This is a genomic window from Breznakibacter xylanolyticus (assembly GCF_003254275.1).
GTDB classification, from domain to species: Bacteria; Bacteroidota; Bacteroidia; order Bacteroidales; family Marinilabiliaceae; genus Breznakibacter; species Breznakibacter xylanolyticus.
This window is the reverse complement of record NZ_QKZK01000001.1, coordinates 1-57,671: the sequence shown is the minus strand read 5'-3', so window position 1 is coordinate 57,671 and position 57,671 is coordinate 1. Positions and strand designations below refer to the sequence as shown.

Sequence of the window (57,671 nt, the reverse complement as noted above, 5' to 3'; positions counted from 1 at the left end):
TAATTAGAAGCGATGGTATTATCATTCAACACAATGATGTAAGCAGACGGACGTTCACCCTCCTCTGGGCCATCCCAATCGGTCAAATACCCTGCCCACGACAAATGCGGAAATATCAGCGCGTTGGTTGCCGAATCACTCGACAAAAAATATTTTAACGGTTGTGCATTGCGTGCCGAAGGCGACAATCGTGCCAGGTCAACCAACTCGGTTAACGTTGATCGATCGATGATCGCATCCTGATAAAAACGTCGGTAACTCCGGTTTTTCAATATTAAATCTCTAATCATGGGCTTCAAAAAATTGGGGTCGAAAATTACGAATATTATCAGCAAGAAAAAAACCTGAGGACTAAGCCGTCAGGTTTTTCTATAACACTTAAAATGTCATCGGGTTCAAAAAAGTTGAATCCTCCGCTTCGGGTACGCCTGATCAGAAACGCAATTCAATGGCATCCCAATCAAGAATGTCCCAAAAAGAGGCAATGTAATCGGGACGACGGTTTTGATAGTCCAAATAGTAGGCGTGCTCCCAAACATCGCAGGTGAGAATGGGATAATAACCTTTGGTAAGGGGACAACCGGCATTGCTTTCCTTGATGATTTCCAGCGTGTCGTCATCTTTTTTAACCAACCAGGCCCATCCTGAACCAAAAACCGATGCCGCAGCCTGTGAAAACTCAGTCTTAAACTTGTCGAACGAGCCAAACGAAGCATCAATGGCACGCGCCAAAGCACCGCCCGGCTTGCCGCCGCCTTTGGGCTTAAACGACTGGAAGTAAAAAGTATGATTCCAAACCTGAGCGGCATTATTAAATATGGCTCCATCGGATTCCTTCACAATGGTCTCCAAATCTTCATTCTCAAAACGGGTTCCAACAATGAGATTATTCAGGTTGTTGACATAGGCCTGATGGTGTTTTCCATAGTGGAACTCAATGGTTTTTTGCGATATCACCGGCTCCAGCGCATTGGGCGCATAAGGCAATTGTGGCAGTTCAAATTTCATAATCAGTGCGTTTTTTAAAGTTTAGTAAAAGTAACAACTAATTTTTATCGTAAATGTTCGGCACTGATGAAAAAAAAGGATGACCCCGTTGGATCATCCTCTTCCATTGATAAAAAAACTCACTAAACTTTAAAACGAGATGCAACTTCTGCCCAATTCACAATGCTCCAAAAAGCATTGATATAATCGGGACGACGATTTTGATAATTCAAATAATAGGCGTGTTCCCACACATCCAACCCCAAAATGGGCGTTCCCTGCACTTCAGCCACATCCATCAGGGGATTGTCCTGATTGGGGGTTGATGAAACGACCAAACTGCCGTCGTCCTTCTGAACCAACCAGGCCCACCCCGATCCAAAACGGGTGGCAGCTGCCTTGTTGAACAGCTCTTTAAACTGATCGAACGACCCGAAAGCCTGCTCAATGGCCGAAAGCAAAGCACCTGAAGGAGCTCCACCGCCATTGGGACCAATCACCTTCCAAAACAAGTTGTGATTATAAAAACCGCCACCATTGTTGCGAACAGCAGCCGAATGTTTTGACACATTGGCCAATATCTCTTCTATGCTTTGACCAGCTAAGGGAGTGCCTTCAATGGCTCCATTCAAATTGGTGGTATATGCACCGTGGTGCTTGGTATGATGTATTTCCATGGTGCGCGCATCAATGTGCGGTTCCAATGCATTGTATGCATAATCGAGTGATGGTAATTGAAATGACATATCAATAGTTTTTAAGAGTTACACATTTAAGACTTACAGATGCAAATATATTCGCTATCTGGAATCATTCCAAATATTTTAAAGACTTTTTTGTCTTTTATTTGTGTTTCACCTGAATATCTGACTATTAAAATAAATCACACACCGACCACCTCATAAAGAATTGAACCATAAACTACGATTTATTATATTTGCATTCGTTAAAAAACAACCTCCAACACTTTTATAATGAAAACAATTCAGATAAACATTTTAGTCTTCACAACGTTATGGTTAACCGCTTGTGGCGACCGGGGAGTGAACTTTTTTTCGGTAGATGATGATAAATCCTTCGGAGAAGAACTGGTCAAAAGTCTGGAAGCAGACCCGGTAAACTATCCTGTATTACAACGGCAAGGCAACGAAAAGGCATATTTGTACATCGAAACCATGATGAATGACATCCTTAAATCTGATCAATTCAAGTTTAAAGATCGTTTCGATTGGGAAGTGCACATCATCAACCAGGATGTTTTAAATGCCTTTGCTGCTCCGGGCGGAAAACTCTATTTCTACACCGGACTCATTAAATATCTTGACAATGCGGCTTCGCTGGCCGGTGTCATGGGACACGAGATGGCTCACGCCGACCTGCGCCATTCAACCCAACAAATGACCAAAGTGTACGGATTTGACATCCTCATGAGCATTATCTTGGGTCAAAACGCAGGTGAAATGACAAACATCGCCAAAGACCTCGCGCTTGGCTTGGGAACTCTCAAATTCTCGCGCGATAACGAGTATGATGCCGACCGATATTCGATGTACTATCTGGCCGCAACCAAATACGACCCAAGGGGCATCGGATCTTTTTTTGAAAAAATGATTGACAACAGTGAGGGCAGCAGCACCCCGGCTTGGTTATCGACCCATCCCAGCGATGACAAACGCCTTCAAAACATTGCTGACACGTATACGAAAGATGATGAGTTCAAAAAACTCTTCAAGGGCGACGGTAGTTACGGACTCTACAAGGAAGAATACGATGCCTTCAAAAACCTGCTCCCCTAATATCAAAAAAATCAAAAGAACAAATCCCTCCCCTCACGGAGGGATTTTTTTTATCTTTGCCCTCAATTTATACAGGGTTTAAATAAACATAACAGGGTGACCATCTGTTATCCTGTCACATCTAAATAAAATCACATGAACTACTATCCCCAACTGGTCATGGACGCCCTCCAACACGTTGTCCACCCGGGAAAAGGAAAAGACATCGTTGCCCTCGAAATGGTCGAGGACGACATCCGCATCGATGGCCAACGCATCAGCTTCAGCCTGCTGTTCGACCGTGCCAACGACCCGATGATTCCGGCCATCAAACGTGCCTGCGTACAGGCCATCAAAACTCATGTGGGCGAAGAGGCTCAAATTGAGGGCAACATTTTTGTCAAAATCAAACCCCGCACCATCGTCAAGCGCGAGGTGTTGCCCGGCGTCAAAAACGTCATCGCCATCGCCTCGGGCAAAGGTGGCGTGGGAAAAAGCACCCTCACCAGCAACCTGGCCGTGGCTCTGGCCAAAGCCGGTCACAGCGTGGGGCTTCTCGATGCCGACATTTACGGACCTTCTATCCCCAAAATGTTTGAAACCGAGGATGCCCGACCTATGCTCGACAAAGTGGATGGGAAAGATCGCATTCTGCCCATCGAGAAATACGGCGTCAAGCTCCTGAGCATCGGTTACTTTGTAAATCCCGAAGATGCCCTGGTGTGGCGAGGTGCCATGGCCACCAATGCCCTCAAGCAACTCATCACAGACGGCCTGTGGGGCGACCTCGACTACCTGCTCATCGACCTGCCCCCCGGCACCAGCGACATCCATCTCACCCTGGTACAAACGGTTCCCGTCACCGGTGTGATCATCATCACCACACCCCAGGATGTTGCCCTTGCCGATGCAGTAAAAGGCATCAGCATGTTTCGAGGAAAATCAATCAATGTCCCCGTTTTGGGACTGGTGGAAAACATGGCCTGGTTCACACCGGCCGAACTCCCCGAAAACAAATACTACATCTTTGGACGTGACGGTGGCAAACAACTGGCCGAAAAACTCAACATCGACCTACTGGGACAAATCCCCATCGTGCAAAGCATCCGCGAAGGCGGCGACAAAGGTCTGCCCGTGGCACTCACCGAGAGCATCATGGCGCAAGCCTTCGACACCCTGGCACATAGCGTGGCACAGGCCGTGGACAAACGCAACCGCGACCTGCCCCCTTCGTTTATCGTTGAAACACAACGTCACTAAATAACGTGAGTGATGACAGATCCCAAAAGCTTGATCCCGGCCATTGAAGCGGCTCTCGACACCATCCGCCCCTACCTCATTTCCGATGGGGGCAACATCAACCTGGTGGATGTCACTGCCGACCTGAAAGTAAAAGTGAAACTCACCGGCGCCTGCCATGGCTGCCCCATGAGTCTGCAAACCTTACGCGGCGGCGTAGAAACGGTCATACGCAATGCCGTACCGCAAATCACGGAGGTGGTGGCGGTGTAAAACAAATCATCTCCTTCGCATTCATAACAAACAGAGACGCTGATGCTGATAACGCATTGAGTCTCTGTTTTTGTTTGTAAAAATCTTCTTGCACTCCTACCCCATCCTTCCATATCTTAACACGCAACTACCAGCCTCAATGATCTCATCATCCTGTGAAGGCCGGGCAATGCGGGAGTTATGAAACCATTCACGCGATACAGCATGATCGCTGCATTGATGATTGCCCCTATAACAAAGGGCATCCATGCACAAAACTGCAACATTGGCGATCGGGCCAACGACCTCATTTCAGGCCGCAAATGCGCGCCCGTGAACGTCGATTGGTATGCCACCTACCGGGGGGTCAACGATGGCGGCACAGGCAACGTGGTGTTTGTGTACGACTGGGGCGACGGTTCACCCATCGAACGCGTTAATGGCACACTCACCAACGCCGTTACCCGCGAATGGAAGGCATCCCTCACGCACATCTACCCCAAAAAAGTTGGGTTTTGCAACTACAATCCCAACGTTACCATCGAAGTAAACGGCGAACTTTGCACGAGCTCGCGACAATACCAAACCGTCACCGTGTGGGACACCGATGAGTTCAATGGTGGCGAAATGCTCATCAACCCCCAGGTGTTTCCCATTTGCGTTGGCAACGACGGCACCGTGACTTTTATGGATGCCAGTCAATGGAACTGCACCCCGCCCCTTGAGGAAGACGTGCCCAACGATCCCCGCCGATGGACCCAATGGATTTATGGCACCGGAGGAAACATCACTACTGCAGAGATCGGAGGAGTAGTGGTGAACCCATGGCCACTGCAGGGAGACATCATTGCCACTACCGAACCTATTTACAGCCCGGTGGCACCGGGCAACCGATCGCTGCCCATCTACATCCCCAATGGTTACAATGTGGGCGACTTTTTTGAGGTAACCCTCCGCAACTGGAATTATTGCAATCCCTATGATGACCCGGCCATCCCGGGAGCGCCTGCCGACCTGATCAACGGCGACAACCCGCCCGTCATCACCACGGCCATTGCACTCATTGTGCCATACCCCGATGCCACCATCACACCGGTGGCACCTCTGTGCGTCAACGCACCCCCCATCACCCTCACGGCGGCCACGCCGGGTGGACGATGGAGCGGCCCTGGCATTGAAAACACACGCACCGGTCGTTTCAACCCCACACTGGCAGGAGCAGGCACACACACCATCACTTATCGCGTTGGCAACACTTATGGATGCCTGGGGGAAGGCACCACCACCATCACCGTGCATGAAATTCCATCGGCACTTCCATCAGCAGGTCTCTCGACCTATCTCTGCCCCGGCGTATCCACCACCATCAATGGCAATCCATCGGGAGGATTGCCTCCTTACACCCTCCACCAATGGTCAGGCGCCACATCACCACTGGACAACACCGCCATTCAGGAACCCACCTTCATGACGATAGACGTGGGAACCTACAACCTGGTGTACGAAGTCACCGACAGTCGCAACTGCAAGAACAGCGCCACCCTCACCATGAACGTCTCGCCCGTCGACATCAGCCTGGCCAACCCCATCCTGGACGTGTGTACCAACACCGCCATCCCCCTCGAACCCAAACCCCAAGGGGGATCACAGGTTTTTGTCATCCACCAATGGACAGGCACAGACACCCATTTGCTTTCGGCCACCGACATTGAAAACCCAACGTTCATCTCCCCGGTGGCCGGAAATTTCATTTACGATTACTACGTGCAAAGTGACCAGGGTTGCGACGCCACCGTGCCCATCGAAGTACGCGTGTACGATTACCCCACGGCCAACGCCGGGGGGGATGAGCAAACGTGTTCCAACACATACACGCTGTCGGCCACACCGAGCATCGGCATCGGAACCTGGCAGATGGTCAGCGGCCCCGGACTGGCATCATTTGCCAACCCAAACAGTGCCTCATCGTCGGTCTCGGTCACTGAATTTGGCACTTACCTTTTTCGATGGACTGAGGACAACAACAGCTGCATTGATGCCGATGATGTGACCATCACATTCCTGGAAACCCCAACCCCCGGAGTGATGCCCGACGAAACCATTTGCGGACTGACCCACACACTCACCGCATACCCGCATAATGGCGTTGGTTCATGGAGTCAAACAGCAGGCCCCGGCACTTCCACCTTATTATCGCCATCACTGGCCATCACACACGTGACAGTGTCAGAACCGGGCGTTTACCAATTTACCTGGCAAGAGGCCAACGGCATCTGCACGGGAAGTGCCACGGTGCAAATCACCTTCAATCCCCAGGCAGTGGCCATCATCACGCCCCCGCCTCCGCCCAACTGCACCCCGGCATTGATCACCTTCGACAACCAATCGGTGGATGCGACACTTTATATATGGGACTTTGGCGATGGCAATACATCAACAGAAACAAACCCGACCTATCTGTTCGAGAACTTCACCCAAAGCGTGAAGACGGTCAACATTACCCTCACGGCCGAAAACAGCTATCAATGCAACGATGCCACAACCCTGACGTTGAACATCTCACCATCGCCCAAAGCAAGGTTTGTGTACACCCCCGACAGAGGCTGTACGCCTTTGGCCGTGACGTTCACCAACCTGTCGGTGGGCGCCACCGTCAATCAGTGGGATTTTGGCGATGGGTCAAGCCCGGTCAATACACACAATGCCACCCACACTTATGACAATGCCCAACCCTGGGTCGAAAACCATGAAGTTGCCCTCACCGTCACCAATGACTTTGGCTGCTCTGACACCCGATACGAATACGTGGCCGTGTTTCCGGCACCCGATGCCACTTTTACCGTCACCCCGCCCAATGGCTGCGAACCGCTCATGACCGATTTGCTGGCCATGCCGGGTGCCGCGCAATACACATGGGACTTGGGCGATGGAATCCCCGTGGTGGGGCAGCACGTGATGTCACAACTATTCATGACCAACAACAACGCAAACACAACCTACCAGCTATCGCTCACAGCAACTTCGTCGCAAGGTTGCACGGCCACCTCGCAACAACAGGTGACAGTATATCCTGCCCCATCGGCGCAACTCACGCCCGACAAAACCGAGGGCTGCGCCCCTGTGGAAATCATCTGCCAAAACACATCGACCGGCGCAACCAATCATTGGTGGGTCAATGCTGACGGAACGCGCGAATGGCTGGCGACGCCATCACCCATCGTGAAAACCTACAACAACCCCACACTCGAACCCATTTGGCAGCGAGGACGACTGGTGGTCGAAAGTGCCAATGGCTGCCGCGACTCGGCCGAAATGATGATTAGAGTGTTTCCACTCATCACGCCGGATATTGCGCCGGGAAACGAGGGGTGTCACCCACTGATGGTCGAATTTCAGAATTTCACCCTCGCAGCCCAAAGCTTCTTATGGGATTTTGGTGACGGCGAGACGTCAACCGACAGAAACACATCACACCTGTTTGAGAACCAAACGCTCAATCCCATCACGTTTCCCATTTCATTGAACGCAACATCCATCTATGGCTGCTCCAATACCGCAACCACCCAGGTAACCGTTTATCCAACCCCAATTGCCGACTTCTCATCCTCACCCACCGAACAACAGATGCCACAGGCCACCTTCCTGTTCACCAACCTCACACAGGGAAACGATTGGTTGTATCAATGGGATTTGGGTGATACGCACACATCGACCCTCAGGGATGTGCAACACACCTATGCAACGGCAGGCCGATACGACGTCACCCTGAATGTCAGCTCGACGTTTGGTTGCTCGGCATCAAAAACACATACGGTCCGCCTTATCCCTCGAATTCCGTTCATCGATTATGGGCCTCCTGAACAAGGCTGTCTGCCCCTGACCGTCGAGTTTTACAACCTCACGACCGACGCAACGGAATTCCTGTGGGAATTTGGCGACAATGGCAGCTCATCAGCCAAAGAGCCCATTCACATTTACGACAAACCGGGAACCTACCAGGTGAAACTGACGGCCACAGGCGAAGGAGGAACCATGGTGGCCGACCATTTGGTCATCATCGTACATCCCACTCCCAAAGCACTCTTCGACCTGAGTCCAAACGTGGTGGACATACCGGGCCAGGCGGTGCGATTCCGCGACCTCAGCATTGGCACCATCGCCACATGGTTGTGGGACTTTGGCGACAACACCCAATCGACACAGCAAAATCCCTCGCACGAGTATCGCGAAGCAGGATCGTACAACGTGTCGCTGGTGGTGACTTCGCCCGAAAACTGCGCCGATGAATATGCCATGAATGCAGCCGTGACGGCACGGGTGGGCGGCAAAATAGACTTCCCAAACGCCTTCACGCCAAGCACATCGGGAGCCAGCGGCGGCGTGTACGATGCTAAAGATCCGGCCAACACCGTGTTTTACCCCTTTGTGAAAACGGGGGTGGTAGAATACAAACTGCAGATTTTTAACCGATGGGGCGAGCTGCTCTTCGAAAGCACCGACATCAGCATCGGCTGGGACGGCTATTACAAAGGAAAATTATCGCGCCAGGATGTGTACATCTGGAAAGCGGTGGTCAAGTTCAGCAACGGTAACGTTGAAACATTTAGCGGCGATGTCACTCTATTGCGATAACCAGCAATGTTTGCGAAATGGAAATGGATAGGATGGGTTTCGGGGATGTTGGGAATGGCACTCAGCCACATCGCAGCACAGGATGCCCATTTTTCGCAATTCTACGCCAACCCGCTTTACCTGAGTCCGTCGCTGGCAGGAGCCACCGACGGGGCACGCATCATTCTCAACTACCGCAACCAGTGGCCGGCCATCACCAAAGCGTATTCAACATATTCGGCATCGTTCGACAACTTTTTTCCGATGTTCAACAGCGGCATTGGTGCTTACGTGATGCAGGACCGTGCGGGCAGCGCCGGGCTGACTTCCACCAACGCGGCCGCTCAGTATTCGTACAACCTGCAAATCAACAAGCAATGGCAAGTGATTCCGGGCATCCAGTTCGAATATGGCAACAAGGCCATCGACCTGGCCAAGGTGCGACTGGGCTACGACCTGTCGTTTAGCGGCGGCTCATCGTCGTGGGAACGGCTCAACATTGAGCAGGTGCACTACTTCGACGTGGCCACATCGGTATTCTTTTACAATCCCAAATACTGGGTGGGACTGTCGCTGCACCATCTTACCCGTCCCAACTACTCATTTATGGGACAGGAAATGCGCATTCCCATACGCACCACCCTGTTTGGCGGCATGAACATCTGGACCGAAAAAAACAGACGCGCGCTCACCACCCGTTCCTTCTCGTGGAGCTTCCGGTATCACCGGCAGGAAAAATTCCAGCAACTGGATGCCGGCTTATACTGGCACAATTCGCCCATCGAAATCGGTGCCTGGTACCGGGGTTTGCCCCTGCTGGGCGAGGTGAACACGGTGCTCAACCACGACGCCATCGTGGCCCTGGTGGCTTGGGAACACGGCCCCTTTCGCTTTGGTTACAGCTACGACCTCACCATTTCACAACTGGGATGGAACAGCGCCGGGGCTCACGAAATATCGCTCATCTACGAATTCAACCAACGATTTGACCTGCGTGCCGGTCGCCATCCACCCCTGCCCTGCTCAAAAAATGCCAATCCTTACGAAAGCAAAAAACCGCAACAACGCCGACGAACGATTTTTTGACTTGCGATTCCCTTAAGATCTGTTCACTGCATCTCTACACTCTAATCGATCTGTCTTTGGTCTAATCATCTTCATGTCTCTACTATATAACTCTTTTGAGTTATCTGTTTTGTTTTTTAAACGCATGGAGCAACAAAAAAACTCAGCGCCTTTGCACCTCAGCGTTTATTTTGACTCTGTGAATCACACTAAGTAAACGACATGAAAACAACATTGGGAATGCAATCCATATTTAACACCTCAGGGGGGTACCCTAAGGGTAGGGGGGGGTACCCTAAATGTAGGCAGGGGTACCCTAAATGCGCAGGGGGGTACCCTAAATGCGGACTCGCGCGCATTTTTTGCGCATCATCGTACAAAAAATGCGCACGCTTGCGCATATTTTGCGCATCGATGCGCATTTAGGGTACCCCCCCCTGCCCAATTTGTACACGCACGCGCAAAAAATGCGCATCGTCGCGCATTTTACCATCCCCCCGCCTCAAAAAAACTGAAAAAACCCGCGGCATCCATCAACGATGCTCACGGGTCTTATTAAAATTATCCGGAAGAAAAACGCCAGCGACTATTCCGCCACCTGCATCCCCACCATCTTTAAGTGTTCCCAATACTTGGGATATGACTTGGTCACCACCTTGGGGTCGTCAATCAAAATCTGGCCATTGACCAGCGCCACCGGGGCAAAGGCCATGGCCATGCGGTGATCTTTGTAGGTGGCCACCACCACCTGACGCACGTCGCTAACGGCACACGTGGTTCCGTCCCAATGAAGGGTATCGGTGCCATTGGTGGTCAACACAAAACCCAGCTTGGCCAGCTCGTCAATGAGGGCATAAATACGGTCGCTCTCCTTGATGCGCAACGTTTGCAACCCGGCAAACGAAAAAGGCACGTTGAGCATGCAGCAGGTCACGGCAAAGGTTTGCGCCAGGTCGGGCTGATCGGCAAAATCGTAATCAAAACGGCTCGCGGTCACGGGAACCTTGGTGAGCGTGGTGATCCCATCCTTCATGGTGGTGTGCACGCCAAGCGTCTCAAACAGGGCTGCCACCTTGGAGTCACCCTGATAACTGTCGGCATACAACCCCTCGAGGTCGATGCAGCCATTATCCGACAAGGCCACCATCTCGTACCAATACGATGCGGCGCTCCAGTCGCCCTCAACGGTGAAAGGCACAGCCCGATAGGGACATTCGGGAATCACAATGGTGTTGCCATCCCACTGGCAGGTCACACCGTACTGCTCCATCAACTTCAACGTCAAATGGATGTAAGGCTTCGACACCACCTCGCCGGTCATTCGAATGGTGAGCCCGCCGGTGATGGTGGGGGCAATCATCAAAATGGCCGAGATGTACTGACTGCTGATGTTACCGGCCAGCTCAAGCTCGCCCCCCGTGAGGGAGCATCCGGTGATGCGCAACGGGGGGAACCCTTCGTTTTCGATGTAGTCGATGTTGGCACCCAGCTTGCGTAAGGCATCCACCAGCACGCCAATGGGGCGTTGCTTCATGCGCGAGGAGCCGGTCAGTTCCCACTCGCCTACAATTTTCGACAAGTAGGCCGTTAAAAAACGCATGGAAGTTCCGGCAGCGCCAATGTCAAAATGGTTGGTGTTTGAATTAAACACCTCCAACATCACGTGCGTATCGTCGCTATCGCTCAACTTCGAAATTTCGTAAGGACTATAAGCCAAAGCATTGATGATGAGCGCACGATTGCTAATGCTTTTAGATGTGGGCAAAGCCACCCGGGCCGCCTTGAGGCCGGTGCCCGACTGTATGGTATATTGCATGAATAGTGATATTTACTTATTAAACGATCGGTAGTAATCCATGGCGTCCAGAATGTCGGCCTTGGAACAATTCACGTTCACTTCAACTTGTCCAATGGCCTTGAGCAACGAAAAGTTGATGCGGTCGTCTTCGTTCTTTTTATCGTGACGGGTCCACTCAAAAATAACGTCGTTGTGCTCGGCAAGCACGGGGAAATGACCGTACACCCGCGTAATTTCGGCGCTGATGGCATCGGCCTCGGCACGAGGTAAACCCAGTTTGGTGACTGAAAGGTACAACTCGCCAATCATCCCGTAAGCCACCGCGTGACCATGCAACATGGGTGACCCGGCCTTAAGGGCAAAACTCTCGATGGCATGCCCCAACGTGTGACCAAAATTCAACGCTTTGCGAATGCCCTGCTCGCGAGGATCGGCCTCCACGAAAAAATCTTTAATCGAAATCGACTCGGCCACCAACTGCTTGAGACGCACAAAATCGGGGTTTAAGATGTCGAACGACTTCAAATCGTTCCACCCCTGCGAGGTGTAAATGAGCGTGTGCTTAATCATCTCGGCAAAGCCCGACACCAGATTGTCGGAATCGAGCGTCTCAAAAAACTGAGTGTCCACCAGGACCGCATCGGCCTGCTGAAACACCCCGATTTCGTTTTTAAACCCCTCGAAATTGATACCCGTTTTGCCCCCCACCGATGCATCCACCTGCGAGAGCAACGTGGTGGGGATGTTGATAAACCGGATGCCGCGTTTAAACGTGGCCGCGGCAAATCCGCCCAAATCGGTGGGCATCCCCCCCCCCAGATTGATGAGCACCGACTTGCGATCGGCTCCCCCATTACTCAGGGCTTTCCAAACCTTGGCCACGGCCTCAATGTGCTTATGGTCGTCGCCACTCTCAATCACAATGGTACGAGCGGCATCGATGCCCTTCACGCCGGCAATGCGCGGATAACAATATCGAAACGAATTATCGTCGGTCAACACAAACACTTTATCGCGGTTATACGCATTGAGAAGCTGATCCAAATCATCGGCCAGGTTCTCGGCCATGTAAACGTTCGAAACCTTGAAATTTAATCGTACCATCGGCTTGCTTTTTATTTGGTGCGCAAATATAAGGATTGATTCCCGTAACAAAAAAGCATATTCGCCACCGCAACCCTGAGCGTGAAAATTACTGGTTCTATGTCGAATCATGTGGGTACATAAAACATGAAAGCACGAAATCAACACAAGGTAACTAAGCCGCCTTCGGAAAATGGCGTTAAAAAAATCATAGGCCTGAGCGTTAAAAAATATGCGCTGTTTGAGCTTGCGAGTTCGCAGATTTTAGCGAAGGCCTATGATTTTTAGCCATTTTACGTCAGCGGCGGCCTTTTTTGCTTACTTTTTGGGGCTGTAGCCAAAAAGTAAGAGCCCGCCCGGCTCGAGGGCACGAAATATTGGTTTGTGCAAATTAAGACTTCTGATTACCCACACAAAACAGAATAGAGCCAAATTACTTATCTTGCACCATCGTCATCACGACGCATCATTCACCTTTTTACAAAACCCTTCACCATGGTCATCAGCAACGAACAAAAAACACGCGAAACAGGTCTTTGGTTCTCATTAATCATCACCTTTTTCACCATCACCTTTCTGGCCTCCATCCTTATCGAAAAAGCACAAGTGTGGTGGCTGCAAATCCCGGCGGCCGCTCTGGTGGTCATTGCCATCCTCGTTTACCGCTTTGGCGGATTTCATTACATCCGTGCCGAATTCAACAACCAAAACATCGAAATCAAGTTTTACAACAGCTTCCCTTACGGGCGCAAATTCAGAATGATAAAAGTGACCCCGTCGCAAATCACCCGCATGAAAATTAAAAAAGGATGTTGCGGAATTGGCAAAGGACTGGTTTTGTATCAAAAAACCAACAAAAACGAAGCCCGTTATCCCTTCATCGGCCTGTCGGCGCTCAACGCCAACGACCGAAACCGCATTTTACTGCATCTGGAGAAAAAATAATTGAATATCCGAGTAACCCCCTGTTTGTGGTTAATCATCAAAAGAGATTCAATGTCGTTTAGTGAGTGACAATCGAATAAAAGACAAGAAGAATTTTAGACCGCAGACAGATAGATTAGACTGTGAAGATGAAGAAGACAGATCTAATTATCTTTCTTAATCTCATCATCTATCTCATGGTCTTACGTCTTCTTCTCTTAACTTAACGACATTGAAAAGAGATTCTAAAACCCTGTGAATCTCGGTGTCATCTCTGCAGCCCTCTGAGTAATCTATTGTTTCACAGACTATGAATAAGACTCACAGAACAGAATAGCTATTTTACGGATATTCACACAAAATAATTCACGTCATTTAACCCCATCAAAAAAGCCTGCCCGAAAAATCCGGACAGGCTTTATTTGTTATAGGGAATCCCTCAGATATCACAGTTTACGCGACACTTCGGTTTCTTCGTAAGCTTCAATAATGTCGCCCTCTTTCACGTCGTTGTAGTTCTTCAAATTCAAACCACACTCGTAACCGGTCGCGACCTCTTTCACATCATCTTTGAAACGCTTGAGCGAATCGAGCTCGCCGGTAAACACCACAATACCGTCGCGAATCAAACGAACCTTGTTGTTGCGTTTCACCTTGCCCTCTTTCACCATACAGCCGGCAATGGTACCCACTTTGGTGATCTTGAACACCTCGCGCACTTCGATGGTTGCAGTGATGGTCTCCTTGATTTCGGGCGACAACATCCCTTCCATGGCATCCTTGAGCTCTTCGATGGCTGCATAGATGATGGAGTAGAGACGAATGTCGATCTCTTCTTTCTCGGCCAAACGACGTGCCGCCATCGACGGACGCACCTGGAACCCAATGACGATGGCATTGGATGCCGCCGCAAGCATAATGTCCGACTCGGAAATTTGACCCACCGCTTTGTGAATCACGTTCACCTGAATTTCCGCGGTCGACAACTTAATCAATGAATCCGACAACGCTTCGATAGAACCATCCACGTCACCCTTCACAATCACGTTCAACTCCTGGAAGTTTCCAATGGCAATACGACGACCAATTTCATCAAGTGTAATGTGTTTCTTGGTACGCATGCCTTGCTCGCGCTGCAATTGCTCGCGCTTGGTGGCAATTTCTTTGGCCTCGCGCTCCGATTCCAATGCATTGAACTTTTCACCCGCAGTGGGGGCGCCATTCAAACCTAAAATCAATGCGGGTTCCGATGGGCCTACCGAATTTACTTTTTGATTCCGCTCGTTGAACATCGCTTTCACGTGTCCGTAATACAAACCGGCCAAAATCATGTCGCCAACTTTCAATGTTCCGTTCTGAACAATCATGGTGGCTACATAACCACGCCCTTTGTCGAGCGACGATTCAACCACCGTTCCACTGGCACGACGGTCGGCATTGGCTTTCAACTCTAATATATCGGCCTCGAGCAACACTTTCTCGAGCAACAAGTTGATATTTAAACCGGCCTTGGCCGAAATTTCCTGACACTGATATTTACCACCCCAGTCTTCAACCAGGTAATTCATATTGGCCAGCGCTTCCTTCACCTTATCGGGATTGGCGTTAGGCTTATCAATTTTGTTGATGGCAAACACAATGGGCACACCCGCTGCCGCTGCGTGGTTGATGGCTTCAACCGTTTGAGGCATCACGTTATCATCAGCAGCCACAATAATAATGGCAATGTCGGTCACCTGTGCACCACGGGCACGCATGGCCGTAAAGGCTTCGTGACCCGGGGTATCGAGGAAGGTAATTTGACGCCCGCTCTCCAGCTTCACGCTATAAGCTCCAATGTGCTGGGTAATCCCCCCCGCTTCGCCTGAAAGGACATTGGTTTTACGGATATAGTCGAGCAACGATGTCTTACCGTGGTCAACGTGCCCCATCACAGTCACAATGGGCGGACGCATGCTCAAGTCAGCCTCGTCATCTTCTTCCTCCTCAATGGCAGCAGCCACTTCAGCACTGATGAATTCAACTTTAAATCCAAACTCCTCGGCCAACAGGCTGATGGTTTCGGCATCCAAACGTTGGTTGATCGACACAAACAGACCCAACGACATACAGGTGGCAATGATTTGGTTCACCTGAATGTCCATCATGCTGGCCAATTCGTTAGCCGTCACAAATTCGGTAACCTGAATGGTCTGTTGCTCGAGAATTTGCTGCTCCATGTCGGCCTGCATCCGCTGGCTAAAGGCATCGCGCTTATCGCGACGGTGCTTGGCACCCTTTGACTTTCCTTTACCGGCAGTCAGACGAGCCAACGTATCTTTGATTTGTTTTTGAACATCCTCTTCGTTCACTTCGGTGCGAACGGGACGTTTTTTCAATTTTGGCGATTCTTTACCGGCAGTTGTGCCTGCCTTGGCTGCCTTGTCTTTACGCGTCTCAAGCGTAAATGCCTTTTTCACCACGGTGGGCGTTCCGGTGGCAGGAGTTGCACCGGGAGCAGCTGGCGTGGTAATATCCACACGCTCTTTCTCCTTGCGAATGCGCTTGCGTTTCTTCTTCTTGGCATTCTTCTTGTCCTCGGCCGAGGTGCCGCGATTATCAACCGGCAACTCAATTTTTCCAACCACTGTGGGGCCCGACAATTTCTGGAAGACCGTGGGCTTAAAGTTGTCATCTTCTTTCTCAGCCACCGGTTCGGCAGCAGGTTCAACACGCGGCTGAACCTTTTCGACAACCGGTTCAACGGCTTTAGCCTGCTCGGCGACAGGTGCTTTCTTGGCTTCAGCAACCGGTGCGGATGGCTTTTTGCGATCCAAATCTATTTTTCCCAAAACTTTTATCTCTTGGCCGATTTTATCGACCTTGGTTTCAATATGCTCCACCTGGGCCTCCTTCTTCTCGGCCTTGGGTGCTTCAACCGGAACTTCAGCCTTAGGCGTTTCAACCGTTGGAACCTCAACCTTGGGAGATTCTACTTTTGGGGCTTCTACTTTCGGGGCTACCGGCACTTCCTCCTTCACAACAGGAGCCGGCTCGCTCTTCTTCTCAACTTCGGGCTCCTTCTTCTTGTGCAATGAATTGAGATCAATTTTGCCAACCACTTTCAGGTCCACATCCAACTGACGGCCGGGCAAAGGATCTTCATCCTCTTCGTCATGTTTTTCGGTATGAACATCCTCAATCGAAATGGATTCCTTTTTCACTTTGGCTTTGATGGCGCCACTTTTCTCCATTTCAATTTTTGCTTTCAGATCCGAACGGTACTCCTTTTCCAACAAACTGTACCAATCCTCTTCCACCTTGGTATTGGGATTGCTATCGACCTGAAAACCTTTTTTATGCAGGAACTCAACAATGGTTCCAATCCCCACGTTAAATTCACGTGCTACTGCACTTAATCTTTTACCAACTGCCATATATGGACCCTAACGTATTTTGTAAAAGGTTGAACAAATTAAAATTCAGTCACAAATATAAAGGAATTAATCAAATTCACTCCGAAGGACGCTCAGGACCTCCCGAATGGTTTCTTCCTCTAAATCGGTACGCTTCACCAAATCTTCTACCGATAAGTCGAGCACTGACTTGGCCGTATCACAGCCAATGGCTTTAAGTTCATCGAGGATCCAGCTTTCGATTTCGTCGGTAAACTCATCGAGGCTGACATCTTCGTCATCTTCCACCATCTCGCGGTACACATCGATTTCGTAGCCGGTGAGCTGGCTCGCCAATCGGATGTTGAGCCCGCCCTTACCAATGGCCAGCGATACCTCCTCGGGACGCATGTACACATTGGCGCGCTTCTCGTTATCGTAGAGCTTGATTGTTGTGATTTTTGCCGGGTTGAGCGCCCGCTGTATAAACAACTGTGTATTGGTGGTATAGTTAATCACATCAATGTTTTCGTTACGCAACTCGCGAACGATGCCATGAATGCGCGACCCTTTCATGCCCACACAGGCACCAACCGGATCGATACGGTCGTCGTACGATTCCACGGCCACTTTGGCGCGCTCGCCGGGAACTCGCACAATTTTCTTGATGGTAATTAAACCATCGAAAATCTCGGGAACCTCCAGCTCAAACAGACGCTCAAGGAACACGGGTGACGTGCGCGAGAGAATAATCAGGGGATTATTGTTGCGAATCTCGACCCGAATCACCACCGCCCGAACGTTATCGCCTTTGCGGAAAAAGTCCGAGGGAATCTGTTCGTTCTTGGGCAAAATCAGTTCGTTACCTTCATCATCAAGAATAAGAATCTCACGCTTCCAAACCTGATAGACTTCGCCGGTCACAACCTGACCGATTTTCTCTTTATACTTATTGTAAATGTTATCCTTCTCCAACTCCAAAATGCGCGCAGCAAGATTCTGGCGAAGACTCAAAATGGCACGTCGTCCAAAGTCAAGGAATTTCACCTCATCGGTCACCTCTTCTCCCACTTCAAAATCGGGGTCGATGCGCTTGGCATCCGAAATAGAGATTTGCAAATTGGGGTCGGTCAGGTTTTCGTCTTCTACCACCTCGCGGTTACGCCAGATTTCAAAGTCCCCCTTTTCGATGTTGATAATCACATCAAAATTTTCGTCCGTCCCAAAACGCTTAGCCAACACGCTGCGAAACGACTCTTCAAGCACCCGAACCATGGTGGGACGGTCAATGCTCTTCAAATCTTTAAACTCTGAAAACGTGTCAATTAAATTTATATTCTCCATGTGTATGACTTTGTCTATAGATATAATTAAAACACAACAATATCTTTCACGTATTTAACGGCATCGTATGCAAAACGATGCTCACTGATTTGTAATTCTTTACGTTTCTTACCTTCAACCTTCACCAACGATTCTACCTTTACGGTGAACGAATCTGCAGCCACTTCAATCAGTTGACCTTTCATCTTTTTCCCGTCATTGGTCAACAGCTCTACCTCATTATTAAGGTTTTTCTCGTACTGCTGAAGCACTTTAAAAGGCTGCCCGATGCCGGCCGAAGATACTTCCATCTCAAAATCTTCCACCTCACGATCGAACTGACTGTCGATCATCCGGCTGATTTTTACACAATAATCAATGGAAACGCCCGTCTTTTTATCCAGACACAACTCAATGCGATTGCCGGGATGAACAATCAAATCAACCACGTAAACCTCGTCGGCGGCCAGTTGTTCCTTTATAATTTCCAGTATTTGTGGTGCGGTGATCATCTGATGAAATACTTTTTCTGATGTTGAACGGTTCATTCAATCGCCCCCCTATGAGACGCGGGAACAGTTATATCCAACAAAATAGGGGACTCTGTGTCCCCTATCCTTCTCCCGGAATTAAAACCGCTACAAAGGTAATCATGTACCTGTTAAATTCCAAACTTTTAACCCGTTGAATGCAATAAAACCTTTTTTTTATCACTCAAACAACCGCCCTTAACCTGCAAAGGTGCTTAAACGCTGCCCTTTGTGACATCCATTGCTTGCAAAAGATTGCTACATTTGCTCATTCAGTTTACCCTTTTGGCAATGGCACAAGAATCGTTTATCATCCCCGACGTGGCCCACATCAACATGGTGGCCGCCAACTTTTTAGCTCAATATCCGACACATCGCATCCTGGCTTTCAGAGGTGACATGGGGGTGGGTAAAACCACCTTCATCAAAGCCCTTTGTCACGAACTCGGCGTCACGGACGTGGTCAACAGCCCCAGTTTTGCCATCGTCAACGAGTACGAAACAGCTCATCACAACATCATCTATCACTTCGATTTTTACAGACTCAAAAACATGGATGAAGCTTACGACATGGGCTACGAAGATTACCTGTACTCGGGCAACTACTGCTTTTTGGAATGGCCCGACAAAATTGAATCACTCTTGCCCGACCAGCGTCTTGACCTTTATTTTGAAGAGTTGCCCGACAACTCGCGTCAAATAACCGTCAGACAGCCTGCCCAATAATTTTGAGCATCAGAACAATGATTGTGATATTTTTTATAAATTAACAACGCCTTTTGCGCCTTCAACAGGTCGTCGAACCTATCATCGTTTTGGATGAAAAACCATCGAATCATTTCACCTGATAACCCGACCATAGCAATTGACATTGCCAAATCCAACATCTGACTCTTCAAAAAAAAGAATCTACTCCGAACCTTTTTAAAATTGTAATATCGGTTTATCATCTCTTAATAAAATAGTGGAATTTGTAAATTGAAAATCAGCGTAGCTAAATTCGGGGATAAAGGACTTTTCAGAGTGGACTCAGACCTATCATCTTCAGGTATTTCCCCAAGCGTGACGATTATACATACGGCGTTGACACCAAAAATATTCGACAACATGACCAACAGCGGCAACCATCCATCCATCTACCCTTTGAGCAAACACGGCTTACTTCCTCAGGAAGAGATGCTCGAAACCAAGCGTTCTCGCAAGCAACTGCTCATCGGCATCCCTCGCGAATCATCGCCCTACGAGAACCGAATTGCCCTGTCGCCCCAAGGCGTTGAACTGCTCGCGGCCAACGGTCACCAGGTGGTCATTGAATCTTTGGCCGGCGAAAAAGCATCCTACACCGACCATGCATTCAGCGAAGCGGGCGCCTCCATCGCCCCATCGGCTCGTGAGGTGTTCGACTGCGATGTCATTCTGAAAATTGCCCCTCCCGCGCCTCATGAAATCGACCTGTTAAAACCCGACCAACTGATCCTTTCGCAGTTCTACCCATACCTGCAAACTCGCGACAACATACAATTGCTGCTCGACAAACGCATCTCGGCAATTGGGTTTGAATACATCAACGACGGAGTCAACTGTCAACCCGTGGTGCGTAGCATGAGTGAGATTGAAGGAACCGCCTCGGTGATGATCGCCGCCGAATACATGAGCAAACAACACAACGGCAAAGGCGTTCTTTTGGGAGGCATCACCGGCATCACGCCCACCGAATTCGTCATTCTGGGTGCCGGGACCGCGGGCGAATTTGCCGCTCGTGCCGCCCTGGGGCTCGGTGCCACTGTCAAGGTCTTCGACAACTCGTACGAGAACCTCCGACAACTCGAACATCACATCGGACAACGCGTATTCACATCCATTCTGCACCCTCGTGTGCTCACCAAAGCACTCAAATCGGCTGATGCCGTACTGGGCAACCTGCGCGACATCCAATCATCCACATCGTTCATGGTGACCGAAGAACAGGTGGCTGAGATGAAACCCGGAGCCATCCTCATTGACCTCAACATGGGACAGGGCGGCTGTTTTGAAACATCCCGATGCACAGACCTGGAGAACCCCATCTTCACCAAACACAACGTCATTCATTACTGCGTGCCCAACATCGCCTCGCGCGTATCCCGAACGTCGTCCATCGCCCTGAGCAACATCTTTGCCCCGTTGCTGCTCCGACTGGCCGACGCTGGCGGCATCAACAACCTCATCAAACAGGAACCCGGCATCAGCAACGGTACTTACATCTACAAAGGCATCCTCACCAACAACCAAATTGGACAAGCATTCAACCTCCCCTCCAAAGACATCGGTCTGCTCATGGCTGCTTTTTAAGAAATCACAATGCGAACCAGCCCTGCCCTAAAAAGGGCATAAGGCTCCAATGCTCTTACAATCCGTTAAAGTGATTCATCATTGACTGAAACAACCCCTTGGCCTGTGGAACCAACAGGCTATCGCCTTCTGCGGCTGTCATCTCGTTTTTGTTTAAATCGTAAATCACCTTCCCCCGCGATGACACAAAACCAAACCCTTTGTTGAAATGATACATCACCCCATCGGTCGATGAAAACAGATTTCGGCTAAACGGAAACCCTTCGGTGGAAAGCGCCATCTGCCCCAACAACGTGGCTGCAATATCGCACTGACTGCCATACACATCCATCACAGCTTTCTCTTTCAACGCTCCCCCGGTCCAAATCATGGGAATGGCATAACGACGCGGCTCGTCTATTTGATGATCTTCGACATATCGAACACTGTGATCTGAAACAATCACCACCAACGTTCGATTCCACCACGGTTTGGTTTTGGCGACATCAATAAAACGCCCCAAACAACTGTCGGTATAATACGCTGAATTCATGTACTTATCATTGTCGGTAGATCCCTTGATGACTGTTGCCATGGGCACATCAAAAGGCTCATGACTGCTCAGTGTGAAAAATGCCTTAAAAAATGGCGCCTGAGCAGCATCCATGTCGGCCATCACCCGGTCGAACAAATACTCATCGTGTACACCCCATTTGCTGTTGCGATACTCGCGGGGGAAATCATCCTGATTGACCACCTGCTGAAAACCACTGTTTTTCAAATAGCTATTCATATTGGCAAAATCGGTGTCACCCCCGTAATAAAACGATGTGTGATAACCGGCATCGCCCAACACACGTGTGATGGAATGCACCTTCTGCGTCTTTTTAGGATATTTCATCAACGAGGCCAACGGATGCGACGGATAACCGCTTAAGATGGCCACCAATCCACGGTCACTCCGACTGCCACTGGCGTGAATGTGTCGAAAAGAGAGTCCTTCGTCCCAAAGACGATTGATCTGTGGCGTCACCCCGGCACGTCCTCCCAACGGCTCCACCACATGAGCAGCAATACCCTCAAGAATGATAAACAACACATTGGGCCGGGCATCGTTCAACAATACCGGCACCGAATCGGGCGACATTATAAAATTTTCACGCATCTGCTCAGCCTGTGCATCGTCCATAAAATGAACCGACAAGTTGGTGCGATCACGATGACTCAGGTCGTACATAAAATTCCACACGGCATTCACGGTCGAATGATTGGTGTACATATCGGAGCTGAAATAAACCATTCCGGTGTTGATGGGCGCAATGCCCACGCTGCCCCTCACCGGCAAAATCATGCACCCGCCAAACAATAAAAACACAAACACCGATACCCAATGAGAACGATCGAATCGCTCAATATGAGTGGTGACATACCTGCGAAATAACCACACAGACAAAACTGTGTAGCCTGTCCAGGCAACCAGAAACAACACCAACTGCCACACCGGCACCGATGCCAGCGCTTCCTTGGGCGTCTCTAAATACATAAAAAAAGAGGTGTCGATACGAAAACCCCAATGCGTATAGAGTGCTCCATCGGACCATATCAACAACGAAAACAGTGCAATGACCGTCCCAAACAACGCATCAACCACCCCACGAAACCATCGACGACTCATGACCATCGACACCGGCATGAGCAACGACATCAGCATCATCAAATAACCCGTAATGGATGCATCGAGCCGCAATCCATGAACATACGACAACAAAAAATTACCCCAACCCATGGTCACTGTTTGCGAAAACATATACACATGGAAAAATAATCGGGCCACCATAAAATACCCCAAAAAGAAAAGAGCGGTACGACCCAAAAAAACAAAGCGGCTTTTCATAGTTATTTTACATTTAGTCCCTACCCCATAAAAGGGGGACTGATAATGATTTTGTATAAACTCATCCCAAAACAAACTGCCCCAATGCTGATGCGATGACTATGCGTGCTTAAAACAGTGTTAATGCTCACCACAGACATCACATAACTACAAAACAGGGGAACTCCTAAACTTAAATCACAAACCTCACCTCACCATTACGGTCAACCCAACCACAAGGTTCTTGTTGAAAACAATAAAAAAAGGCGACCTGATGACAGCCGCCAAAAATACCGATTAGATTGGGACAAACCCTCCAATGAATGCAAAAAATCAGTTCATCGTCCCCTTTTCCCCTGTGAGTTTCCGCTCGGCCTTCACCCAGGGAATTTTGAAACAGAAACAAGTCACCGAATCCATCGACCGATCAAGCCAAATGGTGCCACCCATCAACTCGGTGAACTTGCGGGCAATGGCCAGCCCCAAACCGTTCCCCCCAAAATCGCGCGACTGACGCAAATCGACCTGTCGAAACATCTCAAAAATCTTATCATCCATCCCCTCTGGGACTCCAATACCCGTATCGATCACATAAAAACAGACCGCATCGCCCTCTAATCGGTAACCAAAAGTAATCTCTCCCTCGAAGGTGAACTTCACCGCATTATCGAGCAACTGATTCAACACCTTGCTCACCCCCTCGTTGTCGGCCATAATCACATCACTGCCATCGGGCAATGCTTTATCAATGCGCAACCGCAACGACTTTTGCACCATCCGCAGATAATCACTGTATTGAAGATAAAATCGATCCAACAAATCATTCAATGGCAATGCCTTAGGCGACTCTAAAACCGTGCGCGACTGAAACTTGGAGATATCAATCAAATTGTCCATGATTTTGAGCAGTTGCATCCCATTTTGGTTGATGATGTCGATGTATTCCACCCGTTCTTCCTGCGAAAGAACGTCTGACTTGAGCAACTCGGCAAATCCCAACATCACGTTCATGGGCGTGCGAACCTCGTGACTCAAATTGGCCAAAAAAGCGGTCTTAAGCTGATTGCTCTCCTCGGCCATCGCCTTGGCATCTTCAACCTCTTTCACATAGCGATCGAGTTCATGATTCTTAACCGACAACTGCTCAAACAAACGATGCAGATTATCATTTTGCTGCTCCAACAAACGACGATTGGTGATGTGCTCCAACTCCAATGCCACGCGCACCCCATAAATCTTCAGCAACGACGACACCACCTTGCAATCATCAATAGCCGTCTTGAACATGGCCAAAATGATGCCTCGTGGCTCCATCCCCTTAAAATAAAATGGAATGCCCACATAAGCTTCAATGCCCCGACTCACCAGTTCAGAATCATCGGGAAACATTCGCCACGCCCCGGATGAAAAACTACAGCCTCTCTCCACAATAGCCTGCTTGCAAGGCGTATCCTCCAAGGCATATGAGAAATTCTCACGCACGGCTCCTTCGTCCCAAAAACCCAAGGTTCGGATAAGATCGCTGTCCACAAGAAATTCTCCAACAATCACCACATCAGCCCCTAACAACTCATGTACCGACCGAACCACCGACTCAAATAAATTACTTCCCACATAGCGATGGTCGGTCGCAAAAATGGCTTCGACCGCATCTTCCAAGCGCATTAAACGCTGCAACTTCTCATTTGGATGGATATTATCTCTGGAAAAAAACTTCATTCATTCACTTTTTTACCCACTAAAGATATAAAATGCAGAGAATTATTCGTTGATTAATTTGCCATAAAACAAAAAAAGCAGCTCTCTTGCGAAAGCTGCTTTCCTTAGTAGCGGGGGCCAGACTCGAACTGACGACCTTTGGGTTATGAGCCCAACGAGCTGCCAACTGCTCCACCCCGCAATATATCTTTGTTTTGAAACGTCGTGTCGTTCTCCTTAATTGCGATGCAAAGATAGAGACTATTTTTTAATACGCAAGCCCTCGCCCCTAAAAATTCATTTTATTTTTTGCCCCTCATTCCTCATTGCAATATATTCAAATGAAATCAAAGGGGTTACGCGCATCAAAACAATGCCACTGTAACCCCTGAAAAATTTGCCTTTTTGAATCACATCACGACCGCCCCCTGATTTCGCGTCGCACAAACAAATAATACGACAGTGCGAAACAGATAAGCGTGGCAGCCAACAAACCGGTAATCTGCGGCCATACCAACAACGCACTTTGACCCAAAGGCAGAGGCCCGGGCAAGGCTCCCTCAACCTGCTGCATGGTCAAGGGACCAACACTGCGAACCGTAGGCATGAGCAGGGTACTGGTGGCTTCGTTAAACAATTCGTTGGGCATCAACTGCGACAACAGGTAACGGCTGCGCTCAAACAAATAGATTGATTTTGGCGACGCGTAAGCCGACGGCGTAAACGGCTTGAGAACAATATTGAGCATCAACGGATAAAACAAATTAAAAAAAAGCCATACCGCAATACCCGAAAGCGCTGACGTGGCTGCCTGCCGAAAACGAATGGAAAACAGCACCGATAAATTGAGCCAAAACGCGATGTAAACAACGCTCAGCATCAAAAACAAATTGATGCGCATAAACTCCTCAAAAGTGGGTGGAATACCAATGGCAATCAACCCCGCTCCGGCCACCAAATAGCCCATGACAAACACCAACAACGCAATGACCATCAAGGCAGCCACAAACTTGGCATTGATCAAATAATCACGATGAATGGGCTGCGACAGAATGCGACTTAGCGTCCCTCGGCTCTGCTCACTATTGATGGCATCAAACCCCATTCCGATGCCCAACAATGGCCCCAGAAAACCCATGAACACCACAAACGACGGCAATGTTCCATCGGAAACGGTAAAAAGGTTGAGAAACAAAAATGCTTCATCCGCATCGCCGGGTTTTACGGCTTTGGCAATATTGAGCAGTGCCGTGTAGCTTGCGCCCAAACAAGTCAACACCACAATGGCCACCAAAATCATAAAACGCCAACTACGGATGTGATCCATCATTTCCTTGTCAACCATCACCCAAAAGGGATGACGAGTAAAACGTTCTGTTTTATTTTGTGGGGACAACCCTGGCATACATTGCGCAATGCGGGTGATGGGCTCCCTCAATTGCTTAATTAACATCATGATTTGAGCCTCCTTCAAAATATCGACAATAAATTTCATCCAATCCGTATTCCACACGATTCAGGTAAGTGAGCGCACCCCCTGCTTCAATAACTCTTTGGGCAATGACAGCCGTCACGTCATGATTGGTTCGAATATGAAACAAGTCACGACGACGCTCCACCGACATCACTCCATTGACCGACATCAAGGCATCGCTAAGGATTTTTTCATCGGGATGGTCAATGGCGGCTTCAATCGCGTAAAGATTGTCGTTCAACAGTGACTGCGCCAATTGTGGGATATCCCCCTGCGCCAATAAACGACCGCCCACAAACAACCCTACCCGATCGCAAACCTGCTGAACCTGATGCAAATGATGCGACGAAAACAGTACCGTAATGCCTTCATCGCGACTCAGTTTCACAATCAGTTCCATCAGCTCACGAACTCCGGTAGGGTCGATGCCCAGGGTCGGCTCATCAAGAATAATCACTTCGGGCGATTTCATCAGCACGTCGGCCAAACCCAATCGCTGACGCATACCACGTGAATATTTTCCTGTCTTTTTGTGCGCATCCTCCCACAACCCGATTCGTCGCAACAGTTGTTCAGCCTGATGGCGGGCTTGTGCCGGAGACTGACCATTGAGACGTGCCGTGTAAACCAAATTGTCGATCCCCGAATAATCGTCGTAAAAACCCACATCTTCGGGTAAATAGCCCACTTTACGCTTCACCGACAATGGATGTGTCACCGGATTGATGCCGCACACCCGAATGGTTCCGCCATGAGGCTCACTCATGCCCATCAACATCAGGATCGTGGTGGTCTTCCCGGCACCATTGGGTCCTAACAATCCAAACACCTCGCCTTTGGCAATTGTTAAGTCAAGACTGTCCACAACAATCTGAGACCCGTATCGTTTCATCAGGCCTTCTGCTTCTATCACTAAAGAGTTCATGACTTATCTCCTCCCGTATTTACGGATCATCAGGAAAATACCCCAGGCACAGGCCAGGATTGTCATCACACCAATCCACCCCCACACCATGGGTGTTTTCACAACAATGCGAAAGGAGGCCTTAGAGGATGTTTCGGGTGTGGTGGCCGTAAATGTGGCAGCATAATCTCCGGCAATGGCCTTCTTAGATGCTTTGATAATCGCGGTCACCGGCACGCTTTGACCGGCTTCAACCGCTTCGATGCTCTTGGGCTCAAAGGTGACTTCCCAATTGGCAGGGGTGGTCGAACTCAGCTTAACATCCTTCAGCGTTGCCGAACCACTGTTCTTCAACACCATATCAATTCGTTTGGTGTCGCCGGCTGTCATGCGGGTGCTGAGCAAACCGGTGGGTGTGGTAAAATCCATGTCATAGGTGCCTGTCACCACAGCCTCAAGCGTGAAGCTCGAAGAGGTGGAGCGGGTAACGGCAGCCACGGGTATTGTATAAGTTCCCGCCTCGATCAACTCGGGCGTATTCACCTCAATGGTAATGTCTTTCGATTGATTGGCATCCAATTCAACCGACGTGGCCTGTTGGTAATCGGGTTTAAAAACCACCCGCCACCCACGCTCTAAATCGGCCCGCAACGAGTAAAGTTGCTTCTCACCCGTCAGATTGTGCAACTTGGTTCGGTAAGTAAATGTCGATTTGGAATTGCCCTGCATATTGGGCTGATTGCAGGTAAACTCGGTTTTGAAAGTGCCCTGCTCCGACACGTTGATGGTGAGCGGCAAAACCGATTGACCATTGCCCGTGACTTTAAAACTGTAATTGCCCTTGTTCACGTTAAGCGGCACGCTCACCGTGAGGTTGATGCTTTTTGACTCACCGGGAAGCACCATCAACTGTTTCAGGTTCCATCCCCCCGATTTCAAGGTATACTCCCATTGTCGCGGGATGCCCGTCACGGCAAGATCGATGGGATCGGTTGAGCTGCCTGTGTTCTTCACCTCGATGGCATAATCGATGGATTGACCCGGCGGGACTGAAATTTTGGTGTAAGGGGTGTAGAGGCGGATCTCCTGCCCCTGAATCATTGAAAAGGGTAACGCTAAAAAAAATAATGCATTAAAAATTAAACAATTAGTTCTCGTACTTAGTTTCATAAAAAAATCCTCCTTAATTTTTAAATGATGTTTATTGCACGATTCGCAAATTTAATGGTGGCGACGAATTGACCAAAAAAATTGTAAAAAAAATTGCTGCCGCCTATATCCTCAAATCCGCACGCAAGATCCATTTAATACACTAAGTGGGTTATTACGCGCCAGGCAAAACCCTCAATCCACCTGCGTTGTTGGCAATAGGTCAGGTGTCAACCAATATGTTTTTGTACTCGTTGCGGGTAAACACGTCTGTCCACCCTTCTGTAGCGAAAGTTACAAAATAGAGTCCTTCCGGATTGTGGAATTTATATTTGCGGCTCATCGGCTAGGTTTTGTTGGTCTAAGATAAGCCATTTAGTGTTAAGACAAACGAAACATGCGGGCTGTAATTGCTTTAAAACACTAAAAGCATGACTTTTAACGTAGCACGGATTGATAATAAGCTAAAATAGAAAGCATTGGCTTGCCATGGTGTGGACACGATTCGCAGAACCGCGCCAGCAGTGGGGAGAGGATGGGATGGATGACATCAATTTGATCAGAGCAAATTCCTGTATTTCGGGGATTTTTTGAGTAGAGGATAAAAACTTGAAAAGGTCGTAAAGATGTTGTGAATCAATGCTTTTTAAAGAACCGATGCACACGCTACTGACTACCAGGGCAGATGCTAATATGCCATAGAACGTGATGGCATTGGCGCAATGCTTTGATAGTTGAAAACTATAAATATGAAGACGACGTCATTGCAAATGACGCCGAGCACATAAATTCATTCACACTCTACGGTTAGCGAGGGCACAAAAACTATTTCAGCTTTAAATATTCAGGATCCCATTCGTACAACGGTTCTGTTTTAGACAGAACTTCTGATAGTTGATTTGAAGCGTTATAGTATCTTTCATACTGAATCTCTGTTGGGTCATTTTTCCTCATTTGCAGAAAATTATTCTCCCATCTTTCAATCTCGAAAGACACTTTAGGATGATTGCATAGTTTCCAAATCGTTAATAATTTGAATACAGCTCCAGTTCCAAAAAAATCAAATGCTTTTGAAGTTTCCATATTTTCTATCAATGGCAATAAATCCCGTATATCACACCAGCGATTGAAAAAGGGTTCAATAAACTGGAAATAGAAATCGATATGTGCCTGTATGAAGTTGTCAATATCCGTTTCATTCTCAATAACAATTGGCAAACGTTCTGAAGCAAATGTTGTAAGTGCATCTTTATCGGCAACTAAAAAATCATTGGCTGTACTAAATGATATTGTTGCCGGAAGTTCTTCCAAAATAGAATCGCCCATTAAACCATTCGAAACCAATATAGGCGAAACTATGGATTCTAATGGCAAAAAAGAAATTCGAGCACCTAAATGTTCTGTTTTGAATTTTTCGTATCTGTAGGTGCCGACAATACCGAAACGCTCTATTTTTTGATTCGATTTCCTAAAAATAGAATAACCAAAACCTTGATTGACTGGTATATTTCCAAAATGATTACCCTTTAGGATAGAATCATATATGTCGTTTATAATCCTATATGCAATTTTATCTTTCATAATACAACCTTTTGCGTTACCTGTGCCTCACCTTGTTTGAATGATTTGTAAATATCATCTCGGTATATCCTAACCTTCATTCCATTTTTATATGGACTTTGCTGTAAAAAGTCATCAGAGGTCCGTATTTCAAATTCAACATATTCCAGTTGACTGTCATTCTTAAACAAATCAATTAACTCCGATCGCTGATTGGGTGTCCATGGAGCCGTATCGCTAAGTTTGCTGTCGTGATATTTGGCTTGGTTATACTGAGCTACACCAAACTCGTTCTTCTTAGTTTTTATATGAATATCATCTCCAATAAACACTTTGCCATCACTTACCGTACTTAACTGGCCATTGCTTTTTTGTGCCACACGTTTAAGGTATAGCTGTTTATGCGGAGTGTAATCGGCTCCAACTTCACCTGCTTCATCGAGCCACTTACATGGTGGGTTAAGCTTTTGCATTGCTTTAACCGACATCGCATTTTCAAAGGCATCGGCTTCGGCACCCAGCTGGCGCGGATTTGCAATCCGTGCCACCACAACACCCACTATATCACCCATATATCCAATAAGCCGTGCCCCCCAGCATAGTCATTGTCACAACTGTAAACATAGTCTTCTGCTCGGAATACCAAACCTTCTTCAGCAGGGTTTTGATGGATATAATTCAGTTTTTGATCTATCACTGAATTACTCCATAGCTCAATGGGTTTGTTATCGGAGCGCCAAAAACGGTTGCCTTCGGACGTGGAGAACTGTTTTAATAGCCATTCTTTGCGGCTCTCTCGTTGGTTTTCGGCGATGGCCTTTAGAATGGCTTTGCTGGTAAACTTTTTGAAATCCCGCAAAATGTCTTGCAACATATGCCCTTCTGTAGCTCTCACCATTAAATGTAAGTGGTTGGTCATGATGCATCAGGCAAATATCTCAAGCCCTTTATTCTTTTGGCAGTACGCCAAGTTGTCAACCAATATGTTTTTGTACTCGTTGCGGGTAAACACGTCTGTCCACCCTTCTGTAGCGAAAGTTACAAAATAGAGTCCTTCCGGATTGTGGAATTTATATTTGCGGCTCATCGGTTAGGTTTTGTTGGTCTAAGATAAGCCATTTAGTGTTAAGACAAACGAAACATGCGGGCTGCAATTGCTTTAAAACACTAAAAGAATGACTTTTAACGTAGCACGGATTGATAATAAGCTAAAATAGAAAGCATTGGCTTGCCATGGTGTGGACACGGTTCGCAGAACCGCGCCAGCAGTGGGAACAGTTTTAAGAGCCATTCTTTGCGGCTCTCTCGTTGGTTTTCGGCGATGGCCTTCAGGATGGCTTTGCTGGTAAACTTTTTGAAATCCCGCACAATGTCTTGCAACAAATTCCCTTCTGTTGCTCTCACCATTAAATGTAAGTGGTTGGTCATGATGCACCAGGCAAATATTTCAAGCCCTTTATTCTTTTGGCAGTACGCCAAGTTGTCTACCAATATGTTTTTGTACTCGTTGCGGGTAAACACGTCTGTCCACCCTTCTGTAGCGAAGGTTACAAAATAGAGTCCTTCCGGATTGTGTAATTTATATTTGCGGCTCATCGGCTAGGTTTTGTTGGTCTAAGATAAGCCATTTAGTGTTAAGACAAACGAAACATGCGGGCTGCAATTGCTTTAAAACACTAAAAGCATGACTTTTAATGTAGCACGGTTTGATAATAAGCTAAAATAGAAAGCATTGGCTTGCCATGGTGTGGACACGGTTCACAGAACCGCGCCAGCAGTGGGATAAATTGTGAAGACAGCGTCATTGAAAATGACGCCGAGCACATAAATTCATTCACCCTCTAATGTTAGCGAGGATCTGAATTCAACAACAGCCAACACTTACAATTTTCGATCTTTCGACCACTCGTGATTACAAATCTGCGCTAGCGGAGATCTCATCCCTTAGTCGCGGATTCATAAATTATTTTGCCACTATCAGGATCAAGTATATAGATCACATCACCAATTCTCATATTTAAAGCTTCTTTGCCATTAAAAGAGATCTTTCGCATACCTAATGGATTATAAGTAAGTTTCCACTTTACTACCGCATCAATTTTATCTATTCCACACACTCCGCCATGCATGCCCTTTTCATAGAATTCTTCATCAGTTTGAGGATAATAACTTACAATTATAGTGTTTGTAAATTCAATAATTCTTTCAATAGAACAATCGAATTCAACCTCCTTGTTATTTAAATTTAATTTATTCATAAAACTTTAAGCGTATTATTATTTTATTAATTCATCAAATTCTCCAACCTCTCCAAACCATGCCTTAACCGAGGGGGGAGGATTCTTAAAATTAACATCTAATATTTCATACTGTACTCCACCTCCTTTCTGAATCAAATCGCTCAAACCATCGTGCATTCTTTGCCACACCTGCTCTCCAGCAAAAGATTTTCTAAGAGTTGTTCCTTTGGGGATTTCTACAATTGCAATTTTTGAAGGCTTGGTGCCAAATATTGTTCCATTGTCAAATGGGATAGCTAAATCTTCAATTAAATCATCTATGTTATCATATTTCTTCAAATCTTCAATTCTAAAAATCCATTTTGAGGCTTTTCCATCTCCTGAATATAAACGAACAAAATATCCGACCTCATCTAGTTCAAAATCAGTCCCAATTGCATTTTTAAGATAAGGACAATTTTCAAAGTTTGGATTTGCAATTTTATATTCATCATACAAAAAATCATAGGTTCTATTTCTTGTATAACCCATTCTTGGATATGCAGTTGTGTTTTTTAACTCTGCAAGTAATTCAGATAATTTTCCTTCTTTAAATAATTGCTGGTATCTAGGCAGATTTCCAAAATAACTACCTGCTTTTGCTGCCTCCTCCCCACTCTCTAGCAAATTAAGCATTTTTTTCTTAGCCGCCTGCACCTTCTCCCAAGCCAATATTTGCTGGGGTGTCAACTCGGACGCATCCAAATCTTTGATTTTTCGCAGTTCGGCCAACAAGGCGGCTCTGAGGCTTTCATTGTTGCGAAGCAAACGGCGTGTTGTTTCGGGCAATTTGACGGCAAAATTTTTCAGGGCTACCGTCGCATTTTTGATGCCCACCATACCCATGGCCATATTAAAGGAATTCACGCCGAGTTCGAATTCCGAACCGAGAGGAAAATCGACGGTTTGGATGGCAATATCACCCATAGCACCGGCCACTTCAATCAACGCAATCACTCTTCGTGCCTGAAGTATTTTACTTCCTAAGGAAACAACGCCCACTCCGCTGTAGATCGTGAGGAGATCTAACGCGACGACAGCACCCTTCTCTACCGCGGTGTTAAATAGCTTTTGATCGTAATAATGAAGGAATATCGCGGGCACAACATATTCCTTAGTCCCTGTAAGACTTTCAGTTGATGAATCAAGTGCGATTCGAACAAGATCGTTCGTGCTTTCGGTGAACACCACGACAGGAGTGAGTGGCGACAAGTTTTCGGCGATGAGCGTACTGGTGGTTTCAGTACGATATGTCACAGATTCACTTTCATTAGGGTGCGAAAGTATATTTCTGATTCGATCCTCATAAATATTGACAGTCCCTGTCGCAGCATCGTATTTGCCTCGGTGGACAAGCAACATCCACTCCGCATGATCCTTATCCATAACAAAGGAGCCAGGGAGCTGGTGTTTTTCAAGGTTCAATACCTGATTAAACAACTCATTGCTCGTTTCATAATCCAAGTCGCCAAACCTTGTGACAAGCAAATCTGGCTTTTCTTTATACATCTGTAAAAGACCTTTGATGAACGATGTATAGTTTTTTTTGTCGTTAAAAATGTCGATGCTCACATCATGCAGTTCTTCGACCAGATGTTTTAACACTTTATTGTTGTCGGCTTCGAGAAGTGTGTACACATCACTAAAGTGATCGGCCGAAATGGCCGACATCAACTTGATCATGGCAAACTCTTGTAACTCGGGGATTTTGAGTGTTGAGCATAAAAATTTAAAGAGCTCGAAAACAGATTGTTGGGAAATACTTTTGATCGAAACAGGGCATACTCCACTGATAGTGAGCGCTGCCCGTGCTGCCAGAGCTTCATCGCCTGATTTACCAACAATAGAGGAGACCAACTGATTCAGCACCTCCTGATCGTGTTCAATTTGTACAGGGTTGCCACACTCAGGACTGTTGCTTTGGGTATCGAAAAAGTCACGTAAACAATGAGTTTCTGCTTCCGACCTTATCACCAGCTCCCAGCCTTTGACCAGTGTTGAACTTTCAATACGGGATTTCAAACCGGACGCTTCAAGTGGCTTTGCAGGCACTTCCCAGGCTATGGCTTTGCACTTATAAATGCAATCGCTATTCATGGATTGATATACCCAAACATTGCAATTCGTACCATTGAAATAGGTTATCTCACCTGGAAACGCGACATTGTCCTTATTGAGGAATTTATCGGGAGCTACGTATTTGTAATATTCTCTGACTCCTGTTTCGGAATCTTCAACATAAAAGCCGACAATAAAATAGAGTTGGTTTTTTGAAATGACACTGGTGACATTTTTTCCTTGCACCTTCAGTGGGTAACTTTCGATAATCTTTCCAGAGGGTGTCATCCCGCAGTAAATTACCTGGTTTACATCCTGCGTTGGCACCATGGGATCGAGTTCATACAATGCATCAACAGTTGCTTCTCCCTCTTGTTCCCCCTGTGCCCAACTCATCCACACCCGTTGGGGATCCTGCACATTCTCCCACTGGTACTTCCACAACTCTGTGCCACCCTTGTAGTCCATCAGGTTGTCGGTGGTTTGCTCTTTGGCAATGTAGTTTTCGGAGCTGAAGGTGTGGTAGAGGTTAAAGGCGCCGTGGCCTAATTCATGTGCCACAATATTAAGTTCAGGCGAACCATATATAAAGCCGCACTGGCGTTGCAGGGGCATAAAGCCGGCCACACCGGCCTTGCCATCCACGTTGTCGATGAAAAAGAGGTAGAGGGCGTCCTTGTCGAGGCCGGAGGGCTGGGAGGCATCGTAGGTGTTGATGATCAGCTTTTGGTCGGCGTTGTAGGCAGCCAGGGCGGAGGAACCGCCGTGTGTCATGGTGCCGCCGGGGAAAGTGACGGTGAGGGGTGCGCCGGTGGTCACGCTCCAGCGGGTCACCGCCTGAGCGTAAATGGTATTGAGGGTTTGTTGCAGGGCGGTGGCATCGGGCAGGGTGGCGCCATTCACCGGCACGATGATTAACCTTTTGGGCTGCTCATCAAAACTCATGATGTTGAGTTTGCCCACCACCTCTTCGGTGGAGTCGTTCACCGCGCGGTAGGCATACAGGCCAATGGTGGAGCCGTTGGCGCTGCCGCGGATGGTGAGGTCGTTGCCCGAGGCCAGGGCGGGGATGCCCATCTCGTCCTTAAAGGTGATGCCATTGGTGGCACTCACCCCCACGCGGTCGGTGGCAAAGCTGGCCACGCTCTTGAAGGGGACAGGAGCCCCACCCGAAAGGGGGAGTTGGGGGTAGTGCGTTTGAATGGCTTGCTTGATGGGGGTGAAGGCATCGAAGCCGTATTTTTGTCCGGTTGAAGCGCTGAAGCTGACCGATGGGGAGGTGACTTTTTGCTCTTTCTCGCTGTTGTGGTCTTTCATCAGGCGGCTGCTGCCTCCGGTGGCCTTGTATTCTTTCACGCCCATCACCTGGCCGTCGTTGGTCACCACGTATTCCTGCCCATCGGGGCCTTTGACGAGGGTCTTGCCCAGATTGTCGGTGGAGGCAGCCAGCACGGTTTCGGTGATGTTGCCGTTGGCATCCACGCTCACGGCCATCAGGGAGTCGCCCCCGTTCACATAGATGGCGTCGAAGGATTGGGTCACCTGCAGGGTGTCCTTGATGGCAGTGCTGGTGGTGAGGACGGCCAGGTTGCCTGCCAATGCGTTGAAGTAATCGGTGGCGGCATCCACATCGAGCAGGAACTGGGGATCGTACACGCTCTCGAAGTCCATGTTCACAATCACGTTGTCGGTGTTCACCTGCAAATCGGTGTACTGGCACACAAACTTCACGCCCCATATCTCGGCCCAATAGAGGAAGATGCCCTTGTAGGTGCCCGCGCCCTGTGACTCCACGCTCTTGAGGATGAAGCGGGTGGTGCCCGTCTTGTTGGCGATGGTGTCGCCGGGAGCCAGGTTGTCGCGCAGGGTGAAGTTGGTGAGTTCCACCCCGGGCAGATTGTCGTCGCAGCCACAGGTGGGGCACCCCAGCGTGTCCACCAGGGGCTTGGGAACGGGTACGGTGAGTGAGCGCCATGTGGTGAAGTCGCTCACCGAGGTGGGGTCGCTGTTGCAGGTGCTCTTCACCCGCATCTGGTAGGTGTTGCCGGGCGTGAGATCGAAAAACTCGGCTTTGCTGTCGAAGGTCTCGCTGGCGTTGAACCAGCCGGTTTCGGGCTGCCTCATCTCAATCTGATAGGAGGTGTGCCCGGTGCCGGGTTCCCAGCAAAACAGGCCACTCTGCCCTTTGGCGGTGGCGGTGAAGCCTGTCACGGTGTCGCACAAGGCCTTGTAGGTGAAGGTGCGCACCTGACTGTGTCCGTCCTGTTCAAAGGGCACAAAGCCTCCGGCGTCGGATGCGGTCACGCGCCAGGCATAGGTCATGCCGGGTTCCATCATCAGGGTGGCCGGATAGAGGGAGTAGCTGGTGCTGAAGGAGGTGTTGTCGTGAAACACGGGCATGGATGCTGCCACAGTGTAGGGGCTGATGCCGGGCACTCGCATCTCCCACATCTCGAACTGATAGCGGATGTTGCCGGCCGACATGGGGCTTCCCACGTTACTGGGCAACCAACTGAAGGTGAGTGGCATGCCGGCGTATTGTCCCAGGCGGGCACCGTCGTCGGGGGCTCGCAACACGGGGGGCTTGCCAAGAGCGATCCAGGCAGTGGTGCTTCCTGCATTGGAGATGACCCGCCGTGTGGCATGGTGAAGCACCTCGACGGTGAACTTGTAAAACCCCTCGGGCAACTGCCCGGTGCGCTGATAGGTCTGTTTACTGTAGCCTTTAAACGTCAGATTGTCGATGTTGAAATAGTCGGATAAATCCTCGCCAAACAGCACACTGGTTTCGCCGCCATTGAGGTAGATGGGGGTGGTGGCCAGAGTAAGAGCGGTCTCGATGATGTGAACTGAATATATTGTACAAAAGTTTATTTGAACAGTTCGTCATAACCAAAAACAAAAAAAAATAAAAAATACCACGCCCAAATCTCTCTTATCTTTGCCAAATAGAAACCCAATATTGAATCAACTCCGAAAAGTATCTTCCCCAAAAACAACCCTCTCACCCAAATTACAATCTGCTTTCTATCTACATTTTAAAATTTGCGTAATTCGTGGACATAAAATTATAAATCATAATACAATGTCGTTAAGTTAAGAGAAGAAGACGCAAGACGATGAGACAGATGATGAGATAAGGAAAGATATTTAGATCTGTTTTCTTCGTCTTCACAGTCTAATCTATCTGTCTGATGTCTAAAATTCTTCTTGTCTTTTATTCGATTGTCACTAACTAAACGACATTGAATCATAATACCTTTACAAACCGATGAAACAGCCATCTTTTCCATCGGTAACACACAGAAACAAAATTATTGGCGACAGCGCACATGTGTTATCATGAAAAAGTACAACGATCATGGCAGCAAATAATACAAACCCTAACCATAGTCCCCCGTTGGGGGATATTGGGGGCTAAATTACATACACATGAAACCCACCCTCACCCTTCTGCTTCTCATCATCCTCACAATGACGTCACACGCACAACGCGAGTCAACCAACCTCATCGTGGGCTATCAACAACAACACTACCCCACCCTCGAAGTGGGCATCGCCCATGGCGTCCGGAATCAGTACCTCTATCATAACACCCACCTGAGTGGCGAACTACTCTTCCGCCCCCATCAGAGCAACCTGCTGGGTATCAAAGCCGGCTACAGTGCCTCCCTCCTCATCCTCCAGTTCAACGCCCAAGCCATTTATTACACAGAACTATACAACGACAGTCGAATCCAATCCACCGCAGCACTCCGCCCCGAACTCGGACTCTCCTTTCTTGGCATCGCTCAAATCACCTATGGATACAACATCTTCCTATCCAAAACCACCTTAGGCATCAGCAACCACCTCCTGAGCCTTCGCATCACCTTCGGAACTCTCAATTGATCTCCGTACAGACGCGATTCATCGCGTCTCAATCTCCGATTCATCGCCTCTCAATCTCCATTTCATCGCCCCCCTCCACTCCTCCACCCCTCCACTCCTCCACTCCAATTCTTCGCCCCTGCTTCGCCATTCCTTCAATGCTTCCCTATATTAACTCTGAACCAACTCCGACTCTTCTCCGTGTTTAATTCAGACAAGCCACAAACTTGTTTAAAATATATTCCCCAATAAATCCGATGAAGACAATACAATGCTGCGAAACAGCTCCTGATCCCATGCGAATTCTCCGCCTTCCTCATGGCATCAACCATCTACATACCAACCTATCACCACGCTTAACCATCACCAATCCCAGAAAAACACAAAAAACACCCCTTTCCACATCCTTATTCCCACATTTTTTTTTAATTTCATAAGCTATTCACAACACAGTTGGTTTGTGAAGCAAAGCCATCGACGCAGTCGCTTTGCGAAGCAATGAATTCGAGGAATTCGCAAACAACACATTTTTCATCAACTCATAAACCACACATTGATACCATCAAAGTCTTGCATCTTAATACTCATCAACTGACACCTCCCACCCCATGCAACTCCGAACCGAAATCACACCTCCCGAAGCCCCCCGCCGCATCGACTATGCCGACCACATCCTCTGCATGGGATCCTGCTTTGCCGAAAACATCGGAAAACGATTCATCGACAATCGCATGAACGCCTTGGTCAACCCCTTTGGCATTCTTTTCAACCCCATGTCCATCGCGATGGCCATCCGTCGAATGATTGCCACAACTGAATATACCTCTAACGACCTCATCCAACATCAGGGCATCTGGCACAGCTTTGCACACCACGGTTGCTTCTCTTCGTCCGACATGGATCAAACTTTAAACGCCATAAATCGGTCACTCGTCAAAGCGTCTCACGAAATTCGTCACTGTAATTATTTATTTCTTACATTTGGCACATCCTGGGTTTACGAATGGGTTGAAACGCAGCAAATCGTGGCAAACTGCCACAAATTGCCCGACAAAAACTTCAACCGATATCGTTTGTGTGTGGATCGCATCGTGGAGCTGTACAAAAAACTCCTGATCGAGTTGTTGGAGATAAACCCGGGTGTTCAGATTGTTTTGACGGTGAGCCCCGTCAGGCACTGGAAAGATGGCGCAAACGGAAACCAATTGAGCAAAGCAGTCCTGTTACTGGCTGTTGATCAATTGTGTAAACTCTTTGAGTGCGCCTCCTATTTCCCGGCCTACGAGATCGTCTTGGATGACCTCAGGGACTACCGTTTCTTTGACGACGACATGCTGCACCCTTCGTCGGTGGCCATTGATTATGTGTGGGAGAAATTTGCGGGGAGTTGGTTCAACCGGGAGACAGTGGCCTGTTGCAAGGCCATGGAGCCCATTGTCTGTGCTCGTCATCATCGGCCGTTGCACCCTGATACGGATGCCTATCTGCAGTTTGTGCGGAATATGATGACACGGATTGAGCAGGTAAAACAGAAATTTCCCCTGCTCGACCTGAATGATGATTTGTTATTCTTTCAAAATAAAATCCGTTAACATTTTTTACTAACCACATTATCAACAACCTATGCAACCCACTACGTTCTCATTATCCGCAACCACATCCTGAGTCTCGTTTGCTTTGTCCAAACGCGCAATGCTTTCGGGCAACAATCACTCCTTCTCTTTCCTTCCCCTGACGCCTTTAATAATGCCGACAGGGGTCTATGTTGTCTCATTTCCCTAATCTGTAACATCTATGGTCTATTTTCAGCTCGACAAATCGAAACTCATTAACCTCGAATACTCTCTGTTTCGTGAAATACTGCGAACCAATCGTTCCGGCTCGTATGCCAGTACCACGCTGGTGGGATGCAACACCCGCAAATACCACGGCCTGTTGGTTTGCCCCATCGAAAAATTCAACAACGAACGTCACGTCCTGCTTTCAAACCTCGACGTATCAGTCATTCAACACGACAAGGTCTTCAACCTGGGCATTCACAAATACCCTGGCAACCATTACGAACCCAAAGGACACAAATACATCCGCAATCTGGAGATTGACAGCATCCCTAAAGTAACTTACCGGGTGGGGGGAGTCGTGCTCTCCTACGAGTTGCTCATGTCCGAAAACGAAGAGCAGGTCCTCATGCGATACACCCTCGAAGAGGCTCACTCGGCAACCACGCTGCGGTTCAAACCTTATGTCGCCTTCCGAAGTGTGCACCAACTCACGCGTCAAAACCTGTTGGCCAATACTCACTTCGACACCATCGGAAACGGCATCAAACTATGCCTCTACCAGGACTTTCCCGACCTGAACCTGCAAATCAGCAAAGAAAACGAATACATCCCCTTCCCAAACTGGTACCGCGACATCGAGTATATCAAGGAATGGGAACGTGGATATGATTTCCAGGAGGATCTTTACGTGCCCGGCTACTTCGAAATACCCATCGAAAAAGGTGAAAGCATCATTTTTTCGGCTTCAACAGCTCCCGTCAAAACAGGCGGATTAAAAGCCAAATTTACCCGCGAAGCAAAAAAACGAATCCCCCGCGATACCCTGCTCAACAACCTCTTAAACGCGGCGTCGCAGTTCCTGCTCATCAACAAAGGCAAAACCGAACTGGTGGCCGGCTACCACTGGTATGGAAGCCGTCTGCGCGACACGCTGGTGGCTCTCCCCGGGCTTTTCCTTTTCCAAAAAGACCTCAAGCCATTTCACGATGTCCTGGACACCACCATCGCACAAATTGAAGCCGACTACCTCAACGGAACTTCCGAAGAACTGGCGGCTAAATTCAAAGATGTGGACGTCCCCCTTTGGCTATTCCACACCCTGCAAGAGTGTAAGACGCTTTATGATACGAAAAACATCTGGGCCACCTACGGCGAGCTGCTTAAAAAAATACTCGACTACTACCTCAACCCCAAAATCCCATACATCCACATTCAGGATAACGGACTCATCGACGCCCGTAAACAAGGCGTGCCCCTCACCTGGATGAATGCCATGGTGCAAGGAAACCCCGTGGTGCCCCGAGCCGGCATGCCCGTCGAACTCAATGCCCTTTGGTACAACGCCATCTGTTTCTCTATCTACGAAGCCGGACTGGCCAAAGACAATGCATTCATCAAAAAATGGAAACCCATTGCCGAAAAAGTCGGCGATGCATTCATCAATGCATACTGGAACGATCAACGCGGATATCTGGCCGATTGCATCGACGGGCATCGTAAGGACTGGAGCATCCGTTGCAACCAGGTCTTCGCTGCTGCCTTCGAATTCTCACCCCTGAGCCCCGAACAGAAAAAATCAGTCATCGACATCGTAAAAAAAGAGTTGCTTACTCCCAAAGGCTTGCGTACCTTGTCCCCTTCTGATGCAAATTTCAGGGGTGTCATTGAACACGAACCCTTCTCCCGCGACTTGGCTCTCCACCAAGGATGCGTTTGGCCTTGGCTTTTCGGCTTCTTTGCCGAAACATACCTGGGTCTCCACAAAAGAGGTGGGTTGCCGTTCATCAAAGGCATCATGGAAGGATTTGACGAGGAGATGTATGACCACTGCCTGGGTACCATCCCTGAATTTTTCACCGGAACACCCCCTCACAAGGGTAAGGGTGCCGTGTCGATGGCCTGGAACGTGGCGGCCATCCTGAAAGTGATACATTTAACCGAGAAATATAGCTAACCTATGAAAGTTTTAATGTTTGGATGGGAGTTCCCCCCTCATATCTCCGGAGGTTTGGGCACTGCCTGCTACGGTCTCACCCGTGGCTTGTCTCACATCCCCGACGTGGATGTTCTGTTCGTGGTTCCAAAAGCCTACGGCGATGAGGATCAAAGTGCCATGCAACTGGTTGGTGCCAACCAAATTCCTGTCGCTCAACGCGAACTTAGTCTCTCCAATTTCAAAAAAGTATTGGGATACATCGAGGTGGGCTCTAAGCTCGTGCCTTATGTCGACCCCGACGATTTTTGGCGACTCACCCGGTCCGAAGTTTCCGGTAGTTTCCGTTACATCCAAACCAATGCCGAAGGCAAAATTGACTTCTCGGGAAAATATGGCGCCGACCTGCTTCAGGAAATCACCAACTACGCCATTGTGGCCAACGTGATTGCCCAGGACAACGACTTCGATGTCATTCACGCACACGACTGGCTCGCCTATCCTGCCGGTATCGCAGCCAAGGAAGCCTCGGGAAAACCCCTGGTGGTGCATGTTCATGCCACCGACTTCGACCGAAGCGGCGGTAGCGTCAATCCAACCGTCTATAACATCGAAAAACAGGGCATGGAAGCGGCAGACATGGTCATCACCGTGAGCAACCTCACCCGCAACATCGTCATCGAAAAATACGGAATCCCGGCTCATAAGGTCGTGACCGTCTACAATGCCGTCGACCCCGTGCGTAAAAGCGAATGGGACGACATCCAAAAAGGGGTGGCCGAAAAAATCGTCACTTTCCTGGGTCGCATCACCATGCAAAAAGGCCCCGAATTCTTCATCGAAGCGGCCAACAAGGTCATCCGTAAAATGGACAATGTCCGATTTGTGATGGCCGGGAGCGGTGACATGATGGAACGAATGGTGCGCCGTGCCGCCGAACTGGGCATCACCCACAAATTCCATTTCACAGGATTCCTCAGAGGCGAAGACGTCTTTAAAATGCTAAAAATTAGCGACCTGTATGTCATGCCTTCCGTATCGGAACCCTTCGGTATTTCGCCCCTCGAGGCCATGCAAAGCAATGTCCCTGTTCTCATCTCCCACCAGTCGGGTGTGGCCGAAATTTTAACCTACGCCCTCAAAACAAACTTCTGGGACGTCGATGCCATGGCCGATGCCATCTATGGCGTACTCAACTACCCGGCTTTGTCGCAGATGTTTATCAAACACGGAAAAATAGAGGTCGACAACCTGCAATGGGAACATTCGGCACGTAAAGTCAAAGAGGTATATGACATGGCTTTGGCCAATTAATGAATGATTCGTTTGAACTATTTTTTATGAGGACCGACAACCATCGTTCCCCTAACCCTAATAAATTTCATGACATGAGGAATATTTGTTTTTGTTTCCAGGTACACCAACCCCTCCGCTTACGACGATACCGCTTCTTTGACATCGGAAATGATCACTACTATTACGATGATTACACCAATGAATCGGTCATGCGAAAGGTGGTGGCCAAGTCATACCTCCCGACCAACGAACTATTGCTAAAACTCATTCACAAACACAAAGGCAAATTCAAAGTTTCCTTCTCTATCTCGGGGGTCGCCCTGGAACAATTCCGACTGTACGCTCCCGAAGTTCTCGAGAGCTTTCAACAACTGGCGCAAACCGGTCAGGTGGAATTTCTGGCCGAAACATGGGCGCATTCACTGGTCGCACTCAAAGATCCCAACGAGTTTAAACGTCAGGTGGAGTTGCATGCCAATAACATCGAAGAACTCTTTGGTCAAAAACCCACTGCTTTCCGTAACACCGAGATGATTTATTCGGATCTGCTGGGCGAAATGGTCGCGTCAATGGGGTACAAAGTGATGCTCACCGAAGGTGCCAAACACATCTTGGGATGGAAGAGCCCTAACTACCTCTACTGCAACGCCATCAACCCACGCCTCAAAGTCCTCTTGCGCAATTACGTTTTGAGCGACGACATCGCCTTCCGGTTCAGCAACCAAAACTGGAGCCAATGGCCCCTCACTGCCGACAAATATGTGGACTGGCTCAACCAAATTGATGGCAAAGATGAGGTGGTGAACCTCTTCATGGACTACGAAACCTTTGGAGAACACCAATGGCGCGAAACAGGAATTTTCGATTTCTTAGGCGCACTTCCGGGTGCTGTCCTCAAAAAATCCAATTTCCAGTTTGCCACGCCTTCCGAAATCGCCGACAAACTGCAACCGGTCTCGCCAATTCATGTGCCCAACCCGATCAGCTGGGCCGACGAGGAACGAGACTTGACTGCTTGGCTCGGAAACGAAATGCAACAGGAAGCCTTCAATAAAATGTATGCGCTGCTGCCTAAAGTCAACAAATGTCAGGATCCTAAACTGATGAAAGACTGGCTTTACCTGCAAACCAGCGATCACCTTTATTACATGTGCACCAAGTATTTCTCCGACGGTGCCGTGCACAGCTATTTTAATCCTTACGAAACGCCCTACGAGGCTTTCATTAATTACATGAACGCCCTGAGCGACTTCAGCATCCGAATACATGCTGCGGTGCCCGAAAATAATCAGGACGTGGAACTGGCTAACCTTTCGACATTGCTCGAGAAAAAGGACGAGAAAATTATGAAACTCGAGGCTGAACTAAAAAAGATGCGCGAAAAAAAGTCAAAACCTGCTGCCAAAGCCGAGAAAAGCAATGTATAGACGGAGAGGCTCTGGTAGGCAGGTCACCGGAATTTGACGCATTATTGGAAAGCTTGAACGCCACGGACATGGAGCATCCATCCGATCCGTGACGTCACATTCCTTACCGGGATCGATAACTCCCGGAATTCACTGACGGTTGCAGATCGAACAATCGCCATGGCGCATGGAACGATGGGCTATATTCAAACCAAAAACGCTAATTGATTAATATGTTAGACAGCTATTTAAAGCCGGATTACGTCTTTGAGACCAGCTGGGAAGTGTGCAACAAAATGGGAGGCATCCACACGGTGCTTGCCACCAAAGCACTCACCCTAATGCAAGAGTTTCAGGAAAACATCATCTTTATTGGACCCGATGTTTGGCGCGGACCCGAGCAAAACCCCGAATTTATTGATGACTCATCCCTCTTTCCCGAATGGCAACAAGTGCTGCGTAAAGAGGGTCTCCATGTGAAAATCGGCCATTGGAACTTGATATGCAAACCCATCGTCTTCCTGGTGGATTTCTCTCCTTTTGTTCAACAAAAAAATGAGATACTCGCCAAATACTGGGAACAATACAAAGTGGACAGCATCAGTGGCCAATGGGACTACATCGAGCCTGTGCTCTTTGGTTACTCTGTGGGCAAAGTCATTGAAAGTTTTTACAAATGTTACCTGACCGTCAACACCAAGGTGGTGGCGCATTTTAACGAATGGATGACCGGAAGTGGGGCTTTGTATCTCAAACGTGAACTCCCACCCGTGGGAACCATCTTTACCACACACGCCACCACTGTGGGCCGTTCGTTATCGGGTCATGGCATCCTGTTTTACGACCACCTCGATGCTTTTGATGGCGACGCCAAGGCGACGGAGCTTAACGTGGTATCAAAACATTCCATCGAAAAAGCAGCCGCCCAAAATGTCGACTGTTTTACCACTGTCTCTAAAATTACAGCCAAGGAGTGCTACCAATTCCTGGGACGTGAGGTCGATGAAGTCACGCCAAACGGCTTCGAAGAGGACTTTGTCCCCAAAAACGAAGACTATCTGGAGAAACGCAAAACCGCTCGGGCAAAACTTAAAACCGTCGCCGAAGCGTTACTGGGCTATCAACTGGACGACAAAACGCTCTTTGTGGCCAACAGTGGCCGATACGAATTCCGCAACAAAGGGATTGACGTGTTCATGGACGCTCTCAAGCTCATGAACGAATCGTCCGACAGCAAATGCAAAGAAGTGGTCGCTTTCGTGCTCATCCCGGCCAACACTTACGGCCCGAGAAAAGACCTTATCGAAAAACTGGCGAACCCAAATGCCAACATTAAAATCGACAACCCTTTTCTCACACACGGGTTGAACGACTTGGGCTACGACCCCATCATCAATAAGATACAGGACATCCACCTGAGTAACAACCAATCGGATCGGGTAAAGCTCATTTTTGTCCCCTCGTACCTCAATGGCAACGACGGGGTCTTTAACATGCACTACTACGACCTGCTCATTGGAATGGATATCACCGTGTTCCCCTCCTACTATGAACCGTGGGGTTACACACCCGTCGAAAGCCTCGCTTTTGGCGTGCCCACCATCACCACCACATTGGCTGGTTTTGGCCTTTTTGCCCGCGAATTCAGCAAAGGCATCGAAGACGGACTGGCCGTGTTGGAACGCAACGACTCCAACCAACAGCAAATGGCCTCCGAAATCACCGAAGTGATTCGCAAGTTCTGCTCCCTCTCTGCTCAAAAAGTCGCAGAACTACCCGCTAAAACGCAAAAAATCGCTTCCCATGTCGAATGGGATGCCTTAATCAAACACTATTTTAAAGCTTACGACATCGCCCTCAAAGAGGTCAACAATCGTCGTAACTTATTTAATGTCGTACAAACTGAAGCTCGCATCAAAGTGAAACCCGAAACCAGTAATCTTCCCGTTTGGAAGAAAATCGTTGTAAAATCTAAACTCCCCGAACGGATCAGTGCCCTCCACACCATCTCTCGTAACCTTTGGTGGACATGGAATTACGAAGCCATTGAACTGTTCATGGAAATTGACTCACACCTGTGGGAATCGACAGGGAAAAACCCCATCCAACTGCTCGACAAGGTTTCATTCGACCGACTGGAACAACTGGCTTCAGACAAAAACTTCATTGCTCGCGTCGACAAACTGCAAAAAGACCTGGAGGATTATTTGGCTCGTCCCTTCTCCACCGAGCAGTGCATCGCTTACTTCAGCATGGAATATGGTCTTAACTCCATCTTGAAAATATACTCGGGGGGATTGGGAATCCTGGCCGGCGATTACCTCAAAGAAGCCAGCGACTGCAACGTCAACATGGTGGCCGTGGGCTTGATGTACCGCTTCGGTTACTTCCGCCAAACGCTCTCCCTCAATGGGGATCAAATGGCCAACTACGATGGACAGGAGTTCTCGCAGTTGCCCCTCGAAGAGGTGCGATCCGAAAATGGCGAAGCTCTCTGTGTGACCGTTGACCTCCCCGGACGGGTGGTACATGCCAAAGTGTGGAAAGCTCAAGTGGGACGCGTCCCCTTGTACCTGCTCGACACCGACCATAAACTCAACAACCACGAGGATCGCGAGATTACGCATAAACTCTACGGCGGAAACTGGGAAAACCGTCTCAAACAGGAGATATTATTGGGTTTTGGCGGCATCCGACTGCTCAATGCCCTCGACATCAACTATGACATCTGTCACTGTAACGAAGGACATGCGGCACTCATTAACGTGGAACGCATGACCAACCTGGTGGAGAAAAAACGAAGCTTTGCCGAGGCGTTGGAAATTGTGCGTTCTTCTTCGCTCTTCACCACCCATACGCCTGTGCCGGCCGGTCACGACTCATTTGACGAGGACATGTTCCGCGTTTACCTGCGGCACATCCCCGAAAAACTCAACATCTCGTGGGAAGACTTCTTCAACCTGGGACGCGAACGAATGAATGACCCGCACGAGAAATTCTCAATGAGCATCCTGGCACTCAAAACGTCGCAGGAAGTCAACGGCGTGAGCTGGCTGCACGGCGAAGTGAGCAAAAACATGTTCAAGGACAATTGGAAAGGCTATTTCACCGAAGAGGTTCCCATCGGATTTGTCACCAACGGCGTGCACTACGGCACCTGGATGTCGGCCGAATGGCAACGTTTCTTTGCGAAAGAATTCGACAACGACTTCCTTAAAGATGTGAGTAACAAAAAATTCTGGGAACGCATCTACAACATTGCTGACGACAGAATCTGGGACATCCGCAAGATCCTGCGCAAACGACTGCTCGACTCCATCAAGGTGAGAATCGAGAAGAACATGGTGAACCGTCATGAAGACCCATCGCAAATTGTCGAGGTGATCAAAAGCATCGACGACAACGCCCTCACCATCGGCTTCGCTCGTCGATTTGCAACCTACAAACGTGCTCACCTGCTGTTCACCGACCTGGAACGACTGGCGCGCATTGTCAACAACCCCAACCGACCGGTACAATTCATCTTTGCCGGTAAGGCTCACCCGGCCGATGGCGCCGGACAAGGATTGATTCGCCACATTGTGGAGATTTCGCGTCGCCCCGAATTTATTGGCAAAATCATCTTCCTCGAGAATTACGACATGGAACTGGGAAAACTATTGGTGAGCGGCGTCGATGTGTGGCTCAACACCCCTACCCGTCCTCTCGAAGCATCAGGAACCAGCGGACAGAAAGCCGAACTCAACGGGGTGCTCAACTTTAGCGTACTCGACGGCTGGTGGTACGAAGGATACAAAGAAGGTGCCGGTTGGTGCCTGAGTGACAAACAGACTTATCCCAATGCACAATTCCAGGACGAACTGGATGCGGCCACCATTTACAGTATGTTTGAAAATGAGGTCATCCCACTCTTCTACGACCAGGATGCCAAAGGTGTGCCGGCCGGATGGGTGAAATACATCAAAAACTCGTTTGTGAACATCGCTCCCGATTTCACCACCAAACGGATGCTCGACGATTATCTGGATCGTTTCTACAACAAGCTCTACAGCCGTTACAAACGCATCAAGGCCAACGATTATGAAAAGGCCATTGAAATCGCGGCCTGGAAACGAAAAGTAGCAGCGGGCTGGAATGACATCGAGGTGCTGGACATCGAGATGCCCGACATCTGGAAATATGAATTGGGCATTGGCGACACCTATGTGGTCAACATTATACTGGATCTCAAAAAACTGGTCAGCGTGGATGTGGGACTCGAAATGGTGTACATCGATGCCACCGACGAAACATCGACCAAAATTATGGGAATCAAAGAATTTGTGGTTGTCAAACACGAAGGCTCTAAGGTCTATTTCCAAATGAAGCACCAACTGAAGCTGCCGGGTGTATTCAACTTCGGCATTCGCATGTATCCCAAAAACGAAAACCTCGCTCACAAGCAGGATTTCAACCTGGTAAGATGGTTGTAATAAAATATTGTGCTTGGTAGTTTTTCAATCAAGAAGAAGGCTGTACGGATCGGTTTCCCGTACAGCCTTCGTTTTTCTTAAGCCCCTCATCCCCAAAAAAAGTGAATTGAAAAAGGCACATGGACAATAATAGCCAAGTCGCCTAATTAAAGGTTTAACCGCATAGCCCCAACGGGGCATAATCATCTAACCTGGGGCGTAGCCCTGTCAAAAGAGAAGTAAAAAAAAGCCCCAAAGGAGCGAAAGCGTTGTTGGACGTAGCACTTAACCAAACAGGCAGTGATCGCTTTCGCCCCGTTGGGGCTTTGGGAGATTCCTTATTGCTTTGCACACAGGGCTATGCCCTGTGCTGACGGATTCCGCCCCGTTGGGGCTTTAAGATGATTTACAAAGTGCCTATTTCAAAAAGTGAGATGGGGTTATATCCAACATTTCTTTAGAGCATAAGAATTTGACGCTTACTCCACTAAACTTCTAAACTCTTACACTCCTCAACTATAAAAATCACCCCACCACCACATTGATGATTCGTCCGGGTACCACCACGATTTTCTTCACCTGCTTACCCTCCAACCATTTTTGAGACTCTTCGTGGGCAAGGGCGGCTTTCTCAATGTCGCCCGATGATAAGTCTAAAGGCAACGTGAGCTTGAAACGGGTTTTACCATTGAACGAAACCGGGTATTCAAAGCTGTTCTCCACAAGGTATTGTTCATCGGCAATGGGCCATTGCGCGTCACACACACTACCGCTGTTACCCATCAACTGCCACATCTCTTCACAAATGTGAGGGGCAAATGGTGCCAACAGCACCACCAATGGGGAAACAATGTCGCGTTTGTTACACTTGAGCGAAGTGAGTTCGTTAACCGCGATCATAAAGGCACTCACGCTGGTGTTGAACGCGAAACGCTCAATATCATCTGTAATTTTGCGAATCGTCTTGTGAAGAATTTTCAACTCTTCGGCCGTTGGGGCATCTGCACTGACACTCAGGTTATCTTCGCGGTCGTGTATCAGGCGCCATGTTTTGCGCAAAAACTTGTGAACGCCGTCAATGCCATTGGTGTCCCAGGGCTTTGACTGCTCCAGAGGGCCCAGGAACATCTCGTACAGGCGCAAGGTGTCGGCACCATATTGATCCACGATGTCATCGGGATTCACCACGTTGAACATCGACTTGGACATCTTCTCAACCGCCCATCCACACACATACTTGCCGTCTTCGAGTATAAACTCGGCATTGGCGTACTCGGGATTCCAGGCTTTGAAACGCTCCAAATCAAGCACATCGTTTTGAACCATGTTCACATCCACGTGAATGGGGGTGGTGTCGTACTGATCTTTCAGGCGCAACGACACAAAGGTGTTGCTCCCTTTGATGCGGTACACAAAATTGGAACGCCCCTGAATCATCCCCTGATTGATGAGTTTTTTGAATGGCTCATCCTTCACAATAAGACCAATATCAAAGAGGAACTTGTTCCAAAAACGCGAATAAATGAGGTGTCCGGTGGCATGCTCGGTGCCGCCGATGTACAAATCGACATCCTGCCAGTAAGCATTGGCCTCAGGGCTGACCAAAGCGCCATCATTTTTCGGATCCATGTAGCGCAGGTAGTAGGCCGACGACCCGGCAAAACCCGGCATGGTATTCAATTCCAACGGATAACCATCGGCGGTAGCCCAGTTTTTGGCGCGTCCCAGTGGGGGCTCGCCATTTTCGGTGGGCAGATACTTGTCAATTTCGGGCAGGGTGAGAGGCAATTGACTCTCATCGAGCATGTAGGGCATATCGTCTTTATAGTAAACGGGAAACGGCTCGCCCCAATAGCGCTGGCGACTAAAGATGGCGTCGCGCAGGCGGTAATTGGTTTTCACGCGTCCGATGCCGGTTTGAGTGATGTGCGCTGCCGTTTGACGGATAGCCTCTTTCACCGATAGGCCGTTGATGGGGCCTGAGTTGACCATGATGCCCTCCTTCGAATCGCGCGACTCGTCCCACGTCTGTGGGTCAGATGGAGTTTCGCCTACAGGCACCACCACCTGACGGATGGGCAACCCGAACTGACGGGCAAAAGCAAAGTCGCGGGAGTCGTGCGCGGGCACAGCCATGATGGCACCCGTGCCGTAGCCGGCCAACACGTAGTCGCTGATCCACACGGGAATCTCCTCGTTGGTAAGGGGGTTGATAGCATAGGCACCCGAAAAGACGCCGGTCACCTTTTTTACTTCGGCCAAACGTTCACGCTCGGTGCGTTTCTTAGTCTCGACAATGTAATCGTTCACCGCCTGCTGCTGCGCGGGCGTAGTAAGCTGCGCCACCAATTCACTCTCGGGCGCCAACACCATAAAGGTAACGCCGTAAACAGTATCGGCACGCGTGGTGAAAATGACCATCTCCACATCGGAATCTTTCACCTTAAAGGTCATCTCGGCACCTTGCGAACGGCCTATCCAATTGCGCTGCACCTCTTTGAGGGAGTCACTCCAGTCAACCTGATCGAGACCATTGAGCAGACGCTCGGCATAAGCCGACACACGCAACGACCACTGACGCATCACGCGCTGCTCCACCGGATGTCCGCCTCGAACCGACAAACCATCCTTCACCTCATCGTTGGCCAGCACGGTTCCAAGCGTGGAGCACCAGTTCACCATGGTGTCGGCCAGGTAGGCAATGCGGTAATTGAGCAACACATCCTGACGTTTTTTCAGATCATAAACCGCCCAGTCATCGGCAGTGAAACACAACTCTTCGGTGCAGGCTGTATCAATGCCTTGGGTTCCGTGTGCCGCAAAGTGCTGTTCCAATTGGGCAATGGGCAGCGCCTTTTGTGATTTGTTACAATAATAATGGTTGAACATTTGAATGAACGCCCATTGCGTCCACTTGTAATACGATGGTTCGCAGGTCTTCACCTCACGATCCCAATCGTACGAAAAGCCAATTTTATCGAGCTGCTCACGATAGCGGGCAATATTTTTTTCGGTAGTAATGGCCGGATGCTGGCCGGTTTGAATGGCATACTGCTCGGCCGGCAAGCCATACGCATCATAGCCCATGGGATGCAGCACATTGAAACCATTGAGTCGCTTGAAACGGCTATAGATATCGGAAGCGATGTAACCAAGCGGGTGACCCACATGCAAGCCGGCTCCCGAGGGATAAGGAAACATGTCGAGCACATAAAATTTGGGACGCGAAGCATCAATGTCGATTTTATACGTCTTTTGACGAATCCATGTCTCGCGCCATTTATTTTCTATTTGTTTAAAATTGTATTCCATAAGGCTTTGCTATGATGATTACACACTTGATTTGCAGGCTGCGAAATTAGGAAAACTTTTTTAAACCACAGGGTTAAAGCAGAGGTCTTGCCACCCCCCTTAAGGCGAACCACGCGAGTGCATCAAAACCACGAACGGGGTTGTTGAAAAAATGTCGCTTCTTTTGACGTTTTTCACATTTTGAGATGTGGCCATCACAGCTTTTATTTGTTCTTTTGCATAAAATCAGCTCTAAGAGTTGTAAATTGATATTCTTATTGAAACAAATCATCCAAAATAAAACCCCAATCACATGACCGTAAAAGAATTGAATTCAAAATATGCCATCGAGGGCTGTTTGAGTTTTGTAGAAAGCAAAGGAGGTATGGCCATTGCCATGTTGTCGAACGATCACTCATTTGCTCAGGTATCACTGTATGGGGCTCATGTTTTGACATTTGAGCCTGCCGAACAAGACGACGTGCTGATGATGAGCAACAAAAGTTATTTTGAAAAAGGCAAGCCCATGCGTGGCGGCATCCCCTTGTGTTTCCCATGGTTTGGCCCCCACGCCACCGACAAAGCACTGCCCCCCCATGGTTTCGCCCGCCTGATGGACTGGAACGTGAAGGCGACTGCTCAACAACCCGATGGTGCCACCTGCCTGGTGCTTTCGCTCACCGACAACGAACAAACCCGTGCCATGTGGCCCCACGCTTTTGAATGTGAACTGACCATTGTGGCCGGCAAAACCCTCGAAATGAACTGGGTTGTGAAAAACACCGGCTCTGAAGCTTTTGATATCGCCTCGGCCATGCACACTTATTTCGCCACCAACGACGTGACTCAAATCAACATCAAGGGACTGGAAGGTGTAACCTACTTGGATGCCACCCAACAACTGGCGCCGGTGACCGAAGGCACTGCTCCCGTGGTGATTGACCGCGAGGTAAACCGTTGCTACATGGACACCACCGCCACCTGCGAAATCACCGACCCATCGATGGATCGCACCATCCGCGTGGCCAAAACAGGCAGCCAATCGACTGTGGTGTGGAACCCCTGGAAAGAGGTGGCCAAAACCATTGCCGACCTCGAGGACAACGAATACCAAGGCTTTGTATGCCTTGAAACAGCCAACGTGCACCGCAACAAAGTGACCGTGCCGCCCGGCGCCGAACATGCGATGTCATTATCTATTTCGACCCTCTAAATTATTTGGTGCAAACAGGGAATTTTTCTATGTTTGCACCCCTATTGGTTCCGTAGTTCAATGGATAGAATGTCAGATTCCGGTTCTGATGATATGGGTTCGAGTCCCGTCGGGATCACCACCAACAACCACAACACATTCACTGCAATGTCGTTGTGGTTTTTTTATTGCACCACACATCCCCAAGTCATACCCGTTGATCGGCATTGGGGTAAATTCGATTGTTAACTCCAACAAAATAACACATTTGAGTGATCTGCTATGTTATTTAAACGCAAGGCGTAACAAAATAACTCAGCGCCTTCGCGCCTTTCCGTTTATTTTGACTCTTTGTTTGCAAAATACGGTCGTCGTTGCACCTGACCTCTAACTCGCTGCAAAACGCCATTTACTCAGTATCTGACGTCAAGCAGACGTGAAAAGCCCTATCGACCGGGTAGCCGACGTCTTGCAGGCTTGCAAAACTCAATCTACCCGGTATCCGGCCTCTTGCAGGCTTGCAAAAGGTTATCTACCCGGTATCTGAAGTGTTGCACGCGTGTTTGAGGTCGTTTACGCGGTAGACGATGTTATGAAAATCACTCAACAAAAACGACCTGTGTGATTCAATGCCGCACAAAAAAAGGGGCAGCGCATGCATCGCTACCCCTCTCGAGTGTTTGTGTTGTGTGTATATAAAAGCTTACAGCTTTTCGAAGAAATCGTTGCCCTTGTCATCCACAATGATGAACGCCGGGAAATTCTCGATGCGGATTTTGCGCACGGCTTCCATACCCAACTCTTCAAAATCGACCAGTTCAACCGACTTAATGCTGTCCTTGGCCAGGATGGCAGCAGGGCCACCAATGGAGCCCAGGTAAAAACCGCCATGTTTTTTACAGGCATCGGTCACAGCTTTGGAGCGGTTGCCCTTGGCCACCATAATCATTGATCCCCCCAGACTCATAAAGGCATCTACATAGCTGTCCATGCGACCGGCCGTGGTGGGACCAAAGCTACCCGAAGCCATGCCCTTGGGTGTCTTGGCTGGCCCGGCATAATAAACAGGGTGTTTCTTGAAATACTCGGGCATGGGTTTGCCTTCGTCAATCATTTGCTTGATGCGGGCGTGGGCGATGTCGCGTGCCACAATGAGCGTGCCCGAGAGGTTCAACCGCGTTTTAATGGGATATTTCGACAACTCTTTCAGTACCTCGTCCATGGGGCGGTCGAGGTCAATGTTTACGGCCGGAGCCATGTGGGGTGCCTCTTTAGGTACAAAACGAGCCGGGTTCTTTTCGAGCTCTTCGAGAAAGATACCATCGGCAGTGATTTTTGCCTTGATATTACGGTCGGCACTACAACTCACGCCAATGCCCACGGGGCACGAAGCAGCATGGCGGGGCATGCGCACCACTCGCACATCGTGCACAAAGTACTTACCGCCAAACTGAGCGCCAATTTCGCTCTCCTGACAAATTCTAAGCACTTTTTCTTCCCATTCCATATCGCGAAACGCCTGACCGCCATCATTGCCTTCGGTAGGCAGATGATCAAAATAACCGGCCGAGGCTTTTTTAACAGCAGCAAGGGTGGCTTCGGCCGATGTCCCCCCAATAACAATGGCAAGGTGATAAGGAGGACAAGCCGAAGTCCCCAGATATTTAATTTTTTCGTTGACGAACTTGGTGAGCGCCTCTTCGGTGAGCAACGCCTTGGTTTCTTGAAACAAGAAGGTTTTATTACCCGAACCGCCGCCCTTGGTCAGGAACAGAAACTCGTATTTGTCGCCTTCTTCGGCATAGATGTCAATTTGGGCGGGCAGGTTGGTGCCGGTATTTTTTTCGTCGAACATGGTGTAAGGCACCACTTGCGAATAACGCAGGTTGCGTTCCTTATAGGTTTCAAAAACGCCTCTCGAGAGATGCTCAGCATCATTGGCACCCGTCCACACATTCTCACCTTTTTTGGCCACCACAATGGCTGTTCCCGTATCCTGACAGGTGGGCAACTCACCTTCGGCCGACACCACCTGATTCATCAACATGGTGTGTGCCACAAAACGGTCGTTATCCGACGCCTCGGGATCTTTCAAAATGTGAGCCAGCTTCTCAAGGTGAGCCGGACGCAGGTAAAACGACACATCAGCAAATGCTTCTTTGGCCAACAACTCCAACCCCTTGGGATCGACTTTCAAAATGGTACGACCATCCACCTCAATGGTCTTCACATAATCTGTGGTCAGCAGGCGATACTGCGTGGTGTCCTTTTTGATGGGAAACGGTTTTTGATACTGAAATTCAGCCATGACGCTATGTTTAGGTTTTTAAATTGCGTTTTTGATGCCACAAAATTAAGGTTTTTGTCGGGCGATGAACGATTGATCGGGGGGAAATAAAGATATTTTTCAGCATATTTTTAAAAACTCTGAGCCTCGAAGAGCTAAAGGATTTTCACTGCAATCCCTGCGTCATCTTGGTGTCTTTGCGATAAAAAAGAGTGTAAACGCAGAGGCGCTAATCGACGAAGTCGCTTGGCTATGCCAAGAAAGGCGCTGAGTTGGTTTGATTATGTAGATTGCGTTTAAATATGAAAGCAGATAACTCAGCATTTAATCATCTTCCTAAACTTAACGAACTAAGAACTGACGCTGAGTTGCAGTGAGATAAAATGAGAACCAGTGAGGAGAAAAAGCCACAGTGCCACTCGGTAAAAGAGTTATATAGTAGCGTGCAAAGCAAGCATCGCGGTGGGCTCACAAAGTTTGTTTCTCTGCGCGCTTTGCGTGACCTTGGCGTCATTGTGGTAAAAAAAACACAAAGAATTCACAAAGACAGTGGGTTATTATTAATGTCAATAAAGGATGCGATTGCTATGCGTATTTTACAAATAAAAAACCAATAATCAGGAGATAATGTAGAAATTCCGCTGCACACTTGATATGATTACCATACTTTGGTAACTTTGAAAAAATATGAAAATCATATGGGAAAGAATACCTCAATATCATTAGGTTCTCACTTTGAGAATTTTATAGCGTCGGAAGTTTCCTCTGGAAAATATAATTCAGTAAGTGAAGTTGTTCGTTCTGCATTAAGACTGCTAGAATCAGAGGAGAGAAAATTGAATGAATTAAGAAACGCATTAATTGAAGGAGAAAACAGTCAAATGGTTGAAAACTTCAATGCCGAACAACACTTGGCAGACTTACATAAACGTCACTTAAGAGTATGAAATACAGAGTAAGTAAAAAAGCCATTTCTGATTTGGAAAAAATTTGGTTTTATACTCTCAATAAATGGTCCAAAGAGCAAGCAGACAGATATCATAGACTTATCATTCAGGAAATTGAATTTATTGCCGATAATTTCAATCTGAGCAGAAATGTTGACTATATCAGAGCTGGCTACAGAATGTCAAAGGTTAAATCTCACCTGATATTCTTACGAAAAGTTGGTGATTTCATTGAAATCATCAGAATTTTACATGAGAACATGGATATCAAAAACAGACTTTCAGAAGATAAATAAAAAAAATACGCACAACACGCGGTCACTGCCAATGCCGCAATGAGGCTGTTCACGCATTGACAGTTCTGTAAAGTGCGGCAGTGGCAATCCCGCCAACCATTATCTACAGCTTTAAATATAGACTCACAAATTATCTCAAGGAAAGACAAAAGAGATATCGGTGTTGATATGACCAAGGGATTTTTGATGGGTATTAAAGTTTCCCCGTAGGGGAAAAAGATCGTTAGAAAACAATTGATTGGTTAATTCTTTTGCCCCTACGGGGCAAGACAAAAGGATATCCTTCGTCGTTTCTACCGATCTTTCCTGCCTGACGGCAGGAGAATTATAAATGCCTCATAAATTTCACACTTCTGAACTTTTGTGGCTCTATGTCGAATCCTGTGGGTAAATAAAATATGAAAGCACGAATTCAACACAAGGTAACTAAGCCGCCTTCGGAAACGAGCCATGTCTAACGCTTCGATACACAGGAGTTGATTATTGGCGAGTTCCATCTGACCAATTAAAAACAAAAATTAAACAGATGAAAATGGCGTTAAAAAAATCATAGGCCTGAGCGTTAAAAAATATGCGCTGTTTGAGCTTGCGAGTTCGCAGATTTTAGCGAGGGCCTATGATTTTTAGCCATTTTACGTCAGCGGCGGCCTTTTTT

General features: G+C 48.4%; 41 protein-coding genes and 2 tRNA genes (1 of these 43 running past the window's edge). 20 read left to right on the top strand and 23 right to left on the bottom strand.

The window, feature by feature from the left end; all coding sequences use genetic code 11:
* From LX69_RS00210 to LX69_RS00200, 3 genes are all read right to left on the bottom strand, one after another.
* Positions 1–290 carry the 5' portion of a nitroreductase family protein gene (locus LX69_RS00210; RefSeq protein ID WP_111443970.1) on the bottom strand. The gene continues 277 nt to the left of window position 1, outside the view, so the window shows 290 of its 567 coding nt (coding positions 1–290); it begins with the start codon at positions 288–290; the stop codon falls past the left edge of the window.
* Positions 291–432: 142 nt separating this feature from the next.
* The gene (locus LX69_RS00205; protein WP_111443794.1) at positions 433–1,008 is read right to left on the bottom strand and encodes a superoxide dismutase; all 576 of its coding nucleotides are present in this window, start codon (positions 1,006–1,008) and stop codon (positions 433–435) included.
* Between the two features lie 122 nt (positions 1,009–1,130).
* A complete protein-coding gene (locus LX69_RS00200; RefSeq protein WP_111443793.1) occupies positions 1,131–1,733 on the bottom strand; it encodes a superoxide dismutase in 603 nt (200 codons plus the stop codon).
* A 228-nt stretch (positions 1,734–1,961) separates the two neighbouring features.
* Here LX69_RS00200 and LX69_RS00195 point away from each other — a divergent pair, with 228 nt between their 5' ends.
* The 5 genes from LX69_RS00195 (at position 1,962) to LX69_RS00175 (ending at position 9,950) form a co-directional block, all read left to right on the top strand.
* Positions 1,962–2,783 carry a M48 family metalloprotease gene (locus tag LX69_RS00195; RefSeq protein WP_111443792.1) on the top strand — a complete coding sequence of 274 codons (822 nt, stop codon included), beginning with the start codon at positions 1,962–1,964 and terminating at the stop codon, positions 2,781–2,783.
* Positions 2,784–2,918: 135 nt separating this feature from the next.
* On the top strand, positions 2,919–4,022 hold the full coding sequence (locus LX69_RS00190; RefSeq protein WP_111443791.1) for an Mrp/NBP35 family ATP-binding protein: 1,104 nt from the start codon (positions 2,919–2,921) through the stop codon (positions 4,020–4,022).
* Positions 4,023–4,034: 12 nt separating this feature from the next.
* The gene (locus tag LX69_RS00185; protein WP_111443790.1) at positions 4,035–4,274 is read left to right on the top strand and encodes a NifU family protein; all 240 of its coding nucleotides are present in this window, start codon (positions 4,035–4,037) and stop codon (positions 4,272–4,274) included.
* 180 nt (positions 4,275–4,454) lie between these two features.
* The gene (locus LX69_RS00180) at positions 4,455–8,885 is read left to right on the top strand and encodes a PKD domain-containing protein (protein WP_111443789.1); all 4,431 of its coding nucleotides are present in this window, start codon (positions 4,455–4,457) and stop codon (positions 8,883–8,885) included.
* Between the two features lie 6 nt (positions 8,886–8,891).
* Positions 8,892–9,950 carry a PorP/SprF family type IX secretion system membrane protein gene (locus LX69_RS00175; protein WP_245934895.1) on the top strand — a complete coding sequence of 353 codons (1,059 nt, stop codon included), beginning with the start codon at positions 8,892–8,894 and terminating at the stop codon, positions 9,948–9,950.
* A gap of 565 nt (positions 9,951–10,515) precedes the next feature.
* On the opposite strand, the gene LX69_RS00170 is transcribed toward LX69_RS00175, so the two are convergent.
* Both LX69_RS00170 and aroB read right to left on the bottom strand, forming a co-directional pair.
* A complete protein-coding gene (locus LX69_RS00170) occupies positions 10,516–11,745 on the bottom strand; it encodes a 3-phosphoshikimate 1-carboxyvinyltransferase (protein WP_111443788.1) in 1,230 nt (409 codons plus the stop codon).
* A 12-nt stretch (positions 11,746–11,757) separates the two neighbouring features.
* Positions 11,758–12,831 carry a 3-dehydroquinate synthase gene (gene aroB, locus LX69_RS00165; protein WP_111443787.1) on the bottom strand — a complete coding sequence of 358 codons (1,074 nt, stop codon included), beginning with the start codon at positions 12,829–12,831 and terminating at the stop codon, positions 11,758–11,760.
* A 126-nt stretch (positions 12,832–12,957) separates the two neighbouring features.
* Between aroB and LX69_RS17660 the strand changes: the two genes are divergently transcribed.
* Together LX69_RS17660 and LX69_RS00160 are read left to right on the top strand one after the other, a co-directional pair.
* On the top strand, positions 12,958–13,098 hold the full coding sequence (locus LX69_RS17660) for a hypothetical protein (protein ID WP_170124172.1): 141 nt from the start codon (positions 12,958–12,960) through the stop codon (positions 13,096–13,098).
* Positions 13,099–13,305: 207 nt separating this feature from the next.
* Positions 13,306–13,755 carry a hypothetical protein gene (locus LX69_RS00160; protein WP_111443786.1) on the top strand — a complete coding sequence of 150 codons (450 nt, stop codon included), beginning with the start codon at positions 13,306–13,308 and terminating at the stop codon, positions 13,753–13,755.
* 425 nt (positions 13,756–14,180) lie between these two features.
* Here the strand turns inward: LX69_RS00160 and infB are convergent, their stop codons facing one another.
* The 3 genes from infB to rimP all read right to left on the bottom strand — a co-directional run bounded on the left by infB (position 14,181) and on the right by rimP (position 18,943).
* The gene (gene infB, locus LX69_RS00155; protein ID WP_111443785.1) at positions 14,181–17,150 is read right to left on the bottom strand and encodes a translation initiation factor IF-2; all 2,970 of its coding nucleotides are present in this window, start codon (positions 17,148–17,150) and stop codon (positions 14,181–14,183) included.
* 66 nt (positions 17,151–17,216) lie between these two features.
* Complete coding sequence (nusA, locus tag LX69_RS00150; RefSeq protein ID WP_111443784.1) at positions 17,217–18,452, bottom strand: transcription termination factor NusA; 1,236 nt, start codon at positions 18,450–18,452, stop codon at positions 17,217–17,219.
* A 26-nt stretch (positions 18,453–18,478) separates the two neighbouring features.
* Complete coding sequence (gene rimP / locus LX69_RS00145) at positions 18,479–18,943, bottom strand: ribosome assembly cofactor RimP (protein ID WP_245934894.1); 465 nt, start codon at positions 18,941–18,943, stop codon at positions 18,479–18,481.
* A gap of 309 nt (positions 18,944–19,252) precedes the next feature.
* On the opposite strand from rimP, the gene tsaE reads away from it, so the two are divergent.
* Together tsaE and LX69_RS00130 are read left to right on the top strand one after the other, a co-directional pair.
* Positions 19,253–19,687, top strand: a complete 435-nt coding sequence (tsaE, locus tag LX69_RS00140) for a tRNA (adenosine(37)-N6)-threonylcarbamoyltransferase complex ATPase subunit type 1 TsaE (protein WP_111443967.1) — start codon at positions 19,253–19,255, stop codon at positions 19,685–19,687.
* A gap of 357 nt (positions 19,688–20,044) precedes the next feature.
* Positions 20,045–21,292, top strand: coding sequence for an alanine dehydrogenase (locus LX69_RS00130; RefSeq protein WP_245934893.1), 1,248 nt, complete (start codon positions 20,045–20,047; stop codon positions 21,290–21,292).
* A 55-nt stretch (positions 21,293–21,347) separates the two neighbouring features.
* On the opposite strand, the gene LX69_RS00125 is transcribed toward LX69_RS00130, so the two are convergent.
* The 13 genes from LX69_RS00125 to LX69_RS00070 all read right to left on the bottom strand — a co-directional run bounded on the left by LX69_RS00125 (position 21,348) and on the right by LX69_RS00070 (position 37,047).
* Positions 21,348–23,165, bottom strand: coding sequence for an LTA synthase family protein (locus LX69_RS00125; protein ID WP_111443781.1), 1,818 nt, complete (start codon positions 23,163–23,165; stop codon positions 21,348–21,350).
* A gap of 312 nt (positions 23,166–23,477) precedes the next feature.
* Complete coding sequence (locus tag LX69_RS00120; protein ID WP_111443780.1) at positions 23,478–24,863, bottom strand: sensor histidine kinase; 1,386 nt, start codon at positions 24,861–24,863, stop codon at positions 23,478–23,480.
* A gap of 108 nt (positions 24,864–24,971) precedes the next feature.
* Positions 24,972–25,044: transfer RNA gene (locus tag LX69_RS00115), tRNA-Met, on the bottom strand.
* A 213-nt stretch (positions 25,045–25,257) separates the two neighbouring features.
* Positions 25,258–26,337 carry an ABC transporter permease gene (locus tag LX69_RS00110; RefSeq protein ID WP_221621229.1) on the bottom strand — a complete coding sequence of 360 codons (1,080 nt, stop codon included), beginning with the start codon at positions 26,335–26,337 and terminating at the stop codon, positions 25,258–25,260.
* On the bottom strand, positions 26,285–27,241 hold the full coding sequence (locus tag LX69_RS00105; RefSeq protein ID WP_111443779.1) for an ABC transporter ATP-binding protein: 957 nt from the start codon (positions 27,239–27,241) through the stop codon (positions 26,285–26,287). The genes LX69_RS00110 and LX69_RS00105 overlap by 53 nt, the downstream gene beginning before the upstream one ends.
* A 3-nt stretch (positions 27,242–27,244) precedes the next feature.
* Positions 27,245–28,321, bottom strand: coding sequence for a COG1470 family protein (locus LX69_RS00100; protein ID WP_170124171.1), 1,077 nt, complete (start codon positions 28,319–28,321; stop codon positions 27,245–27,247).
* A gap of 873 nt (positions 28,322–29,194) precedes the next feature.
* Positions 29,195–29,950 carry a hypothetical protein gene (locus LX69_RS00095; protein WP_111443777.1) on the bottom strand — a complete coding sequence of 252 codons (756 nt, stop codon included), beginning with the start codon at positions 29,948–29,950 and terminating at the stop codon, positions 29,195–29,197.
* Positions 29,947–30,501: a hypothetical protein gene (locus LX69_RS17930; protein ID WP_221621228.1), complete on the bottom strand. Its 555-nt coding sequence runs from the start codon at positions 30,499–30,501 to the stop codon at positions 29,947–29,949. The genes LX69_RS00095 and LX69_RS17930 overlap by 4 nt, the downstream gene beginning before the upstream one ends.
* Positions 30,489–30,803, bottom strand: coding sequence for a hypothetical protein (locus LX69_RS17925; RefSeq protein WP_221621227.1), 315 nt, complete (start codon positions 30,801–30,803; stop codon positions 30,489–30,491). Before LX69_RS17925 ends, LX69_RS17930 begins: the two co-directional genes overlap by 13 nt.
* Before the next feature lie 51 nt (positions 30,804–30,854).
* A complete protein-coding gene (locus LX69_RS17920) occupies positions 30,855–31,016 on the bottom strand; it encodes a hypothetical protein (RefSeq protein WP_221621226.1) in 162 nt (53 codons plus the stop codon).
* Between the two features lie 95 nt (positions 31,017–31,111).
* Entirely contained in the window at positions 31,112–31,525 is a 414-nt protein-coding gene (locus LX69_RS00080) for a transposase (RefSeq protein ID WP_111443776.1), read from the bottom strand.
* Positions 31,526–31,866: 341 nt separating this feature from the next.
* Positions 31,867–32,187: a hypothetical protein gene (locus LX69_RS00075; RefSeq protein ID WP_111443775.1), complete on the bottom strand. Its 321-nt coding sequence runs from the start codon at positions 32,185–32,187 to the stop codon at positions 31,867–31,869.
* A gap of 18 nt (positions 32,188–32,205) precedes the next feature.
* Entirely contained in the window at positions 32,206–37,047 is a 4,842-nt protein-coding gene (locus LX69_RS00070) for a fibronectin type III domain-containing protein (protein WP_111443774.1), read from the bottom strand.
* A gap of 651 nt (positions 37,048–37,698) precedes the next feature.
* On the opposite strand from LX69_RS00070, the gene LX69_RS00065 reads away from it, so the two are divergent.
* The 6 genes from LX69_RS00065 to glgP all read left to right on the top strand — a co-directional run bounded on the left by LX69_RS00065 (position 37,699) and on the right by glgP (position 49,024).
* Positions 37,699–38,157, top strand: a complete 459-nt coding sequence (locus LX69_RS00065; RefSeq protein WP_111443773.1) for a hypothetical protein — start codon at positions 37,699–37,701, stop codon at positions 38,155–38,157.
* A 587-nt stretch (positions 38,158–38,744) separates the two neighbouring features.
* Positions 38,745–39,728 carry a GSCFA domain-containing protein gene (locus LX69_RS00060; RefSeq protein WP_111443772.1) on the top strand — a complete coding sequence of 328 codons (984 nt, stop codon included), beginning with the start codon at positions 38,745–38,747 and terminating at the stop codon, positions 39,726–39,728.
* Positions 39,729–39,930: 202 nt separating this feature from the next.
* Positions 39,931–41,871 (top strand): glycogen debranching enzyme N-terminal domain-containing protein, encoded by a 1,941-nt coding sequence (locus LX69_RS00055; RefSeq protein ID WP_111443771.1) that lies wholly within the window; start codon positions 39,931–39,933, stop codon positions 41,869–41,871.
* A gap of 3 nt (positions 41,872–41,874) precedes the next feature.
* On the top strand, positions 41,875–43,164 hold the full coding sequence (locus LX69_RS00050; protein ID WP_111443770.1) for a glycosyltransferase family 4 protein: 1,290 nt from the start codon (positions 41,875–41,877) through the stop codon (positions 43,162–43,164).
* A gap of 74 nt (positions 43,165–43,238) precedes the next feature.
* The gene (locus LX69_RS00045) at positions 43,239–44,573 is read left to right on the top strand and encodes a glycoside hydrolase family 57 protein (protein WP_111443964.1); all 1,335 of its coding nucleotides are present in this window, start codon (positions 43,239–43,241) and stop codon (positions 44,571–44,573) included.
* Between the two features lie 212 nt (positions 44,574–44,785).
* Complete coding sequence (glgP, locus tag LX69_RS00040) at positions 44,786–49,024, top strand: alpha-glucan family phosphorylase (protein WP_111443769.1); 4,239 nt, start codon at positions 44,786–44,788, stop codon at positions 49,022–49,024.
* 504 nt (positions 49,025–49,528) lie between these two features.
* Here glgP and leuS read toward each other — a convergent pair.
* On the bottom strand, positions 49,529–52,315 hold the full coding sequence (gene leuS / locus LX69_RS00035; RefSeq protein WP_111443768.1) for a leucine--tRNA ligase: 2,787 nt from the start codon (positions 52,313–52,315) through the stop codon (positions 49,529–49,531).
* 292 nt (positions 52,316–52,607) lie between these two features.
* Between leuS and LX69_RS00030 the strand changes: the two genes are divergently transcribed.
* Both LX69_RS00030 and LX69_RS00025 read left to right on the top strand, forming a co-directional pair.
* Positions 52,608–53,507, top strand: a complete 900-nt coding sequence (locus tag LX69_RS00030) for a D-hexose-6-phosphate mutarotase (protein WP_111443767.1) — start codon at positions 52,608–52,610, stop codon at positions 53,505–53,507.
* A 46-nt stretch (positions 53,508–53,553) separates the two neighbouring features.
* A tRNA-Arg gene (locus LX69_RS00025) sits at positions 53,554–53,628 on the top strand.
* Positions 53,629–54,189: 561 nt separating this feature from the next.
* Here LX69_RS00025 and LX69_RS00020 read toward each other — a convergent pair.
* The gene (locus LX69_RS00020; RefSeq protein WP_111443766.1) at positions 54,190–55,794 is read right to left on the bottom strand and encodes a fumarate hydratase; all 1,605 of its coding nucleotides are present in this window, start codon (positions 55,792–55,794) and stop codon (positions 54,190–54,192) included.
* A 362-nt stretch (positions 55,795–56,156) separates the two neighbouring features.
* Here LX69_RS00020 and LX69_RS00015 point away from each other — a divergent pair, with 362 nt between their 5' ends.
* From LX69_RS00015 to LX69_RS00005, 3 genes are all read left to right on the top strand, one after another.
* The gene (locus LX69_RS00015; protein WP_111443765.1) at positions 56,157–56,390 is read left to right on the top strand and encodes a hypothetical protein; all 234 of its coding nucleotides are present in this window, start codon (positions 56,157–56,159) and stop codon (positions 56,388–56,390) included.
* A gap of 81 nt (positions 56,391–56,471) precedes the next feature.
* Entirely contained in the window at positions 56,472–56,720 is a 249-nt protein-coding gene (locus LX69_RS00010; protein WP_111443764.1) for a type II toxin-antitoxin system ParD family antitoxin, read from the top strand.
* Positions 56,717–57,016, top strand: coding sequence for a type II toxin-antitoxin system RelE/ParE family toxin (locus LX69_RS00005; RefSeq protein ID WP_111443763.1), 300 nt, complete (start codon positions 56,717–56,719; stop codon positions 57,014–57,016). The genes LX69_RS00010 and LX69_RS00005 overlap by 4 nt, the downstream gene beginning before the upstream one ends.
* Positions 57,017–57,671 lie beyond the last annotated feature (655 nt).

Coding starts and splice junctions, on each gene's coding strand:
- LX69_RS00205 (WP_111443794.1), bottom strand. CDS start 1,008: ATGAAATTTGAACTGCCACAATTGCCTTATGCGCCCAATGCGCTGGAG.
- LX69_RS00200 (WP_111443793.1), bottom strand. CDS start 1,733: ATGTCATTTCAATTACCATCACTCGATTATGCATACAATGCATTGGAA.
- LX69_RS00195 (WP_111443792.1), top strand. CDS start 1,962: ATGAAAACAATTCAGATAAACATTTTAGTCTTCACAACGTTATGGTTA.
- LX69_RS00190 (WP_111443791.1), top strand. CDS start 2,919: ATGAACTACTATCCCCAACTGGTCATGGACGCCCTCCAACACGTTGTC.
- LX69_RS00185 (WP_111443790.1), top strand. CDS start 4,035: ATGACAGATCCCAAAAGCTTGATCCCGGCCATTGAAGCGGCTCTCGAC.
- LX69_RS00180 (WP_111443789.1), top strand. CDS start 4,455: ATGAAACCATTCACGCGATACAGCATGATCGCTGCATTGATGATTGCC.
- LX69_RS00175 (WP_245934895.1), top strand. CDS start 8,892: ATGTTTGCGAAATGGAAATGGATAGGATGGGTTTCGGGGATGTTGGGA.
- LX69_RS00170 (WP_111443788.1), bottom strand. CDS start 11,745: ATGCAATATACCATACAGTCGGGCACCGGCCTCAAGGCGGCCCGGGTG.
- aroB (WP_111443787.1), bottom strand. CDS start 12,831: ATGGTACGATTAAATTTCAAGGTTTCGAACGTTTACATGGCCGAGAAC.
- LX69_RS17660 (WP_170124172.1), top strand. CDS start 12,958: ATGAAAGCACGAAATCAACACAAGGTAACTAAGCCGCCTTCGGAAAAT.
- LX69_RS00160 (WP_111443786.1), top strand. CDS start 13,306: ATGGTCATCAGCAACGAACAAAAAACACGCGAAACAGGTCTTTGGTTC.
- infB (WP_111443785.1), bottom strand. CDS start 17,150: ATGGCAGTTGGTAAAAGATTAAGTGCAGTAGCACGTGAATTTAACGTG.
- nusA (WP_111443784.1), bottom strand. CDS start 18,452: ATGGAGAATATAAATTTAATTGACACGTTTTCAGAGTTTAAAGATTTG.
- rimP (WP_245934894.1), bottom strand. CDS start 18,943: ATGATCACCGCACCACAAATACTGGAAATTATAAAGGAACAACTGGCC.
- tsaE (WP_111443967.1), top strand. CDS start 19,253: ATGGCACAAGAATCGTTTATCATCCCCGACGTGGCCCACATCAACATG.
- LX69_RS00125 (WP_111443781.1), bottom strand. CDS start 23,165: ATGAAAAGCCGCTTTGTTTTTTTGGGTCGTACCGCTCTTTTCTTTTTG.
- LX69_RS00120 (WP_111443780.1), bottom strand. CDS start 24,863: ATGAAGTTTTTTTCCAGAGATAATATCCATCCAAATGAGAAGTTGCAG.
- LX69_RS00110 (WP_221621229.1), bottom strand. CDS start 26,337: ATGAAATTTATTGTCGATATTTTGAAGGAGGCTCAAATCATGATGTTA.
- LX69_RS00105 (WP_111443779.1), bottom strand. CDS start 27,241: ATGAACTCTTTAGTGATAGAAGCAGAAGGCCTGATGAAACGATACGGG.
- LX69_RS00100 (WP_170124171.1), bottom strand. CDS start 28,321: ATGATTCAGGGGCAGGAGATCCGCCTCTACACCCCTTACACCAAAATT.
- LX69_RS00095 (WP_111443777.1), bottom strand. CDS start 29,950: ATGAAAGATAAAATTGCATATAGGATTATAAACGACATATATGATTCT.
- LX69_RS17930 (WP_221621228.1), bottom strand. CDS start 30,501: ATGGGTGATATAGTGGGTGTTGTGGTGGCACGGATTGCAAATCCGCGC.
- LX69_RS17925 (WP_221621227.1), bottom strand. CDS start 30,803: ATGTTGCAAGACATTTTGCGGGATTTCAAAAAGTTTACCAGCAAAGCC.
- LX69_RS17920 (WP_221621226.1), bottom strand. CDS start 31,016: ATGAGCCGCAAATATAAATTCCACAATCCGGAAGGACTCTATTTTGTA.
- LX69_RS00080 (WP_111443776.1), bottom strand. CDS start 31,525: ATGAGCCGCAAATATAAATTACACAATCCGGAAGGACTCTATTTTGTA.
- LX69_RS00075 (WP_111443775.1), bottom strand. CDS start 32,187: ATGAATAAATTAAATTTAAATAACAAGGAGGTTGAATTCGATTGTTCT.
- LX69_RS00065 (WP_111443773.1), top strand. CDS start 37,699: ATGAAACCCACCCTCACCCTTCTGCTTCTCATCATCCTCACAATGACG.
- LX69_RS00060 (WP_111443772.1), top strand. CDS start 38,745: ATGCAACTCCGAACCGAAATCACACCTCCCGAAGCCCCCCGCCGCATC.
- LX69_RS00055 (WP_111443771.1), top strand. CDS start 39,931: ATGGTCTATTTTCAGCTCGACAAATCGAAACTCATTAACCTCGAATAC.
- LX69_RS00050 (WP_111443770.1), top strand. CDS start 41,875: ATGAAAGTTTTAATGTTTGGATGGGAGTTCCCCCCTCATATCTCCGGA.
- LX69_RS00045 (WP_111443964.1), top strand. CDS start 43,239: ATGAGGAATATTTGTTTTTGTTTCCAGGTACACCAACCCCTCCGCTTA.
- glgP (WP_111443769.1), top strand. CDS start 44,786: ATGTTAGACAGCTATTTAAAGCCGGATTACGTCTTTGAGACCAGCTGG.
- leuS (WP_111443768.1), bottom strand. CDS start 52,315: ATGGAATACAATTTTAAACAAATAGAAAATAAATGGCGCGAGACATGG.
- LX69_RS00030 (WP_111443767.1), top strand. CDS start 52,608: ATGACCGTAAAAGAATTGAATTCAAAATATGCCATCGAGGGCTGTTTG.
- LX69_RS00020 (WP_111443766.1), bottom strand. CDS start 55,794: ATGGCTGAATTTCAGTATCAAAAACCGTTTCCCATCAAAAAGGACACC.
- LX69_RS00015 (WP_111443765.1), top strand. CDS start 56,157: ATGAGAACCAGTGAGGAGAAAAAGCCACAGTGCCACTCGGTAAAAGAG.
- LX69_RS00010 (WP_111443764.1), top strand. CDS start 56,472: ATGGGAAAGAATACCTCAATATCATTAGGTTCTCACTTTGAGAATTTT.
- LX69_RS00005 (WP_111443763.1), top strand. CDS start 56,717: ATGAAATACAGAGTAAGTAAAAAAGCCATTTCTGATTTGGAAAAAATT.